Source organism: Lentilactobacillus parakefiri, from assembly GCF_002157585.1.
Taxonomy (GTDB): domain Bacteria; phylum Bacillota; class Bacilli; order Lactobacillales; family Lactobacillaceae; genus Lentilactobacillus; species Lentilactobacillus parakefiri.
In genome coordinates this window covers 1-49,301 of record NZ_BDGB01000104.1, presented here as the reverse complement: position 1 = coordinate 49,301, position 49,301 = coordinate 1, and the positions used below count along the sequence as shown (strand labels likewise).

General features: G+C 43.6%; 38 protein-coding genes, 2 pseudogenes and 1 riboswitch. Of the genes and pseudogenes, 16 read left to right on the top strand and 24 right to left on the bottom strand.

Annotation, left to right across the window (positions count from 1 at the left end; genetic code table 11):
- On the top strand, nt 1-186 hold a 186-nt coding region (locus tag LPKJCM_RS10675), incomplete at its 5' end, for a transposase (protein ID WP_165758603.1).
- On the opposite strand, the gene uxaC is transcribed toward LPKJCM_RS10675, so the two are convergent.
- The gene (gene uxaC, locus LPKJCM_RS10670; protein ID WP_225364186.1) at nt 183-1,454 is read right to left on the bottom strand and encodes a glucuronate isomerase; all 1,272 of its coding nucleotides are present in this window, start codon (nt 1,452-1,454) and stop codon (nt 183-185) included. The genes LPKJCM_RS10675 and uxaC overlap by 4 nt on opposite strands.
- A 12-nt stretch (nt 1,455-1,466) precedes the next feature.
- Nucleotides 1,467-3,093 (bottom strand): annotated as a pseudogene (locus tag LPKJCM_RS10665) (mannitol dehydrogenase family protein).
- Nucleotides 3,094-3,302: 209 nt separating this feature from the next.
- On the opposite strand from LPKJCM_RS10665, the gene LPKJCM_RS10660 reads away from it, so the two are divergent.
- From LPKJCM_RS10660 to LPKJCM_RS10650, 3 genes are all read left to right on the top strand, one after another.
- Nucleotides 3,303-3,965 carry a GntR family transcriptional regulator gene (locus tag LPKJCM_RS10660; RefSeq protein ID WP_057963264.1) on the top strand — a complete coding sequence of 221 codons (663 nt, stop codon included), beginning with the start codon at nt 3,303-3,305 and terminating at the stop codon, nt 3,963-3,965.
- A 394-nt stretch (nt 3,966-4,359) separates the two neighbouring features.
- Complete coding sequence (locus LPKJCM_RS10655; RefSeq protein WP_225364185.1) at nt 4,360-5,727, top strand: PstS family phosphate ABC transporter substrate-binding protein; 1,368 nt, start codon at nt 4,360-4,362, stop codon at nt 5,725-5,727.
- 44 nt (nt 5,728-5,771) lie between these two features.
- Nucleotides 5,772-7,112 (top strand): hypothetical protein, encoded by a 1,341-nt coding sequence (locus LPKJCM_RS10650; RefSeq protein WP_057963265.1) that lies wholly within the window; start codon nt 5,772-5,774, stop codon nt 7,110-7,112.
- Between the two features lie 96 nt (nt 7,113-7,208).
- On the opposite strand, the gene LPKJCM_RS10645 is transcribed toward LPKJCM_RS10650, so the two are convergent.
- The 7 genes from LPKJCM_RS10645 to LPKJCM_RS10615 form a co-directional block, all read right to left on the bottom strand.
- Nucleotides 7,209-8,027 carry a sialate O-acetylesterase gene (locus tag LPKJCM_RS10645; protein ID WP_057963266.1) on the bottom strand — a complete coding sequence of 273 codons (819 nt, stop codon included), beginning with the start codon at nt 8,025-8,027 and terminating at the stop codon, nt 7,209-7,211.
- A 47-nt stretch (nt 8,028-8,074) separates the two neighbouring features.
- Nucleotides 8,075-10,126: a glycosyl hydrolase 115 family protein gene (locus LPKJCM_RS10640; RefSeq protein WP_057963267.1), complete on the bottom strand. Its 2,052-nt coding sequence runs from the start codon at nt 10,124-10,126 to the stop codon at nt 8,075-8,077.
- Nucleotides 10,127-10,174: 48 nt separating this feature from the next.
- Nucleotides 10,175-10,528, bottom strand: coding sequence for a hypothetical protein (locus LPKJCM_RS10635; protein WP_057963268.1), 354 nt, complete (start codon nt 10,526-10,528; stop codon nt 10,175-10,177).
- Nucleotides 10,529-10,571: 43 nt separating this feature from the next.
- On the bottom strand, nt 10,572-11,255 hold the full coding sequence (locus LPKJCM_RS10630; RefSeq protein WP_225364184.1) for an SGNH/GDSL hydrolase family protein: 684 nt from the start codon (nt 11,253-11,255) through the stop codon (nt 10,572-10,574).
- Between the two features lie 98 nt (nt 11,256-11,353).
- Complete coding sequence (locus LPKJCM_RS10625) at nt 11,354-11,722, bottom strand: hypothetical protein (protein WP_057963269.1); 369 nt, start codon at nt 11,720-11,722, stop codon at nt 11,354-11,356.
- A gap of 25 nt (nt 11,723-11,747) precedes the next feature.
- A complete protein-coding gene (locus LPKJCM_RS10620) occupies nt 11,748-13,157 on the bottom strand; it encodes an MFS transporter (RefSeq protein WP_225364183.1) in 1,410 nt (469 codons plus the stop codon).
- Between the two features lie 507 nt (nt 13,158-13,664).
- Nucleotides 13,665-14,336 (bottom strand): SGNH/GDSL hydrolase family protein, encoded by a 672-nt coding sequence (locus tag LPKJCM_RS10615; RefSeq protein WP_057963270.1) that lies wholly within the window; start codon nt 14,334-14,336, stop codon nt 13,665-13,667.
- A 151-nt stretch (nt 14,337-14,487) separates the two neighbouring features.
- On the opposite strand from LPKJCM_RS10615, the gene LPKJCM_RS10610 reads away from it, so the two are divergent.
- Nucleotides 14,488-15,330, top strand: coding sequence for an AraC family transcriptional regulator (locus LPKJCM_RS10610; protein WP_057963271.1), 843 nt, complete (start codon nt 14,488-14,490; stop codon nt 15,328-15,330).
- A 526-nt stretch (nt 15,331-15,856) separates the two neighbouring features.
- On the opposite strand, the gene gnd is transcribed toward LPKJCM_RS10610, so the two are convergent.
- The gene (gene gnd / locus LPKJCM_RS10605) at nt 15,857-16,759 is read right to left on the bottom strand and encodes a phosphogluconate dehydrogenase (NAD(+)-dependent, decarboxylating) (protein ID WP_057963272.1); all 903 of its coding nucleotides are present in this window, start codon (nt 16,757-16,759) and stop codon (nt 15,857-15,859) included.
- A 228-nt stretch (nt 16,760-16,987) separates the two neighbouring features.
- Nucleotides 16,988-19,582, bottom strand: a complete 2,595-nt coding sequence (locus tag LPKJCM_RS10600) for a YfhO family protein (RefSeq protein WP_057963273.1) — start codon at nt 19,580-19,582, stop codon at nt 16,988-16,990.
- A gap of 407 nt (nt 19,583-19,989) precedes the next feature.
- Between LPKJCM_RS10600 and LPKJCM_RS10595 the strand changes: the two genes are divergently transcribed.
- Together LPKJCM_RS10595 and LPKJCM_RS10590 are read left to right on the top strand one after the other, a co-directional pair.
- Nucleotides 19,990-20,895 (top strand): DUF5776 domain-containing protein, encoded by a 906-nt coding sequence (locus LPKJCM_RS10595; RefSeq protein ID WP_057963274.1) that lies wholly within the window; start codon nt 19,990-19,992, stop codon nt 20,893-20,895.
- Nucleotides 20,896-20,931: 36 nt separating this feature from the next.
- Entirely contained in the window at nt 20,932-21,426 is a 495-nt protein-coding gene (locus tag LPKJCM_RS10590; protein WP_057963275.1) for a C40 family peptidase, read from the top strand.
- Nucleotides 21,427-21,783: 357 nt separating this feature from the next.
- On the opposite strand, the pseudogene LPKJCM_RS10585 reads toward LPKJCM_RS10590, so the two are convergent.
- Nucleotides 21,784-22,210, bottom strand: a pseudogene (locus tag LPKJCM_RS10585) (OsmC family protein).
- Nucleotides 22,211-22,402: 192 nt separating this feature from the next.
- Between LPKJCM_RS10585 and LPKJCM_RS10580 the strand changes: the two are divergent.
- Nucleotides 22,403-23,596 carry an MDR family MFS transporter gene (locus LPKJCM_RS10580; RefSeq protein ID WP_057963276.1) on the top strand — a complete coding sequence of 398 codons (1,194 nt, stop codon included), beginning with the start codon at nt 22,403-22,405 and terminating at the stop codon, nt 23,594-23,596.
- Nucleotides 23,597-23,671: 75 nt separating this feature from the next.
- Here LPKJCM_RS10580 and LPKJCM_RS10575 read toward each other — a convergent pair whose 3' ends face one another.
- Nucleotides 23,672-25,078 carry an APC family permease gene (locus LPKJCM_RS10575; RefSeq protein ID WP_057963277.1) on the bottom strand — a complete coding sequence of 469 codons (1,407 nt, stop codon included), beginning with the start codon at nt 25,076-25,078 and terminating at the stop codon, nt 23,672-23,674.
- Between the two features lie 206 nt (nt 25,079-25,284).
- Here LPKJCM_RS10575 and LPKJCM_RS10570 point away from each other — a divergent pair, with 206 nt between their 5' ends.
- Nucleotides 25,285-25,863 carry a TMEM175 family protein gene (locus tag LPKJCM_RS10570; protein WP_057963278.1) on the top strand — a complete coding sequence of 193 codons (579 nt, stop codon included), beginning with the start codon at nt 25,285-25,287 and terminating at the stop codon, nt 25,861-25,863.
- Nucleotides 25,864-26,313: 450 nt separating this feature from the next.
- Here LPKJCM_RS10570 and LPKJCM_RS10565 read toward each other — a convergent pair whose 3' ends face one another.
- Nucleotides 26,314-26,667, bottom strand: a complete 354-nt coding sequence (locus tag LPKJCM_RS10565; protein WP_057963279.1) for an iron-sulfur cluster biosynthesis family protein — start codon at nt 26,665-26,667, stop codon at nt 26,314-26,316.
- 117 nt (nt 26,668-26,784) lie between these two features.
- Between LPKJCM_RS10565 and LPKJCM_RS10560 the strand changes: the two genes are divergently transcribed.
- The gene (locus tag LPKJCM_RS10560; RefSeq protein WP_057963280.1) at nt 26,785-27,735 is read left to right on the top strand and encodes an NADP-dependent oxidoreductase; all 951 of its coding nucleotides are present in this window, start codon (nt 26,785-26,787) and stop codon (nt 27,733-27,735) included.
- 412 nt (nt 27,736-28,147) lie between these two features.
- Here the strand turns inward: LPKJCM_RS10560 and LPKJCM_RS10555 are convergent, their stop codons facing one another.
- The 3 genes from LPKJCM_RS10555 to lplA form a co-directional block, all read right to left on the bottom strand.
- On the bottom strand, nt 28,148-28,627 hold the full coding sequence (locus LPKJCM_RS10555; RefSeq protein WP_087069637.1) for a hypothetical protein: 480 nt from the start codon (nt 28,625-28,627) through the stop codon (nt 28,148-28,150).
- Nucleotides 28,628-29,065 carry a hypothetical protein gene (locus LPKJCM_RS10550; RefSeq protein WP_057963282.1) on the bottom strand — a complete coding sequence of 146 codons (438 nt, stop codon included), beginning with the start codon at nt 29,063-29,065 and terminating at the stop codon, nt 28,628-28,630. It abuts the gene before it with no gap.
- A gap of 98 nt (nt 29,066-29,163) precedes the next feature.
- On the bottom strand, nt 29,164-30,174 hold the full coding sequence (gene lplA, locus LPKJCM_RS10545) for a lipoate--protein ligase (protein ID WP_057963283.1): 1,011 nt from the start codon (nt 30,172-30,174) through the stop codon (nt 29,164-29,166).
- A 161-nt stretch (nt 30,175-30,335) separates the two neighbouring features.
- Here lplA and LPKJCM_RS10540 point away from each other — a divergent pair, with 161 nt between their 5' ends.
- From LPKJCM_RS10540 to LPKJCM_RS10525, 4 genes are all read left to right on the top strand, one after another.
- Nucleotides 30,336-30,806, top strand: coding sequence for a universal stress protein (locus LPKJCM_RS10540; RefSeq protein WP_057963284.1), 471 nt, complete (start codon nt 30,336-30,338; stop codon nt 30,804-30,806).
- Nucleotides 30,807-30,876: 70 nt separating this feature from the next.
- Complete coding sequence (locus LPKJCM_RS10535; protein ID WP_057963285.1) at nt 30,877-31,791, top strand: RluA family pseudouridine synthase; 915 nt, start codon at nt 30,877-30,879, stop codon at nt 31,789-31,791.
- Between the two features lie 24 nt (nt 31,792-31,815).
- Nucleotides 31,816-33,282 (top strand): amidase, encoded by a 1,467-nt coding sequence (locus LPKJCM_RS10530; protein ID WP_057963286.1) that lies wholly within the window; start codon nt 31,816-31,818, stop codon nt 33,280-33,282.
- A 31-nt stretch (nt 33,283-33,313) separates the two neighbouring features.
- Nucleotides 33,314-36,553: a S8 family serine peptidase gene (locus LPKJCM_RS10525; RefSeq protein ID WP_057963287.1), complete on the top strand. Its 3,240-nt coding sequence runs from the start codon at nt 33,314-33,316 to the stop codon at nt 36,551-36,553.
- A gap of 89 nt (nt 36,554-36,642) precedes the next feature.
- On the opposite strand, the gene LPKJCM_RS10520 is transcribed toward LPKJCM_RS10525, so the two are convergent.
- The 3 genes from LPKJCM_RS10520 to LPKJCM_RS10510 form a co-directional block, all read right to left on the bottom strand.
- Nucleotides 36,643-39,030: a phosphoketolase family protein gene (locus LPKJCM_RS10520; protein WP_057963288.1), complete on the bottom strand. Its 2,388-nt coding sequence runs from the start codon at nt 39,028-39,030 to the stop codon at nt 36,643-36,645.
- 250 nt (nt 39,031-39,280) lie between these two features.
- Nucleotides 39,281-40,696 (bottom strand): MFS transporter, encoded by a 1,416-nt coding sequence (locus tag LPKJCM_RS10515; RefSeq protein WP_225364182.1) that lies wholly within the window; start codon nt 40,694-40,696, stop codon nt 39,281-39,283.
- Between the two features lie 816 nt (nt 40,697-41,512).
- Nucleotides 41,513-42,244, bottom strand: coding sequence for a GntR family transcriptional regulator (locus LPKJCM_RS10510; protein ID WP_057963290.1), 732 nt, complete (start codon nt 42,242-42,244; stop codon nt 41,513-41,515).
- A 122-nt stretch (nt 42,245-42,366) separates the two neighbouring features.
- Here LPKJCM_RS10510 and ybaK point away from each other — a divergent pair, with 122 nt between their 5' ends.
- Nucleotides 42,367-42,867, top strand: a complete 501-nt coding sequence (gene ybaK / locus LPKJCM_RS10505; protein ID WP_057963291.1) for a Cys-tRNA(Pro) deacylase — start codon at nt 42,367-42,369, stop codon at nt 42,865-42,867.
- 4 nt (nt 42,868-42,871) lie between these two features.
- A complete protein-coding gene (locus tag LPKJCM_RS10500; RefSeq protein WP_225364181.1) occupies nt 42,872-43,564 on the top strand; it encodes a hypothetical protein in 693 nt (230 codons plus the stop codon).
- 38 nt (nt 43,565-43,602) lie between these two features.
- Here LPKJCM_RS10500 and LPKJCM_RS10495 read toward each other — a convergent pair whose 3' ends face one another.
- The 4 genes from LPKJCM_RS10495 to LPKJCM_RS10480 form a co-directional block, all read right to left on the bottom strand.
- Nucleotides 43,603-44,244, bottom strand: a complete 642-nt coding sequence (locus LPKJCM_RS10495; protein ID WP_057963292.1) for an HD domain-containing protein — start codon at nt 44,242-44,244, stop codon at nt 43,603-43,605.
- Nucleotides 44,245-44,257: 13 nt separating this feature from the next.
- Nucleotides 44,258-44,863 (bottom strand): hypothetical protein, encoded by a 606-nt coding sequence (locus tag LPKJCM_RS10490; protein ID WP_057963293.1) that lies wholly within the window; start codon nt 44,861-44,863, stop codon nt 44,258-44,260.
- A gap of 157 nt (nt 44,864-45,020) precedes the next feature.
- Entirely contained in the window at nt 45,021-46,067 is a 1,047-nt protein-coding gene (locus LPKJCM_RS10485) for a prenyltransferase/squalene oxidase repeat-containing protein (RefSeq protein WP_057963294.1), read from the bottom strand.
- 14 nt (nt 46,068-46,081) lie between these two features.
- Complete coding sequence (locus tag LPKJCM_RS10480) at nt 46,082-48,343, bottom strand: DUF5776 domain-containing protein (RefSeq protein ID WP_225364187.1); 2,262 nt, start codon at nt 48,341-48,343, stop codon at nt 46,082-46,084.
- Nucleotides 48,344-48,577: 234 nt separating this feature from the next.
- A riboswitch (cobalamin riboswitch) is annotated at nt 48,578-48,766 on the bottom strand.
- Nucleotides 48,767-49,301: the final 535 nt, after the last annotated feature.

Here is a 49,301-nt window from a genome sequence, read left to right as displayed (position 1 = left end):
GTGCAGGTTGCGAAGCGCAATGAGTTGCATCGATTCGAAGTCATGCCCCAACGTTGGGTAGTCGAACGATCTTTTAGTTGGCTAGAGAATTGTCGGCGACTTTGGAAAAATTGTGAGCGTCAATTAACCACCAGTCTGCAAATGGTCGTTTTAGCGTTTTTAGCACTATTACTTAAGAGATTTTAGACAGCTTCTAAGAAACTTCGTGAATCAGTCAGCATCCCAACAAAGTTAGGCAGCAAGCTTTGTTTAGCCATAATTGTCAGCTGCCGCTTCATACCGTCAAAGGTATCGTTGAACCACCAGGCAGCACCTAATTGAAGCTTTTGGACACCGTCTTGTTGGAAGTCACCCATACCCGTTGCTAATTGCATCCAGTCATTTGGATTCAATGAATAGATGATCATCTTTGGAATCTGATCTTGTTCTTGAGCATCCATGAGTAATTTCATGAATTCTTGAGCCAAGTCAGGCTGAGTTCCCATTGAGTCAAAGCCACCGTCAGTACCGAAATCCTTGAGCATTGGTTTGTTGGCATTTCGGATGACGTTCATGTGGAACTGCATGGTCCAGTTAAATTCTTTATTCAAGTGCATCAAGGCTTCAACCAACATCGTCTGATACTGGTCAATTTCAGTCTTGGTCAACTTCTGATTGTTGCGCGCCTTGTCGATGATCTCGTTCATTTCATCATCTGATGCTTTAACAAAGTGGAAGAAGTTCAAACCGTGATCAGAAAGGCGGCCGCCCAGGCTTTCAAAGTACTCAAAGCGCTGACGGAGGGCGCCAACCAGACTCTTAAATGACGTAATCTTCTTACCTGAAACTTTTGCCAATTGATCAAGATAGTCGCCATAACTGTCAGCAGTCAAGTTGAATGCCTTGTCTGGCCGCATTGCTGGTAATACCTTGAAACCATTCTCAGCTTCGTCTTCCTTAAGCAACTTGTGATACTTCAAATCAGAAGCCGGGTCATCGGTTGTGCAGACAACCTGAACGTTGGAACGCTTAATCAGGTTGCGTGGCTTAAAGTCATCCGTTGCCAAGAGCTGATTGGCCTTTTCCCAAATGGCGGATGCGGTCTTGGTATTAAAAACATCGTTAATGCCAAAGAATCGGCGAAGTTCCAAGTGAGTCCACTCAAACAGTGGGTTGCCAAGGGCTTTTTCGATGGTTCCCGCCCAAGCGAGAAACTTTTGGTAATCGTCACCGTCACCAGTAATCAAGTTTTCGGGAACCCCGTTGGCACGCATCAAGCGCCATTTGTAATGGTCACCAAAACTACCTTCATTAATCCAAATTCTAGAAATATTTTGATAATTCTTGTTTTCATAGATTTCTTTGGGATCCAAATGACAATGGAAATCAATGATCGGCATTTTTTCAGCGTGATCATGGAACAATTTCTTTGCCATCGGGGTTGTTAATAAGAAATCGTCATCGAGTAATGACATATTTTAAGCTCCTTAGTCAATTTTTTTAGCGTATTTTGTAAGTGTGGCTTCAAGTGTCTTCCGAACCGCGCCAACACCCGTAATCTGTGAGGCAAAGTAATCTTCAACAACTTCTCCCAAACCAATTTCGTACAAGTCATGGCCAAAGATCTTCTTGTTGGACAAGATATCTTTCAAATGGGCGTGAACATCCGTCTTTTCACCAAGCTTAATGTCAGAAACCTGAGGCTGCAGTTCTGATAACATTGGGTCACGGCTTGGTTCAAACGGCTTGCCCTGATCATCAATTGCCATCAGATAACGGCACCAAGTGGCCAGAACAAGTGGGATGAAGTGTAAATCTTTCGGATCACGTTTGGGGTCATCAATGTAATGCTGAATGGTCACACCGTATCGAACCGATAACTTCTGTGATGTATCTGAAGCGATTCGCTGTGGCATATCAGGAATGTATGGATTAGGCAGGCGCTTGTTCACCAATTGATCGATGAACGTCTTTGGATTAATCACCTTAGGATCCTTCACGACAGGCAAGCCTTCAACGTAACCAATTTGTTTGATTAAGTTGAACATGTCCGGATCGCTGACTTCTTTGGCAATTGAATTGAAGCCAAGCAGACTGCCATTAACTGCCAACGCAGTATGCAGTGGATTCAGGCAAGTCGTTACCTTCATTTCGTCGGCATCATTAACGGTGTCGCGATCAGTTAAGGTAACCCCGCTGGCTTTATCCAATGCGGTCGGCCATTTGGAAAGTCATCTTCAATCACCAGGTAATGAACTTCTTCAGTATTGGTGAAAGCGGCAATGTTGGTGTGTCCCGGGGTATGGAAAATCTGGTAATCATCAAATCCGTCTGCCTTGAGCTTATCTGATACAGCATCCGATGGATTAGGCGTGATGCGATCAATCATCGAAAGTGGGAAGCTGACTTTGTGATCATCCTTTAAATAGTCAACAAAGTCTGCCGGAACAGTCCCATTCTTCTCCCAACCTTCAGCAATTGTCAGAACACTCTTTTGCAGTTTTTCACCGTTTTGAGAAAAGTTGTCAGTGCTTAACAATGCCATTGGGTATTTACCTGCCTTAAAACGGGCAAACATCAGGGCTGTCAATGAAGCCATATTATTTTTAGGTGCCTCGGGACCATTCTTAATATCATCTTGAATAGCGGGCAGTAAGTTTCCTTGACTGTCCCAAAGGTTGTAGCCTTTTTCAGTAATTGAGAAGGTTGCAAGCTGCAAGGCAGGATTTTCAAAAGTCTTGAACCGTCGACTCCAGCCCTCTGGATTGCTTTGGTCAAAAAACAATGCGTCGGCAACTGAGGCAAATAATTCTTTTTCGAAATTCCCATCTTCATGGGTAACAACCCTTAAGATCCGATCGTTGAATTTTTTTAAGCGTCGTTAACGACATCCTTATCGTGGGTTTCAGCAACCACAATTCCAGAATCGAGATCGCCTGATTCAAGCAGCCGATCAGCGATTGCTGCATGGAAAGCCCGGAAGAGATTACCACCACCAAAATGAACCCATTTGGTCGCACCTGTTTTTTGATTAATATCGTAGGTTGGAACTTTAATCCCTGCGTCAGTAAATGCTTGTTTATTATTCAGGTAATCGTCAGTAATTTTTACCATTAATGAAGCCTCCTGTATTCCGTTGCGTGAGCTAAACGTAAAGCGAACAACTGATTCAAATGATAACTAATACACCAGTCTGTTGAATGCGCTTTCGGTTTTATTATATTCTGATATATCAGATTGCCAATACCCCAGTTTTTTCAACGATCTTCGTTAACTTTTTCACCAAACTATGCTAATATTATGGTATCTAAAGGAGACTTATTATGTTGGATAATATGCGCAGCGACGCTTACAATGAAATAAAATATCGAATCATCCACTTTGACTACATTCCAGGACAGAAGATTTCCGAAAAGCTGATTTCCCAAGAACTTAACCTTGGTCGGACCCCTGTCCGGGAAGCCATTATCCGAATCGAACGTGAAGGTTTGATCGAAGTAATACCTCAGAGCGGCACCTATATCACCAAAATTGATATGGCAGATGCCAAAAATGCCCGCTTCGTTCGTAGCTGCATCGAACCCAAGATCATGGTCGACGCCGCTGTCAATATTTCCGATGATGACGTGACGACGATTCAGAAAAACTTGGATGAGCAAAAACAAACTGCTTTAAAAAACGAACCCGATAATTTCTTTGACTTGGACCAGGAATTCCACCACGCCTTCTATAAAGTCGTGAACAAGGATACGGTATGGAACTGGCTGCAGATTAACAACACCCAACTCAACCGGTTCCGCCGCTTAAGATTGAAAGAAACCGAACTGGATTGGGACACGCTGACCAACCAGCACAATGCTATTTTTGATGCAGTCAAGAACAAAGATGTTGACGACTTGAGCTTTTTAGTTACTCAACATCTGCATTTAATGCTGCTGGAGAAGCAGAAGGTTGTCGATGCTTATCCGGATTATTTTAAAAATTAGAGTGGAAAATCAAGCGGTTAGTTTCCACGTTTCAGCAAAATAACATTCAAAACCACAAAGCACGACCCCAAAATTACCTGCCCAAAAGCCAAAAAGAATCAGACCATGATGAATGCATCTTGTTCATTAATGATCTGATTCTTTTTGACCAATTGAGTCTGAGCCATCGAAACATCACTCAAAACCAGAATAAACCTGTGAGTCCCATCACAACTCCTCACCGATCAAATCAGTGACAATCTTAGAAAAGATTTTCTCTGATTTTTTCGTCAATTTGTTTAACTCCCCCATGAATCCTATAATAAGAATATACATATATAAGGGGGAAACTATTATCACTAAATCTATTAAAAAATATCGAAAAACGCATTGGTGGCTGTTAATCAGAGCACTTTTGCTTTCGCCACTCATCGTTGGTTCTACCGGGGTTTATGGCATCTTTTGGTCAGGCTGGGCACTGCTACCAGCCTTTCTGCTCAACGCTATCTATTGGTATCGATATAACCGAAAAAATCAATTTTCTAATTACCGGGATCAAATCTGGGCTGTGTTAGTCGCTTTTATCTATTACTTTGGTTCACTCACCATCATTTTAGCGGCCGCTCACTATAGCTATTTAGATACCGCGATTTATTATCCAGCATTTATCTTTCCATATAATTTTTCGGCAGTCGCGGTTGCGGTTGGACTGTTCTATCATCATTTAGGCTGGATGTTCGTTGGGACGTTCTGGTCTGCGGTGCTTGGCATCCTTACATATCAGTGGCAAACGCATCACCTGCCAAAGTTGCACCGTATCCAAGTTGGCGGTTTCATTGTTATCTTTTTGGTTAGCCTGTTGCCGCTATACCAAAATTTTGCTAACAATTTAAAATACACGGATACATCTGGGACTAGTTCATTAAACTTAGCAAAGTATCAACCATTCAAAAACCGCAAGGCCCTTGCGACATTAAATCATCCAACAACGCTTCAAATACAATCGAAGTTTCCGCGCTTAAATGGTGCGACTGCCCTTTACCCCATGTATTCGGCTGTCGCGCAAACATTGTATACTGGCGTGTCGGCGAGACAAGGATCACAGCTGGTCAAAGTAGATTCAACACCTAAAGCGTTTAATAGCTTGTTGAAGAAGCAATCTGACGTCATTTTCATGGCCAAGCCTTCAGCTGCCCAATTTAGAGCAGCCAAACAACATCATGTTCATTTAAAGCTCACCAAAATTGGTTCTGAGGCATTCGTGTTCTTTGTCAATCAACATAATCCTGTCGATAATCTTTCACTCAAGCAAATTCAATCGATTTATCAACGTCAAACCATCTTCTGGTCAAGCGTAGGTGGCAAATTTGCCGCTATTCAGCCATTCCAAAGACCAGAAGGATCCGGTAGTCAGACTGCCATGGAACAGATGGTTATGGCTAATAAGCAAATGGCCAAGCCACTGCGCTACCAGGAATTCGATGTCATGGATGGTGTCATTGACGGGGTTGCCGGCTACAATAACCGAACTAACGCCATTGGCTATTCATTCAGATTCTTTGCGACCCAAATGATGCACAACAAGCAAGTGAAACTACTCAAAATTAATGGTGTTTCCCCAACGGCCGCTAATATCCGCAATGACAAGTATCCTTTGACTGCTCATTTCTACGCAATCACCGGTACCCATCCTTCCAAAAATTCAGAGCGACTTATCAACTGGTTGACAACTAATGATGGCCAGGCCTTGATCAACCGAACCGGTTATGTGGGGCTCAAGTGAGTGATAAAATATAGCCAATGAACAAAATGAGGGGGACAATCGCAATGACGCACAAATTCACACTAGCCGTTGTAGCTGCATCTTTGCTGACAGCATCGATCATTTCAATCCAGTCAGCACCCACAGCAAGTGCCAAAACCACAATCAGAACGAACAAAGCTTTTAAGAAAACTTCATTTTTAACCAATACCAGGAAGTCCGTGTACGTCTGGAATGCCCGTTACACCAAAAAGATTGCCAATCTTAAAAATTACCCGCATACCAATCTCTACGCCACTAAACGAGTGACAATCCGCACCAGTGACTACTATGGCAGTTACTACTACGTCCGAAGTGCCAATCACAAGATTAGCGGCTACGTCTGGCACGGCAGTCTGGTTCCCGGATCTTACATCAAAGGCGGCGGCTATCGCTACCCAACCAAGCATGTATTAATGTCAAGTACGCCGTACAATAAGAAGGACTGGTCCACTTCCGGAGACATTGGTCAAACCGGCCGGATATTTGGCGTCATGAATGCAACTTCAATGAAGCCATACCTCAAGGTGCCAACCACCAGTCAGCAAAAGCAAGTCATCAATTTCCTTAAAAAGAAGAATTCGAATGTCCCAAAGATGATTGAAAATCGGGTTACCAGGGGTGTCCGCATTTCAATGATGAAACTATATACCAGCGGCAAAGCTGTTGAATTACCGATGATTGAAACATATCCTTATCATTATTGGATGGACGTTAATTCATTCTATCCAGTTCTCCAACTCTCCAAGCTGCCAAATCGAGCAAAGCCGATCAAAACCTATAGCGATGCCAAGACAGTCACAACGGTCTTCGGCTCTCGAACCTACGACTTTGAAGATCCAACCGCCCAATCCACCTCGAACATGGAGGAAGGTCCTATCACCAAGGTATACGGCAACGGTTATGGTCCTAATCACGACCTGTCATTAGTTGATTGTCGGGATCGATTACGCTATGTGACGACCAAAAATATCATTAGCATTTCCAACAATCAGCCGACTTTGCGCGACGATATCTGGTATGTGGCACCCTCGTATCAATTTGTCAGTATTGGCGGCCATGAGCAGAAATTAAGGAATTTGATTGATACTTCACAATCGACTGATTATCGATATGTTACCCCCAATGGTTTCACCCAATACAAATACGAGAACAACAACTGGAATCCTAAATTTGGTCTCAGCTTCGATTTTCAAAAGAACGGTGACGTGAAAGTCACAATCCATCCATTGTCTGGCACTGTTGCTCATCCCAAAACCGATGGCAATCCGCAGACGATTGCCACACTCACGGGTGCGAATGCTGATGCTGAGATGATGACTTATTTGAATCGGTCAGCCAGTTGGTATGATCAGTATTTAGAATAGAATAATACTCAAAACAAGCGCCCAGAATTTGATCTGGACGCTTGTTTAAACACCGCTAAAAAGTCGTTTAGGACATCATCATGACACAAAATAATCTCAATAGACACGATAACCGCCAATATCAAGCTTTTCGGCATCAATTACATGTGTGTCAATCATTGCGTTATAAATTGCCCTACCAAAATAAACACTGGATTTCGGATCAAAGTGGAACTGGTCTAGCAGCGTTCCTTTCTGCATATCGATCACATGTACATTGGCATCCTCTTTGGCAATCTTTAACAGTCCGGCTTCTACCTTGGCGTCGTACTGTTCGGAATTGTGGCTGACGGTCCCACAGAAGATTGGCAGATCCGGCTTGTTGACAAACCCTCGGCAAGCTTTAAAAACAGCCTTTAAGTTCTCATAGTAATGATAAGCGGCTTCTTCTGAAAATGATGCCCGATCACCCTCGCCTTGATGCCAGAGCATTGCATCAACATCTAATCCTTGTTCCTGATTTTTCATGCAAGCGTCAAGAATTTGTTTGAATTGGAGCAGCAGCGAATTGCTCGGACTCTTCAGCCGATCGATTTCCGTGGTCCAATGATTGTACCCTTGGTGACCGCCCTCGCCTGTTACGGCAACTGATGTTCCACCTTCAGTACACTTCATGACGTATAAATCGTAATGAGCTAGTTGCGTTAAACAATAGTGTGTGACTAAATCAAACCCCCAGCGGTTATCTGACAAATCGCTGACTTTAATTGAGTCTTGGAATACGCCCGCTTCATGATTTGGCGTGTAGTTACTGCAGTAGTGGCAGTTAGTCAACGGTAGTGATAACGGCTTCGGCAGTTCCGCAATTGGAACTCGCCCATCAATATTTGATTGCCCAGCTGAAATAATTGTTAGTGGTTTTCGGTTCGTTTCCATTTCTTTCTCCCTTCCGATCGTTAGCCCGTTAACATCAATGAAACGGGTTATAATTTGTCAATTAGTCTTTCTCGTAACTTCTTTGCAAGGTCATCGTCAGATAAGGCCCGCACAGTTGTCCAAAGTGTCATCACTCGAGCTTCACCAGGTGCCTTGATAAAACGTCGTTCCCAGTCATCCTCATCGGCAGTATCGCCAAGGGTTCTTAAGTAATGACGCAGGAATCGTAACTTGATCGCCGTAAGTGGCATATCATCATAACCATCATTCTTATAGAAGTCGTACCATTTGGTTGACTTGTGATGGCTTTGAGCAACATTAATGTCGTCCATCGTATGATAGGCTTCATCGGCAAGCAGGAACGGCTTCAAATAATCGTCATCCTTCTTGGCTACCATTGATAATTCATAAGCTTGAATAACGAGATGAAGTGTCTTAAGGCCGTCTGCTTGATAGAGCGTAATCAAATATAGGTCCCCATAAAGGGTTTTAGCATCCTGCTCGTTCAAATTCAACATTAATTTTTTAAAATTTAACACTAATTCCGCCCAGTCGGGAAGCTTTGACGTGATCATCCCGTCAATCTTCTTGACGCCGTCAGCTAGTGAATCGTTACCAACGATCCAACCTGCGTCGGCCATTTTATTCTTGCCGCTTAACCAGGTTTTGATGATTCGTCTGATAATAAATGGTGAAAGCTCATCACCGGCAGTTTCATCGGCATGGGTTCCGTACTGGACAACTGACTTCCAGTAGTCCTCATACAAGGAAATAATTTCTTGTTGATGCTCGGAATAATAGTTATTGACGTAATCGTTCAGGATCTTGTCGTTAGTCCGAGCTTTATAGCCTTTAATCCAGGTTTTGGCGACTTCTCTGAGATAAAGGATATGTGGCTTGATGTTTCCAGTATTAACTAATTCAAGGGTATCCAGTCCCTTGCTTCTAGCCTTCATTAATTCAGATGACACAAATTCTGGGCTGTTAGAAAGTAATCCCAAGAAGTTTGAGGCTTGCAAATCGTGAAAGGCAACGTGGTAATATAGGCCACGCTTGCGATGGTGTGGATTTGGGATATCCAATAATGGCGAACGCGGATTATCCAGACCTTGTCTTCGGGATACCATCTTGCCATAACCACTATCAGCCCAGATTTCAATGAGGTCATCAGGGACATCAACCAACCCCTTTTTATAAAGGCCGGCTAATTCGCCATAAACGTTCAGCGCCATTGGAGCTCCGGGATCCAATTCTTTAATCATGTCATATTGTTCTTTGATAACGCCATTAACAACGTCGGCAATTGCCTGGTCATCCCATTTTCTGCTGGTATCATCTTCCCAAAACGGTTTGTCACCTTGGCCACGGAATCCCAGGCTGTAAATTGTTGGTGTGCCTTTTTGTTCGATGATCGCATCATGCCAAAATTTTCTAAACAAATCAGGATACTTTAAAAACGATGCTTCCAATTCTGGATATTCACGGGCAAACATCTTGGCACCAAGTGGTTCCGCGTGGTGCTGGGCAATCGTCAAGCCAAACTCTTTAGCCGGCACACGGTTAGTTTGTGACTGAACGTCAGTACCAGGAACAATCACATTACATCCGGCCCGTAAAGCCGTCTCGAAAACTCTTTGCCAAACGTATCGTTGAGAATCATGATCCTTCCAGCCACGAATAAGTAACTCATCATTCACGAACCAACCACGATATTCTGTCTGATAGTTCTGCAGGTGCATGTCAAAGTTGGTCCACTTAACGTTTTTTTCAACCGCTGATACTGTATTCATCCAGTACCAAAAATCATCAATCTTCAAAACATTCCTAGAAATCGCCAAGGCACCGTACATCACACCAAGTGAAGTCTTCGATGAAACCGTAACTTTGTCAGGCGCTGTTAGAGAGATTTGAAAATCATCGCCTTCAACCGGTGCTTTAGGATCAACGGTTAAATAGATCTCGTTATCGGTATCTTTTTCACTCGTCACTTTTTTGATATCACGTTGAAGGATTTCGCAGGCATACTTTAATACCGAATTTCGGAAATCCTGGGCAACAACTTGTGTTCCTTGTGAGATTGTAAATTCTTTATTAGACAATGTTTTCTTCCTTTCTTAGGTCAGTGATCAGTGTTTCCTTAATTGTCCTCAGTCATTACTAGGAACCCCTGCGACTATTTGGAAGACATCCGCCAATGACATATTCTGATCGGCAAACTTTTTGTTTAAAATTAACGTCCGAAAGTCCTCAATGGACATCCGTTCCTTTTCCTTGGAGGGCAGTGGGACACTTGCGTTACCCGTTGCTTGGTTCAGCCCCGTTATCAAAGTAATCACGATATTGTCATTCTTGTCCAGCTTGGCAACATAATGCTCGTAATACGATGGAATATCGTAAGAGCCTGTTAATTCGTCATGCTGCGTAAAATACTTAATAATGAAATTCCGAAATGTGTCTGGGGATTTTAGTGCATCCTTCCAGTCGTCATTTACTTCTGTCATTAATCCAGCTTCTTTCTATATTGACGTTATGTGACTTAGAAGGTTATCGAGTCGCTAATGAAACGAGACTTTGGGTAATGATTGGATCGTAGAACAGTCGGTAACCATCAGCGTTGGGATGAGTGCCCGTTCCGCCAACCGAATGATTGCCACCGTGAGCATCAACTTTATCATATGAATAATCATGCTGATATTGTGGTAGAAATCCGTTCAGGTTACCCTCGTTGTATAAGTCGGCAACCTTAATTGACCACTTGTGAACAATTTTAACCGAAACGTCGTGCATAATGTTTTGGACCCGCAAATCCCTAGCCGGAGTTTTGTGAGTTGCAACATATAGCAACTTTGCACCCTGATACTTTGTTTCTAACATTTTACAAATAGTCTCTAAAGCACCGCAGTATGTTCTGGGGTCTAATTGGTCTTGATATCCATAAGTGGCCTGTCCCATCACGGATGGATCATCAGTTACAGTTGCATAGGCGTCATTGGCAATTGAATCAAATACAACAAAGTCTGGGTGAGCCTCCGGTGCTTTCTTGATCTGGTCAATGATGTTGTTAGGATCAGTTATCCGAGAAGCGGCGCCATTGATGCAAAACTTTTTGTACGACATTTTGTTAGCTTTGCAAATATCTTCAACAAAACTTGTTTCGGCTAAATGCCCATTAACCACACTGGTACCAAACGCAAACAATAATTTTCCAGAAAGTACATTTTCTGTCAAGGTTATTTCCTCCATTGATGTTCTTCGAAGCAACACAAGACGACCACCCAAGGTACATGCCTTGCACTAGTCGCCTTGCAGCTTAACGATTATTCAGTTTATTCTTTGTGATCATCAGAATCAGGCACACCGGCAACTGTCTGGAAAACATCAGCCAATGACATGTTCTGATCAGCAAATTTCTTATGAAGAATCAGATTTCTGAAATCTTCAATACTCATTACTTCCTTTTGCTTAAAAGGCAGCGTAGAAGTCGCATTCCCGCGAACTTCATTAACACCAGTTACCAGCGTAATCACGATTCCATCATGACTATCTAGATGCACCGTGTAGTGTTCATAGTACGATGGAATGTCATAGGATCCAGTTAATTCCTTATGATCTTTAAAGTAACTAGTAATAAAGTCATTAAATGCTTCCGTTGACTTCAAAGCTTCTTTCCAATTGGAATTGTCTTTATCGGCCATATCGAGATCTCCTTTCAATTAAACATTACATTTTGGAGTTATTGTCAGGTAAATCATTCTTTTTCCAGAATTCAATTGAATCATACTTAACCCCGGTCAAATCTTCACAAACGGCCTTTGTATGCGGATCAACATCCTTCATGCTGCCGCCCTTTTGCAAGCGAACTAATTCAGCAGCAAGAATCTTGAAAGTTTTTTTGCTTAAATGGAATCGGCTGACAAAGAACATTGCCAAAATAATCATAATACCGACACCGCCGGAAACAATAAACGTAATCATATTAATGGCACTTTGTGGTTGGGTAACTGCTCCACTAGTTGATTGACGGAAGTGAGCGAAGTCTAACAGATACCCAGCAACAACCCCAGCAATTCCGACACTAATTTGATTAATGAATGTCATAACTGAAGCAAACAATCCAGCACGGTTCTTACCGGTAACCAACGTATCCAGATCAGGAATGAATGGGAATGCGTTCCATGGGGCAAAGTACAGAATGTACAAACCAATTTCGTAAAAGACCATCCCTACAATTAACCAGGCCATTTCACCTGCTGGACGAACGTAAGCGACGAATCCCCAATCAATTGCACTAATTAAGATTAATGAAAATCCAAACAGATCAAGGGCTCGATAGCTAAACTTAGTAATGGCAAATCCAGCAATAATCGTGACAGGAATCGATACAATACTCAGTGATTGTAAGAAGCCAGATGTAGCGGTTGTTTTACCAAGAACATAAACTATATAGTAAACAAACACAGTCGTAAATAGCTGAGCAGCAAAGTAAGAACTCAAGTAAATCCCCATGTGAAGGCGGAAAGTTTTAATTCTGAAGGTTGAGAAATAGTTCTTTAATTCAGATTTAAGGTTTGGCTTCTGCCCATTATTTTCAGCAAGTGCTTCGGCTTCAAGCTTCTTTGCTTCACTCTTGGTAACAAAGTGCTCCCAAGTTGAGTGATAAGTGATCAAAATCAAGAAGAATGTCACAACTGAGAAGATTGCTTGCATCAAAATATATGGTTCTGGAGAAGTCTTTGGGAAGTACTTAAACAAAAATGCAGGAACAAACTGTGTCAGCATGTTGCCTAATCCGGCAATAACCATTCGACTGGTTGACATTTTGGTCCGCTCGTTGAAATTCTTAGTCATTTCATTGGGTAAAGTTTCCCAAGGAATTTGTAAGGTTGACATTAAAACAGTCACAATCAGATAAGAAATGAGATAATACCAGAAATTCATTCCGGCAACCCACATTGTGATCGCAATTAATACTGATGGTGCGGCGATCAAAATGAATAGGTGTCGGCGGCCAAACATCCGACCAATCTTATATTTGTAAACATTATCAGAAATGTTTCCCATAACCAGTGATACAATTGCATCTGCAACCCGGCCAATCAGGAAAATGGTTGCACCTTGTCCAGCAGTCAATCCACAAAATGTTGTGTAAAAAGAATATCAGCCAGGCAGCAACTAATCCCTGCATCGAAATACTAAAGAACGAAAAAGCGCCAAATCCAATTGAGCGAAAAATTCCAATTTTACCACGACTCTTATAAATCCGTTTGTTGGCATATTCATCCCAACCGTCGTGGACGACTTGTTTTTGATTATCCATCATGTAACCTCCTATAATTACATAAAATTGTGTATCCGTTTACAATCCGTTGTAAAAAAATTCAGCTAGATATCTGCATACCCACCTACCGAATGCTTCGCGCTGAAGTGTCCAATGATCCGTAGAGCCTAGGATTCTAAGATCGAAATAATAATTGCTAAAACTGGCCACATCAATCGCTCACCATTTGAACTTTTATTACAACTAAAATTGTAAACGCTTTATAAGACACATTCTTTGCATATTTTGACATAAATATTGCAAAAACAAAGGTGATATATCAGAGCTGATTAATATTGCTAAAATCATAAAGCCGTGGCTTAGATAAGATATCTTATCAGCTCACCAACGATTCGATGGGCTAATTTTTCATACCCGATGGGACTATAGTGGGTACCGTCTGGCATGTAGCGCTCACTATTAGCCAAAAATGGTGATATACCGCTTACGTTGAATAAATCAATCACTGGGATACTGAAATGATGACATATTTCAATCATTGCGGCGGTATACTCACTCTGAGTGTTACCAGCTTGATTCTTTTCAAAGGAGTTTGGATATGGCTCTGTAGAATGTGCAAATGATGTCTTCGTCGCAGTCATAAATATTAGGGTGGCAGTCGGATAACGATTATTTAATCCATTGATGATCACGTTGAGAGCCCCAAGAAAAGTATGTGGATCCGATTCTTGAATGCTTCCAAGCGGAACATTATTCACGAAATCGTTAACGCCACCAAACACAACAATGTAATCCGCTTTATCGTCCATGTCTGAGTATCGCTCAACAAAGCTATCATCACGCTCCTGGCACTGAGCAATGCGGGAACCTTTCTTCCCATAATTATTTACTGTCTTGAATGGAATCAGATCCTGTAAATGTGCGGTCCATGAAATCGTATTCCCGCCGCCTCCTGTACTGTCATCACCCCAAGTTGTTGAGTCCCCAAAGCAATTGATAGTCTTACCTTCAAAATAGTTGTGGTCTAACAATGTTGCATCTCCTCTTTTATTAACCACTGATAACTAGCATATTACATTTACTTATCAGCAAAAGTCCTGTACAATGGCAATTGTAAACGCTTAATAACGCATATTCTTTGCTTAATTTGACAAAAAGATTGCAAAAAGGCAGGTAACATATATGATCATAGATTTACCCTTAGATGGAACTCTCCCAACAGATGTTGTCTGTTCACACAACCGGAGCCGTCATCACGACAGCCCCTTTCATCAGCACACTGACCATATTGAACTAATCCTGTTCATTTCAGGTGATGTCACGTTCTATACCCCCCACAAAGCATTTCCCATAAAGCCAGGTTATCTGATTGCAATTCCAAATGGTGTCTGGCACCGCGTGGTAACAAAAAATGCAGATCCTTATGAACGAATTTTTCTGAACATCAAAGTCAGTTTGATTAATGAACTATCAACTCCAAACACTAATTTGCTTGATTGTTTTAAAACTAATAAATCTGAAGACGTGAATATTCTTAATCCAACTCAGGACTTTATTGACGATTATATTGGTTTTTGTGACCAGCTTATTCCGACATTGGACAAGAATGAGTATGGTGATGACGTCAAAACAAGAATCCTGCTGTCCCAAATTTTGCTACTTGCAAATAAAGTTCGACCTATTAAAAATCAGCCCAAAAATGTGATGCCACCATTTTTGGAAGAAGTAACATCTTTTATAGACGAGAACTTAGCTAACAATCTAAGCTTGGCTGCATTTGCCGATCAATTTTTTATGAACCCAAATTACCTCGACCGCACATTTAAAAAGTACACTGGCTTGTCAATTCACCGATATGTCGTTGAAAAACGCATTGAACTTGCAAAACAACTTTTGCGCAGCGGTAAGAGTGTAACGCTGGTGTGTGAAAAGTCCGGATTCAGACATTACAGCAACTTTATTCGAACATTCAACACTATTGTCGGGATTTCGCCCGGAAAGTATAAAAAGAAGTATCGAAAATAAACTCGAATTCTCTATTCTGAAAACGTCTGCCAACAACACATCGAAACATTTGGCTTCCTGCAAATACTCCTCTTGTGATCTCCGCTTAACCAAATAACGGGTAGCAATGTGCACAACCCGCACATTACTACCCGTTATTCTTGTTTTACTACTACCTAGTGGAAACGTGCGCCTGCAGCCCAACCCCTAACGTATAAGAAGAAAAGGCCAACGATGAACAAGTTGATCATTGACCTTCTCTCCTTATACACTAGTATTTTCAATATTACCTAGCAGAAACACGTTCCGATGACCCTGAGCCTTAACACGTAAGTAGAGAGTGGGTATTAATGAACAAAATACGTCCATCAATACCCACTCTCTACTTACGCACCAGGCCTGTGGTACTACTATTATCTAGCGGAAACGTGCTATTCAAGCCAGCTTTCTCCGCTTAACGGAATAACGGGTAGTAACGTGCACAACCCGCACATTACTACCCGTTATTCCGTTAATGCTCAAAAGCTAACCGGCTTGAAGAGCACTCTTACTTTTTCATATCCATCGCATGGCCACCGAATCCGTGACGCAATGCTGATACGACTTTACCTGTGAATGTATCTTGTTCCATTGAACGGTTACGTGCGAACAATGAATCGGTGATAACTGGAACTGGGATGCCTTGCTTGAGGGCTTCTTGAACAGTCCACTTACCTTCACCTGATGAGAACATCTTACCTGAAATTTGGTCCAGGTTAGCATCGTTGGCAAATGCTTCTTGTGCCAATTCCATGAGCCAGCCACGGATAACTGATCCGTTAACCCAAACTTTAGCAACGGCTTCGTTGTCGTAGTCATATGGGCTGTGGTCCAAGACGTCGTAGCCTTCACCGATGGCTTCCATCATCCCGTATTCGATACCGTTATGAACCATCTTCAAGTAGTGACCTGAACCTGGCTTACCAGTGTAAAGGTAACCATCCTTTTGTGAAATTCCTTCGAATAATGGCTTGATGTGTTCAAATGCTTCAGCACTGGTACCGCCAATCATGAAGTTACCACCATTAAGGGCACCGTTCTTACCACCTGAAGTACCACAATCGAAGAAGTTAATGTCTTTGTCTTCAGCAATCTTACCATGGCGAATTGAGTCTTGATAGAATGAGTTACCACCATCGATCAGGTAATCACCCTTTGAAAGAAGGCCAACTAATTCAGTAACAGTTGAGTCAGTGGGCTTGCCTGCTGGAACCATGATCCAAACAGTGCGGGGTGCGTCCAACTTGCTGACAAGATCAGCGTTGCTTGAAGCAGGCGTTGCACCAGCTTCTTGAGCCAACTTGATGTTTGCTTCGTCCAAATCAAATGCAACAACTTCGTTACCGTTACGGATCATGTTCTTAACCAGGTTAAGGCCCATTTTTCCGAGACCAATCATACCAATTTGCATAAGTATTGTACCTCTTTCGTCTTATATATTAGTTAGTTACTTGTCTACGAACTTATTATATATTTTGAAAAGAATTTTCGCAAGCATTATTGATAATTATTTTCAAAAAAGTCGAATCTCGTTTAAAAATATGATGAAAGCCCTTTCCGTGTACTGATATACTGGGCTTTAACATGAAAACATTTTTAAACAGACGCATTCACCGATAGGCACCCAATTGAAAATATTTTACATATGCAGTTTGAATCGTCGCCACAGCGCGGTCACTACAAGTCCCAACAGACCAGTAATGGTGATTATTATTCCAGCTAATAGTCCCCTAATATGATAGTTAAAAGCAACTTGATGTTCTCCCGGGGTCAATCGAACACCGACTAATCCGCCAGCAACCTTCTTGATTGCCTGAGGTTGGCCGTCAACCTTTGCCTGCCACCCCTGATCATACGGAATAGTCAACACGAGGGTTTGAGCTCGACGACCGACCTTCAGGTGTCCTTTGAAATGAGCGCCATGTTCGTTAAGTTGGCTTGGACGCTGCAACTTAAACTTATGCTTGTCCTGATAATCTTCGACCCGTCTGAGTTTAGCAAGATCAATCCCACCAAGATCATCGGCAACGTGATGCAGTTCCTTTTGAGAATAAATCGTCAATGTTAACACTTGGCCTTTCTGCATATTCCCCAGCGGAATCATTTCAGTCCCCAGCCCACTGTACAATTTAGAAAGCTTCTGGCCATTAATGTAAAATGCAATATTGATTAACCTCACCTTGGGAATGTACAAATAGTGAGGACCAGTGGTATTGGCACAAAACTTCACTTTATACTCAAAAAAGTCACGATGAACGAATCTGGCACTGCTAATTGGCGTCGGAGCGAACACGTATTGGCGCTGATTACCGGCAGTTGCCTGAACAAAATAGTTTAAGTTATCAAAAGCGTGGTTTTGTTTCAATTTAAGATGTTCAATCTGTCGATTTGCCATGAAGCCCAGACCAGACGTCCGCTTTCGAATCGTCAAATGATTGCCGTAATCCCCCAAAACGTCGTAATACTTTAGACCAAAGAAATAGTCGGTAATTGCCGTTCCTCCAAGCATGTCAATTCGCCGGATATTTCGGGTCGAAAACCCCAGATCACCCAAAACGTGATGAGTGTGGGCATTTAAGGTCGAACTATAGGAACTGATCCCATGGTTGCGATATAAAAACGAGTCATTATAACCGCTATAGGGAACCTTAAATAAATCACGGAATGGTTTATCAATAATCAAGAATCGATAGAACCCGTCATTTGATTGATACCGCTTCTCTACGCTTCCAATTAACTGAGCCGATTTGGCGTAGGTTCGTTCAAAGTTTCTTTGGTTGCCAAGGGGGGCACCCTCAGTCGCAATCATAAAATTCAGACCTAGTTCAAATGCCAAGATAATCCCCAAAAAGATCCGGCTAATCGGGCGCTGCTTACCGACACCAATCAAAGTAATGGTTGTCAGAAAAATGAATCCAACCACAAAGCCAAAAATAATATTACGGACGGACAGTTGGGGAATATCAAAGCGAAATTCCATCAATTTTCGTCCTTCAAGGTTAGCAAGGACATAACCAATCAAAATGGCAATGCCCAGACCAACGGCGGAGCGAATTAACAGTCTCTCGTCACTAAAAGTGCCCTGCAGGTAGCCCTCATAAGTCACCATAATAATCGCAAAGCTAAATAGGAAAACCATTCTAAACGGGAAACCTGCAGGTTGCTGCATCATGTGCCAAATGGTGTTCAACGGCAGAAACCACATTCCAACAAAAATTCCGCCAATCAAAATGCCCGAAGCCTGCTTATCCCTTTGACTGACCATTTTTGAGAAAAAGTACACAATCACGCCAATGATAAACAGCGAGCCGGTAAAGAAGCTCGGATTATGAACCAGGCGCCCAGCAAAATCATTGCCGCCAACCCCCAGATTAACTGGAAAACTGAGGCCGAACGTCCCTTTAAACAAGAAGTTAGCAGCTGACAAATCTTTCTTGCCGGTTGCCATCATCGAAATGGCCGTCGGAATCAGAAGCACGGCAACACTCATCCCCGCCAAAAGTGAATACCAAATAAACCAGCGGATCTGCTTTCGCCTTACCTTCAAGCTTTGAAAAAACGGCAGTGGATAAGGCTGATTCTTTTTAAGCAAATACGCCATGTAAAGAATGTTGAAGATGCAAATGATGTAGCCCATGTAGAAGTTGGTGAAAATAATAATCATCAAACTAATCACATAAAGCCCTGATTTCCCATGGTAATAGCCCTTTTCGAGTCCATAGACCATCACCGGCAGCCAAATGAGGGCGTCGAGCCACATCAAATCATAAAAGTACATTGCGACAAAACCACATAGGCCGTATGCCAGGCCGCCATAGACCGCCATTAAGTCATAATTGTGATACTTTTTGCCCAGGAAAACACTCATAGAAATGGAACATAAAATCAGCTTGATCCAAATAATCAAGTCAATCGCAATGGGCAGTTGGGCATTGTTGAAAAACAGAATAATCAAATTCAGTGGACTCAACAAATAGTAAGCATAGATCGGCACCAAGCTGTCCCCAATCGACATGAGAAAGGAATACCCGGAGAAGCTCAAATGGGTCAATTGTCGTTTTAATTCGGCAAAGAACTGCAGATATTGCGTCGATAAGTCACTCACCAGCAGGTTATGGCTGCCAAACGGTGCAATTCCGATCACCACGAATAAGGCACTGACCAATAAAACTGGGATCAGCACCGCCAAAATATAAAAGGATCGTTTGTTATGACGATCAGGTTGCGACAACATATTCATCCACCTCAAATTTGACTTCCGATGCGCCGGAAAATCGATTTGACACTTAAATCTATCTTTAATTATAACTTCTGAAGTTCTTAAATCACTCATTAGAAGTATTGATTTTAGGAACTATTAAAAAACGGGCGTGTTTTGTTACACTTGACCCCCTTAACCTGTAACAAAGCAGCCGATTATGGTGAATTTATCATGTGTAGTCGCCTGGTTGGTAAATATATCCGATAAATCAGCATCTTTTTTCAAGATAAATTACCACAACCATTGCCGTCCCCACGCGACTCACACAGATATGAAGAAAGTGTGAAATTTTTCTTAACATTTATGAAACAATCCTGATACTGGTTGGTAGCATTCATTTCATATAATAGTTCTTGTAAGTTTTTCGAGGAGGACTATTCATGACATTGAAATTCAAAAAAATAGCCGGCCTATTAATGGGTGCCCTGGCAGCATTTACTTTTGCGACAAACGCCTCAGCTGCCAAGACGAAGATTGCTGACGTTTCCCAGTATCAGGGAAGCATCAATTGGAGCAAAGCTTCCAAGCAATTAAAATTTGCGATCATCCGGGTCCAACATGGTGATACCGGCGACGCAGATTTCAGAATTGATACTCAAAAAGATATTAACGCTAACGGCGCATATAAATATAAAGTACCATTTGGCCAATATGGTTACGCAGAATTCAGCAGCGTCGCCGATGCCAAAAAAGAAGCCAAAGACTTTTACAAACGATCAAGTTCCAAAGCCCGTTTCTACGTTTTGGACAATGAACATCGAAAAGGTAAGGGTTCGGAACAATCATACGTTAACGCTTGGCTGGCACAGATGAGAAAGTTAACCAATAAGCCTTTGGTGTACTACTCATATCAAAACTACGTGAACGTCCACAAAATCAACTATTCCAAGTTTGATGGTTCATGGATTGCGAATTATTCCGCTAAGCCAAATGTTTCAACCGATCTTTGGCAATATACTTCCAGCGGCCGTCTAAGTGGTATCAGTGGCAACGTTGATTTAAGCAAAGTGGTTAACAGCTCAACGGTTAACTCATGGCTCAAAACAACGTCTGCCGATGCAGCTAAGCCGACTTACTTCACGTCACTTCCAAGTGACAAGGCCATCACCACTTCCAAAAATATCTATCAATATCAGGATGTCAATTTCAAGAGTCGAGTTTCAAAGATTACTGCTGGCAAGAAGCTTTCAGTTAAATCAATCACTCGTTCAAATGGTGGAGCTTACCGGTTCCAACTTTCAAACGGAAATTACATCACAGCTAATAAAGCATACGTAACTGACTAATTTAACCCAACGACGAAATATAAAGGAGAACTCATCTTGTCACACAGTATTATTAAATCAGCTTTAAAACCCTTGTTGTTACTCGCAGCCTTGTTCGCATTTGCTGTATCTGCTTATACCTCAGCTAATGCCGCTAACGCAAGTTCTTCAGACCAGTCATATTCAAAGGTTCTGAAGGTTGCCAAGAAGCATCTCGGTGCCAGCTATGTCTACGGTGCTGTTGGCCCAACTCACTTTGATTGCTCAGGATTCACTAAGTACGTTTACAATAAGTCCATTAAGAAATCAATTCCGAGAACTGCCCAGGCACAATACAACGGCACCAAGAAGGTTTCAAAGAGTAACATCAAAAAAGGCGATTTAGTATACTTCGGCGGCAGCAAACACAGTATCTCACACGTTGGGATGTACATTGGTAACGGGACCATGATCGACTCCCAAAACCGCGGTGTGATTACTGAAAAAGTTTACTCCCCATGGTGGCACGTGGTTGGCTTTTCACGCCCAGCTACTTTAAGTTATGATGATTAGAGTGGCACACAAGGCGTTTTGATCCCAGAATTTAAGCCAAGAAGCGAGTTATTCCTGTTTTTGGAATGGCTCGCTTCTTGGCTTAAATGGCCGGGATCAGCCGATTGTTCCACGTTTTGGCTAGATAACAGTGGAACTCAATAAGGGCCAAGGCATAGCTGACAAATAGCTATGTCTTGGCCCATTTTTGTTTGGTTGTGGTTGATGCTAGAAAGTGCTTTGCTTTTCTCTAGTGAAAACGTGCTCTGAGGGCCTGCCCCTAACTTCTAAGAGGACTTTAATTAAAGCCCCAAAACCAGGGGCTTCAATCAAAGTCCTCTTAGAAACCTGGGCAACCAGCCCTTGTCGCGCTCTGTATTAGAATGAAAACTGATCCACTACCTCAAAGGTAACGTTCTCATTAGCCTTCAATAACTTGGCAACTGGGCAGGTGTCCAAGGCTTCGTCGACCATTTGTTGTGCCTGTTGGTCATCGAGGTCGTGGAATAAAATCTGACAGCGAACGATAAATTTGTAGCCCTTATCGTCTTTGACATTGTCTACCGCTGTATGGATAATCGTGTCGGGCTTAATCTTATGACTACGCTCAACTAACCCAATCGTGGCGTTAAAGCAGGTACTTAGAGCAAAACCGATGAATTGTTCCGGGTTTACTTCCTGGGCTATCAATCAATGAACTGCTTACGCCGAGAGCTAACCCCTCGTTACCACGAACGAAACTTTCACCAACTAATCCATGTTCATTAACAACTTCAGTATGATAAAGTGATCCGTCAACAGCCATATATAATTCCTCCTATTTAACAAATCCAACACTTCATTCAACAACTTAATGATATGTGATTTAAATCGGTAAGTCCATCAAACAGCACTTGCAATTGTTAACGCTTACTATGGCAATTATTTCCCCATTCCCATCACATTTTTGATACACTGGACGTTGGCGCAAAAAATCGAATGAAAGAAGGTTAACCATATGCCCGCAAAAGAAATGAATCTAAAATGGCTGATCATTGGTGCAATGTTCAGTAGTGTCGGTATGAGCTTTGTCTGGCCGTTAACCAGTGTCTATCTCCACGATCGACTGGGCGTTTCTCTAACCCTGATTGGTGTGGTGCTGCTGTTCAACTCACTTGCCAGCGTTCTTGGCAGTTACCTTGGCGGGTACTTGTACGACCGCAAGAACCCCTATCACCTGCTAATTGGTGGTGTTGCCGCAACGACGTTCACCCTCATTTTGTTGGTATTTTTCCATGGCTGGCCGGCATTTGGGATCATCCTATTTTTTAACGGTATTTCCGGCGGCTGGAACGTGGCTGTCGTCAACTCGATTGGAACCAGCATCAGATCTCAAGACAGCCGCTACGTCTTTAACATGCTGTACTTTGCCCAGAACTTGGGGATCGTGATTGGGACGTCATTAGTTGGGTTTATTTACAGTATCAGTGTCACGTTAATGTTTGTCGTCGCTACTGTTCTGTTTATTGGCTTCTTACTAATTGTTATCCTTGAATTCAATCCGGCTGCCAGTAAAGCCCGCAAGAAGGTTTCTGATACAGAGAAAACCAGCTGGTCTTCCAAAAATTTACCAAAGCATAACGCAATCATGCTGTTTGCCTTTTTCCTGTCATTATTCATTATTTGGATTATGTATCAGCAATGGGTTTCCAATCTATCTGTCTACATGACCGGAATTGGGATTCCCTTACGAAATTATAGTTTCCTTTGGACCATTAATGGTGGTGTGATCGTCGTCAGTCAAATTATCATTAATTGGATTTCCCGTTACCATGAAAATATGATTCTAGAAGTCTTCTTCGGTGTCTTGTTGATGTCATTGTCGTTTGTGGTCTTAATTTTTGCCAAAACCTATCCATTTTTTGTACTGGCAATGGTCACTTTGACGATTGGTGAAGCAACCGCACTGCCAACCATTCCAGCATTGGTTAACACACTGACGCCGGTTGAAGCCAAAGGACGTTATCAAGGACTCATCCAATCCTGGGCATCGGCAGGACGAGCTCTGGGTCCGCTGTTTGGTGGTTTGGTGATTGAGATGTCTTCGTACACTGCCCTCTTCATCATCGCCACCGGGGCCGTTTTATTAGTCCTGGTGGGGCTAATTGTTCTGTGGAACACGCTGCACCACAGTTTGGTGATGTATCGATGAAAATCTGCCCAATAATAAAAGCTTGCTGACAAAAAGAAGAATTTTGTCGCAAGCTTTTTTGCATGTCATTTTTCGTTAACTATTTTTTCCAAGCTGACTATGACGAATCCCATAGCTAAAGTAAAGCACCAGTCCAAATGCGAACCAGATTCCAGAAGCGATCCAAGTTTCAGCCTGCAATTGTGACAGCATCAGCATGCACAACAAACCGGAAACAATCGGCAGGACTGGATACCACGGCACTTGGTAGCCATGGTGGTTTTGAATTTCTTTATTCCGTCGTAGGGGAATAATCCCAAATGAGACGAACAGAAAGGCAATCAGAGTCCCAATGTTAACCAGGTTGGTCAGTTGTTCCAAAGGCACGAAACCACCCATGAAAGCAATGATGATCGTAATCGTAATCATACTGTTTCTGGGACTGCCCTTTTGATCAAGCTTACCGAGAAATTTTGGCAGCAGGCCATCCCGACCAATCGAATAAATCAACCGCGATGAACTGTAGATCATGGTGACCATCATCGTGAACATCCCTGCTAGGGCACCCAAAGAGATAATTCCGGCAACCCAGTTTAAATGAACGAATTGCAGCGCAAAGGCAACTGGGTCGGACACGTTTAATTTCGTGTAAGACACCATTCCGGTTAAAACAATTGAAACCCCAACGTAAAGGATTGTCGCCACAATCAAAGTCCCAATAATTCCAATTGGCATGTTCTTCTTGGGGTTCTTCACCTCGGCAGCTGAGCTTGAGACCGCATCAAAACCAAGGTAGGCGAAGAAGACGGCAGCCGCGCCACCAAGCACCCCACCATGGGCACTATGCCAGCCAAACGGCAAGAATGGATGCCAATTACCAGGCTTGATGTAGAAAAGGCCTACCAAGATGAACAACAGAATGATGCCGATTTTTACAGCGACAATAATATTATTCAAACGCACCGATGAGCGCATCCCCTGATTTAACATCCAAGAAATCAAGATGACGATAATAATGGCGATCAAGTTGCCATAAGTCCCCTGACTAGGCATAAACGGCCCGGAAATCGCCTTTGGAAAGCCGATATGAAAGCCCGCGAGAAATGATTGGAAGTAGGCGCCCCAAGCACTGGAAACCGCGGCAACGGCCAATACGTACTCCAGAATCAGTGCCCAACCGAGCACCCAGCCGATGATTTCACCAAAGACCAAGTTTCCATATGAATAAGCACTTCCGGCAACGGGCAATGCCGAGGCAAATTCTGCGTAACACATTGCGGCAGTCGAACAGACAATTGCTGCCACAATAAATGACAGAATAATACCGGGCCCGGCTTTGGTTGCCGCAACCGTCCCTGGGAGAATAAAAATACCAGTACCGATCACGGCACCAATGCCTAAAGCAATTAAATCAAAGGCTGACATGGTCTTAATGAATTTTTTATCAGTCTCAAGATAGCGATCCAATTGCTCTCGGCGAAAAATACGAGCTAATAATGACATAAACGTGCCTCCACAGTTAAATGAATTCCTGATTAAAATACTTATTCTATTTTAACTTTTCGGCATGGATAAAGTCAATTTCAAATGATTGATGTAACCGGTTTAATGGAAATATTTTGAAATTTTATGCAAGACACCAAATCCCCACTCATCAGAAAAATATTGTATTCTGTAAGTAAAGGGATTCATCTGAAGGGGGAACAAACTTGAAAAAGAATCGTCTTGAGGCGTTTACTGACGCCATTATCCCAATTATTATGACCGTCCTGGTCCTTGAACTGGGTGCACCAAAGTCATACAGCTGGCAAGGATTGTGGAGAATTCGCGAAGAACTGATGTCATATGCCATCTCGTTTTTTTTACTGGCAATTGTCTGGGGAAACCATCACCACATGTTCCTACTAGTCAAAACGATCGACGGCTTTGTGATTTGGTCAAATACATTATTGCTATTCTTCCTATCGTTTGTTCCATTTGCCACTGCCATCGTCGACGCCGATCACCAAAACCTGTTTGGCTCACAACTCTATACGCTCCTATTTATTGCCATCAATTTATCTTGGAATCTCCTGCGGGTCAGCTTAGTGCGGGCTAACCGTACCGTTCCCGTTTTGGTTGCCGCGCTTAAACGTGATCCCAAGAGTATTTATACGCTGGTTGCGTTCGTCCTGGTATTTCTGGTTTCCTTTTACTGGCACGAGTTTGGCATGATCGGCACCTTTATTGTCATGCTGCTGTGGGTCATGCCCTACCGGAAAATCGAAAGGGCTGCTAAACGGATTTAAGCCAGCAGTCATTAATCAGGCATCCTAAAAAAAGTCAGTAAGGATACAAATACCAACCCTAGTGAAATGATGAAGATCGTTAGGAACAATTGATTGATTCTCTGGTCTCTGTCTTTCACGATTAACATCATTGCAAAGGATAATATAGTAATAGGTAAACTAATTCCCAACAATTATCTCGTCCTCCTTGGCTTATCGCGCCCAATTTAAATTACCTTTGCTTCAACAAATTATATTCGCAGTTCCAAACCCTGTTACAGTCCATAACGAGATTGAGATATAATTATGTCTCGGCCTCGTTTGTGTTCCACTGTCATCTAGATTAAACGTGCGACAATCGGCTGATCCCGGCCATTTAAGCAAATAATCCGGTTATTCCCAAAACCAGGAATAACCGGATTATTTACTTAAATTCTGGGATCAAAACGCCTCGTGCCCCACTCTTTTTGATTATGCTTGTTGCTTCGTTAAATCTTTTAATTCAATGTTACTATCGAGGATCCCGCTTTCACCACTCAGAACAACTTGATGGTTTCGATAATCGAGTTTCATATCATTATCAAGGTAAGTCTTGCTGTACCCCTTGTAGTACCAGTCGCCGACGTTGGCAGCCAGCTTGGTATCATAATCTGGTACCTCGGCGTCCTTATTAACGGCAATCACGTCATAACTAGTATCCAACGAGCACACCCCAACCTTGGAAAATGGGCCAACCCCATCATCGAAGCTGAGCAGGAGCTTGCTTTCAGTTGGGAAAGCTTTCTTAAGTTGGGCTAATGCCTCATCTGTAATTGTTAATTTCATCTTCTCACCTCTAATATCATCCTAAACTTCTGTACCAAAATGTCAATTGAATTGCGCACAATCTTTTTGATTTTTCATAATCTTGATTAACTGTTATGATATTGTCGAGGTGATTAAATGACAGATCGAATGAACGCCGTCGTCATTAACGATTATGGTGATAAAGAACAACTAACTGAAACGCAAATGCCAATCCCAAGCATCAACGATGACCAACTCCTGGTGAAAGTCGTCAGTATTGGTGTTAACCCGATTGACTGGAAAACCCGGAAAGGTTTGCGAAAAGAGCGTTATCCATTTGACTTCCCGATTATTCTCGGCCAAGAGATGGCGGGGGTTGTTTCGAAGATTGGGGCCCACGTTACCGGCTTTAAGGTTGGAGATGCCGTGATTGGTTATGGAACCCCAAGTAATCGCGGAACCTATGCGGAATTTTACGCAATTGACGCGGACCAAGCTGCCCACAAACCGATTACAGTCTCCTTTCAGGAAGCTGCTGGACTGGGACTTGCCGGCACAACTGCTTGGCAAGCCTTATTCGATGCCGGTCATCTCAAAGTCGGCCAAACCATTTTAATCTTAGCAGGTTCTGGCGGTGTTGGCTCCATGGCGATTCAGCTCGCCAAGCAGATTGGCGCCCACGTCATTACAACAACCAGTGCTGCCAATGATAAATATGTCCGAGGACTTGGTGCCGATAAAGTGATTGATTATAAAACCCAAAATTTTGCCAAAGTATCACCGGAAGTTGATTTAGTCTTTGATACCTTAGGCGGTCAAAATCAATTGGACGCCTTTAAGGTCGTCAAACCCGGCGGACGAATCATTTCGATTGTTGAGACCACTGATCAGGTCGAGGAACTCAGTCAAAAGTATGGTGTATCATTTGAAAAGATTAATGCGCATCCCGATAAGGACGTTATCACAGCTTTAAGCAATAAGCTTGGTGCCGGAAAGCTGAAAGTCCCGATTGCAACCCAGCTAAAATTTAACGCCGAAAACGTCCGCGAGATGCATAAGCTCAGTGAAACTGGCCATATCGTTGGTAAGCTCATTCTGAATATTTAATAGCAGTGTGGAACACTAAGCGGTTAGCTGTCGGAATATAAGCTAAAAACTGCTTAGTGTCCCACTATTTTGGTCTGTCGTATTCAAAGCGAAAAGACGAAAAAGTGTGGATTTGTTCAAACGTGATTGGTCAACAGACGACGGAAACCACTTTTCACAAAGCATCAAAAAAAGGGTTAGCTGAAATTATTCAGCTAACCCTTTATGACGGCACCTACCAAAGTAGATGGACCTCTTGGATTCCACAATCCGCTAAAGTCAAACACCAGCAAATCTGTGCCTTAAGCTGTGTCCCGCTCGAATTCACATTAATCGCTTGCGCGACAGCATAAATGCTGTGTGATTTCTCGACTCATCGCATACCCGTATTATGCCATGTTTTGATGAAAACATCAAGGCTTCTTTCATAAACCTACTTTTCTTCAGGCTGCTTTTCAAGATTTTCTTTAACCATGTCCAAATGCTCTGATACCCAGTTATTCATCTGGTCCAAGTAGTTGGCCACGTTACCGACATAATCATCGGCACTTGCCACCTCGTCAATTCGTAAGCTGGACTTATTGACCCACGGCGACGCAATGACGATGTACACATTCACGGGCAGCGTCGCTTGATCCTGCATCATCTTACTAATCACTTTGGCATCTTGAAACGGCAAATTAATTAAGTTCGTTTCAAGTCGTAAGCTGACATCCTCGTCGGACGCTTTAACCTCACCATAGGCCAATTTCCCCAGATTCAGTTGTTCCTCAACATAGTCATACACCGGCTGCATCACCTTGGCCGGGTCTTTCATGATTTCGCTAAGCTTCTTACTGAAAGATTTACCTTCAATCTTTTCATTGATCAAGTCGTCAACAAAACTTGCTGCATCTTTTTCCAAATTAGTCACCTATCTTTTTAATCCCTTTTGTCGATTGATTCGCCGTTGAAATGTATCGTGCTGCAGTGCAGCTCTTAATCTAAACGCCAAGATATACCAGTAGACGTTCACGAGAATTCCAAACGCCGCAACCGCTGATACAAACAGCTTCACCAAAATACTGGCATCACTATTCAAAAACATGGTTGAGATCATCCCAACAAAGCCCACTGAATAAACGGCAATCACCACCGCCAGCAAATAATAACTGATTTTAACCCGCAAAGCCGCCAGAATTAATGTTGCAGCGTAAAAGGCAACCGCAATCCCAGTGACCTGCAGTGCCTCCCCTGCCGTAGCGGGTGCCTTCAGTTTCATAAAGCTCAATGTCATCAGCCAAGTTGTTGCCAGGAAAACCACCAGCGAGATCACGGCCCAGAAAATCGTCTGCGTTTCTTCTTTTTTCATTTAACGTTTTACCCTCCAGAATTCCAACAAAAAAAGATAAATTCGAGAATGGAATTTATCTTTTTAATACCAGTTTTAGTGTACCTTATTCCAGCAGTTTAGAAAAGCATATCAAAGAAATCGTCACGAGAAATTCCGGTGAAGTACTGGTTCAAATCAACATCTTTCAAGGCATCTTCGAAGTCTTTACGCTCAAAACGAACCCCCTTTAATTTGTCGGCAACTGCCGTCGAGTCTTGTGGGCCAAAGTAGTCGCCAAAGAATTTGACGTTAGAGACCTTACCATCATCGACTTGCAAACGGGCATCAATAGTACCATTAGTAAAGTGTTGACGCTTCTTAACGGTAAATTCTGGTGAGTTACCATATACCCAATCCCAGTTATTGTAGTAATCGTCGAAGATCTTATCGATTCCCTTTTGATCCTCATCTGTTAAGTGGTATTCCTTGTCCTTGATCTGATCGAGGTCATCCATGTGGAACAACTCTTTCAATAAACGATCACGGAATTCAGGGGTGGTTAAGTCCTGATACTTCGGTGACAAGTATGGTTTCAGGTTGGTAACCCGTGAGCTAACCGACTTGATTCCCTTTGACTTAATCTTGTCTTCAGGAACATCCAGTGCCTTTGGAATAACTGATAAATCAACGTCCAGCATCAATGTGCCATGGGAGAACGTCTTGCCACCCTTGGTGTACATGGCATTGCCAGAGAATTTCTTACCATCAACCAAAATATCGTTACGGCCGCTAACTTCAACAGATTTAGCACCCATATCGTGAAGCGCATCAACGATTGGTTGAACAAATGATTTAAAGTCGCCGAATTCCTCGCTATCACTATCAACCACGAAACTAAAGCAAAGGTTGCCTAAGTCTTGGTAGACAGCGCCACCGCCGGAAAGACGACGGGTCACAACGATTCCGTGTTCATCAACATATTTTTTATTAATTTCTTCAAGTGTATTTTGATTACGGCCAACAATGATACATGGTCCTTCAATATAAAATAACAGCAACGGTTCATCAAATTTGATTTCGTTCATCAAATACTGTTCAGTAGCCAAATTGCGTCTGATATCATTGGATTTCATGACATAATAGTACATAAAATAACAGCCTCTTTTCATTTAGTTGATCACCTTGAATATTAGCACGTTAGGAAAGCGATTACAATCACAAGCAAAAGGTTGAAAATTTTAATTGATTACAACTATCGAAGAGAATGGTATAGTTTAGGTAAGGACAATACGAATACGGGGTGATTGACATGCAACAGCAAAAATATGAAAATGTCTTGGTACCGGTAGATGGCTCAAAAGCAACTGAGAAAGTGCTAAACCGAGCAATAGAAGTCGCTCGGGATAACGATGCACATTTGGATATTTTAAACATTTTGGAAGTAAATCAATTTAACCAGACTTATGGAAGTGCTGTAAGTGGCGACGTTGTTTTCAAGTTAACTGAAAATACCGATGACCAGCTTAAGAAATACCAAAAGAAAGCTGAGGACGCTGGCGTCAAAAACGTCGACATCCACATCCGATTTGGCAATCCGAAACCAATCATTGCCCGTGAATTTCCCAAGGACCACAACAACGACGTCATCGTGATTGGATCAACGGGTCTGAGTGCCGTTGAACGATTGATTATTGGTTCAGTAACTAGTTACGTGACTCGAACTGCTAAGTGTGATGTCCTTATTGTTCGACCTAAGGACAAAACACCGCAAAGCAAATAATAAGAACAGCGTGTGGGCGGCGGCAATTTTGTCGCCGCCTTTTTTCTATCAATGACTAAGGACAATTCAAATGAAAGATATTCAATGGCGTTTTAAAGAGACCGTGCCAGAAGCCATGAACGGTCGTCCTTTAAAGACGCTTTTAAGCAGCTATTGGCAGCTACCCAAGCATCTGGTTTACAGTATCCGTCATGCCAAACGGGTGCTGGTTGACGGCCACTATCAGCCGGTGAATTTTCCGGTTAGGGCCGGCAGCCAAATACAACTGACCTTTGTGCCGGAAGATTTTGCCAGACCATTTCCAACGGTTACCGCAGATTCCGCGGCTACCGTTGCCATCCTATATGAAGATAACGATTTAATCGTCATGAATAAGCATCGTGGTGATAAAACTCATCCCAATCAACCTGGGGAAGTTGGGGCGGCCATTAATCATCTGGCAGCTTATTTGGCAACCGAGGGCACAGTTCCCTACATGATTCACCGCTTGGATCAGGAGACCAGCGGCGCGATTATTTTTGCTAAGAATCCGGTCGTTGTGCCGATCCTGGTGGCCAACATTGCCAACAAGCAAATCAAGCGGACTTATTTAGCTTGGGTTGAGGGAACCGACTTACCTGACCAAGGCACCATTAATTTCCCAATTGGCCGCGACCCGGATGATAAGCGCAAACGAAAGGCCAACGGTCCAAACGCGGTCTCCGCACTGACCCACTACCAGGTACTACGTCGCCACTCAGGGTACTCACTGCTGCAGGTTTCGCTGGAAACCGGGAGAACTCATCAAATTCGGGTGCATTTTGCCGCGCTTGGACACCCGTTAGTCGGCGATCCGCTGTATAATTCAAGTAATGGTAGCCCTTTCTTAATGCTACATTCTTGGAAAGTCGACTTATTAATGCCATTTACGAAACAGCGAAAATTGATTGAGGCACCACTCCCTGATCATTTCATCAACTTTGAAAAGGGATTATCCCGTGATTAATCGTGCGTTAGAGAGGAGTCAATTATGACAGAAACATATTTATCCCGTTACTCGGCAACTGAACTATCAGAATTAATCCGCCAGGGCAAGTTGGATCGGGTGGCGCTGGTTGACGAATCAGTTGATACCGTGAAAAAACGTAACCCAGCACTCAATGCAGTCACTACTTTGTGGGGGGATCGGGCCAAGAAGATGGCCAGCCAATTTAATGAGTCCGGCCAACCATTTGCCGGCGTCCCAATTTTATTGAAAGGCCTCGGCCAATCATTCAAAGGTGAACCTGATACTGCCAGTTCAATGCTTTTAAAAGATTATAAAGCAACGATCACTAATAATTTCGTCCAAGCCTTTCTGCATGCGGGGCTCATCCCGGTGGGTGAAACCAACGCGCCGGAATTCGGCTTTAAAAATGTGACCGATTCAAAATTGTATGGTGATGCGCACAATCCTTGGAACACCGATTACCAGCCAGGAGGCTCTTCAGGCGGATCCGCGGCAGCAGTTGGTGCCGGCTGGCTGCCGATTGCTGGGGGTAATGATGGCGGAGGTTCCATCCGAATTCCATCATCTTTCTCCGGTACCATTGGCTTAAAACCAACCCGGGGAAGAGTTCCGGCCGGCCCTGGCGAATGGCGCGGCTGGCAGGGCGCTTCGATCAACTTTGCCATCACCCGAGATATGAATGACACTGCGAGACTGCTCGACGCGATTTCAACCGTTCAGATGGCAGCCCCATTCCAGGTGCCACTACCAGCCGAAAGTTTCACTTCCACCCTTAACAATCTGCCCAATGAGCTGACGATTGCCTACTCAACCGAGTCACCAGTTGGAACACCGGTATCGGATGAAGCAAAGCAGGCCGTCCTCGATGCCGTCAAATTTTTAACCGCTCAAGGTCACCATTTGGTTCCTGCAGACGCACCCATCGACGGGATCGGGTTAATGAAGAGCTATTACTTAATGAACGCAGGTGAAACTGCCACCATGTTTGCCAACATGCATTTAGCCGATCAGGTGATCAAGCCTAACGTTGAACCATTGGCATGGGCATTAGGATATGCCGGTCGTTCAATCACTGCTGTTCAGTATAGTCAGGCACTGTCCTTCTGGGATAATGTTGCCAGCGATATGGATGCGTTTCAGCAGGAATTTGACCTCTACTTGACGCCCACCACCGCACAACAGGCGCCAAGGATTGATCAGCAGTTGGTATCGGATGAGAACCTGGAAAAAATGCAACATATTGAAGACTTTAATTCAGATGAACAAATGCAGCTGATTTGGGACCAGTGGCTGCCGGCTTTGACCTTGTCGCCGTTTACTCAGTTGGCAAATATCAGTGGTCAGCCAGCCATTAGCCTCCCGACCCACGTTGGTGACAATGGCCTGCCATTAGGGATCCAATTTGTTGCTCGAAAGGGACGAGAGGATCTATTGCTTCAAATGGGGAAACTATTTGAGGACGCCCACCAATTTCACTTTTTGAAATGAGCTTTATACTTCAAGTTGGGGGGAAGAGAATATGATTAAACTAACAAAAGTCATTAGTCTACTGGCAACCGCAAGTGCCGTTGGGATTTTCGCATTTACCAGTTCTGACTTAACACTTACCGGCCCACAGACACAATTAGCCGAGGCCAAAGCCTTAACACCTGAAGCCGCTAATCAAAAAGCCCTTAATAAAGGAAACGTCCCTAAACTGTGGTCACAAGGCTATAAAGGTCAGGGAATGGTGGTTGCCGTTTTAGATAGCGGCATTCAAAATAATCATGAGTTTGTCCTTTCAAATAACGATACGGCAAGAATTACCAAGACAGATGCAAAACGATTAATCGCTCAAAAGGGCTATGGCACCTATGTCAGCCCGAAGATTCCCTTTGCCTACGACTATGTCAACAATAGCAACAGCGATGTCCAGGCTGATAATATTTCCGGCTATCACGGCTTAATGGTCGGAGGCGTCGTTGCTGCAAACGGTGCCGGTCTCAAATCAAATACGCAACGGGTTCAAGGGGTTGCCCCGGAAGCACAGTTACTGAATATGAAAATGTATGGTGGCTTCTCTGACGAATGGCCCAGTGATATTGCTAAAGCAATTTATGACGCCGTTGACCTTGGTGCCGACGTGATCAATATGTCATTGGGGATTGGCGTTCCCGCAAAATCGCTAACTGATCAAGAGCAGGCTGCCGTCAAATACGCAACTGATCATGGTGTTTTCGTGGCAGTTGCCGGCAGTAATTTTGGCCACTCCGGAAGCATCAACAACGGCTACAACGAACAATCCAACTCAACGGTTACCGCTTACGAGCCCGCCAACTTTGGGACGATTAGTGACCCCGCCGTTTCTCCGTTCGCCACAACTGTTGGTGATGAGAATATTGCTGCAGGCGACAAAAGTGAGATGGATTCCTTTTCAGCTTGGGGCCCTACGCCAGAATTTACCTTAAAACCTGATGTCAGCGCACCAGGTCAGCGGGTTGGCGTGCTTGATGAGAATAATCATTTAACAACCGACACGGGGACCTCTTTTGCTTCACCGTACATCGCTGGAGCTGCTGCTCTCATCATGCAGAAACTAAAGAAGACCCAACCAGACCTTAAAGGAGCCAACCTGGTTCGGACAGTTAGATTACAACTCATGAATACGGTAGCTCCCATGGCGGATGATCAGTATCCAGGAGAAATTGTTTCACCTAGAACTCAAGGTACCGGCCAGGTGAATGTGAGAAACGCTGCTAACCTGAATGCGGTGGCCTTTGACCCCTCATCCACCTCTCAACAGGGATCGGTTTCACTACGAAGTATCGGCCAAACAACCAGCTTCAAGGTCGCGGTTACAAATCTCGGAAGTACGCCCGCCACTTATCACGTCAACACCAGCAACGGCCCATTCACGGAAGTCCGAGAGACTAATAAACATAACGTGGGTCCGGTCCACGATACAAGCATTGCCGGCGCATCACTTAAGCCAGACACAACTGATATAACGGTGGCCCCTGGAAAAACTGCCAACGTCAACTTCACGTTGGATATCGGCAGTCAAGCTGCCAAGAATGAAGTAGCCGAGGGGTACGTTACATTTGAGAACAGCGATGCTACCCAAAATCTCACCGTTCCTTATTTTGGCTACTATGGTGACCCAACTCAGGAACGGGTGGTTGATAAGCCGGTTAACCAACCTGATAACATCTTTGGTGGCAATTATTTATTAGACACCAAAAATATGCCGCTTGGATTAAGTGACCGCACCTCCTTGGCAAGCTGGCTGAACACTTTGAGCGATCCTGATTCCTTGAGAGATTCAATTGTTAAAAGAATTCAAAGCGATAAAGTTGCCTTTTCGCCAAATGGTGATGGGCGCTCTGACGCCATCAGCCCGTTAATTTTTACCACCCAAGATCTGCAGCACGTTACTGCTGAGATTACTGATAGCAAAGGTAACGTAGTTCGGACAATCGACCAGGAAAATAATACTCAAAAATCCATTCAAGAGCTGACAACCGGCTATACCGATGATTTATCGATTTCACCATCGATGCGGCTAAATCCGAAAGCCCTCGACTGGAACGGTATGGCGTATGATCAATCCACCGGTAAAATGAGGGTGGTCCCAGATGGTCAGTACCACTATGTTCTCAAAACAACCAATTACAACGACGGAACTGACCAAGACCAAACGACCAGCCTGCCGGTCAAAGTTGATACGGTTGCCCCAAAGATCAATCAAGCCGTTTATCATTACGGATTATTGACAGTTCGTTATTCAGATGTCGGTGCAGGATTTACCAACATTTCTGCCTTGGCAGTCAAAATTGCTTCAAAATCAGTCGGCGTTAGTCTGAATAATAACGGTCAGACCAATTCTGGTCATCTAGTCTACAATCTCTCCGCAGCCAAACAGAAGGCTTTAAAGAACGCCAAGGGGCACATTCAGCTCCAATTGGCCGACGTTGCCGGCAATCAGACTAAAAAGACAATCTCGACTAGTCCAACACAATATCGCCACGTCACTATCTCCAAGAAAAAGGGGTCCCAAATCATTTGGACGACCAAAACCAATGTCCTGAAGGCAATGTGGAGCCGTGATAAATTTGCGGTATCAACCAGATTTACCCCAACAGCCGGCATTAAGTTCAGTGGCTTAAACGACAACAATTACACCTTGATTAACGCTGCCAGCAAGGTTTACAATTCTGCGACCCATCAGTTAACCATTGCCGGCAAAGTTGCTAACCCCAAATCAAAATTGACGATCTTAAGAACGCCCAATCAAGAGGCGGCAATCAACCAGGTCAAAATCCAGCGAAATGGTAAATTCACCTTTGAAATGCCCCTCAATCCAACCACCCAACGTGGGATCGGTTATATTTTGCAGACTCAGCATAAGCACAAGACCGTGACCGCAAAAGGAACTTTGGTGGTCATGGTTGATACAACCCTGCCAACGCTCAACTTATCTGATTCAGCCGGTAATGACAGTCAAATCACCACCAATCATCCCACCTTCACAATCAGTGGATCAGTGGATGATAACGTTGACGGTTATCGGCTGTTCATTAACGGTGATAACATTTTCCATGAGCAAAACGATGCCGGTTGGGTGAATGACCAAGATCCAGGAGCCAATCCCAATCCACACGGTCCGCATCAATTTAGTCAAACGTTCGATTTAAAAGACGGTCAAAATATCTTTAAAGTATCCGCCGTTGATGAAACCGGCAATACCGTCACTAAAATTCTCAACGTCACCAAAAGCTAATTTTTCAAGTGACGAGATAACAAAAGAAGCCCGAAACCATTTCTGATTTCGAGCTTCTTTTTATTGTCATTTAATCATTAACGATCAAATTACTTTTTAAGGCCTTCCCATTTCCAGTCAACAACTTCTGGAAGATCAGTACCTTCTTGACGGATGTAAGCATTGTGCTTATCAACCATGTCATTCATACGTTGGATGAAGTAACCACCCTTGATTGTGTAAGCTGGAATATCTTGAACAGCTTCCTTAGCAAGGTTGAAACGATCCAATTGGTTCAAGACACGCATGTCGAATGGTGTCGTGATATCACCATTTTCACGGTAGCCATGAACGTGAAGATTGTGGTTATGACGATCAAAGAAGATATCCTTGATCAAGCCTTCGAAACCGTGGAATGCGAAGATAACTGGCTTGTCAGTAGTGAACAAGTTGTCAAAGTCTTCATCACTCAAGCCACGAGGGTCAACCTTAGGTGAACGAAGCTTCAATAGATCAACAACGTTGATGAAGCGAATCTTCATTTCTGGGAATTCCTTGTTCAAGATTGAGATAGCAGCCAATGCTTCCAAGTTAGGTTCTGAACCTGCGGCAGCAAAGACAACGTCTGGTTCTTGACCTTGGTCAGTTGATGCCCAATCAATGTAGCCAAGACCGTTCTTAACGAGGTTTTGAGCTTCATCCATTGTGTACCATTGACGACGTGGGTGCTTTGAAGTAACGATTAAGTTGATCTTTTCGTAAGTTCTGAATGCAACATCACCAACTGCTAACAATGTGTTGGCATCTGCTGGGAGATACTCACGGATGAATTCAGGCTTCTTCTCAGCTAAGTGAGTCAACATACCTGGATCTTGGTGGGTATAACCATTGTGATCTTGCTGGAATACTGTTGAAGTATCAACAAAGTTCAATGAAGGATATTGCTTTCTCCAGTATTGTTCTGAAGCCTTACGCAACCACTTCATGTGTTGAGTCAACATTGAGTCAACAACACGGCCAAATGATTCGTAAGTAGCAAAGAATCCATGACGACCAGTCAATACATAACCTTCAAGCCAACCTTCTGCTTGGTGTTCTGAAAGTTGTGAATCGATCACACGGCCGTGGTTTGCAAGATCTTCATCATATGGTTCATGAATGTCTTCCATCCATTGACGCTTAGAGTCATCAAGCAAGCTGTAAAGACGGTTTGACTTAGTTTCATCAGGACCGAATCCACGGAAGCTGGTTGGGTTGAGTTCAGCAACCTTTTCTAACCAGTTTGACCATTCAATCATATCTTGCTTCTGAGTAACACCACGATCGAATTTAACTTCAAAGTCGCGAACGTCAGGGAGCTTCAATGGTTCTGGCTTGATACCACCGTTGGTAATTGGGTTAACTGACATCCGTTGGTCACCCTTAGGTGCAACTTCGCGGATTTCTGGCTTAACAGTCCCATTTTCATCAAATAATTCTTCAGGCTTGTATGACTTCAACCAGTCAATCAGCAAGTCTTTATGTTCCATTGAACCTGCGGCGACAGGAATTGGAACTTGGTGAGCACGGAATGAACCTTCGATAGGGTTACCATCGAGATCCTTCTTAGGACCAGTCCAGCCTTTAGGTGAACGGAAGATAATCATTGGCCAGTTAGGCAACTTAACGTTATCTGGAGTTTCGTTTTCACGAGCATTCTTTTGAATTGACTTAATTTCTTCAATAACATGGTCAAGGGTCTTGGCAAATTCTGCTTCAACCTTGGCATGCTCTGTATCAGCAGTTGCTTCAACAAAGTATGGATCCCAGCCCATTCCCTTGAAGTAACTAGTTAAGTCTTCGTCACTCATACGTGAAAGGATAGTTGGGTTAGAAATCTTGAAACCATTCATGTTAATAATAGGCAGAACAGCACCATCGGTAATTGGGTTGATGAACTTGTCAGAGAACCATGAAGCAGCCAATGGGCCGGTTTCTGATTCGCCATCACCAATTTCAACAGCAGCGATTACATCTGGGTTGTCTAAGATCGCACCGGTACCATGTGAAAGTGAGTAACCAAGTTCGCCACCTTCATGGATTGAACCTGGTGTTTCTGGTGCGGCATGAGAAGCAACTCCACCTGGGAATGAGAATTGCTTGAACAATTTAGCCATACCTTTTTCATCTTGGCTGATGTTTGGATAGATATCTGAGTAACTACCGTCAAGGTATGAGTTGGAAACCATAACTTGGCCACCATGACCTGATCCTTCGATGTAGAACATGTTCAAATCGTATTTGTTGATAACACGGTTCAATTCTGCATAGATAAGGTTTTGTGATACGATAGTTCCCCAGTGACCAATAGGCTTAACTTTAACGTCTTTGGCTTCAAGAGGTCGTTTAAGTAATGGGTTGTCGCGCAAGAACAACTGACCTACTGAAAGGTAGTTAGCGGCACGCCAGTACTTGTCAACAAGTTCCAAATATTCTTTGGAATCGTAATCTACTGTCATTAATTAACACTCCTTCTTCGATTTAGCAACAAACTTCTGTATAGAATGTTCGTAAAATTCACCAACTGTTTCTTAATCAATTTACATCACTAATACTAAACGATATTTTCAAAAAGTCAACCTTTTAGAAAATTGATACGGTCCAATATTTAGCTACCGAAAATCCTATACTTAAATGCCATTATGGACGCTAACAAATGTTTAGTCTACTATTATTAATATTTTGTAACAAATTTTCCCAACATTTTACTCAAGTATTTTTCCGCCTTCGATTAGCCGCAACCTGAGCTAAGAATAGTAGGAACAAAATGATCATCGTAATCCAAAATGTGAATTGCATTCCGACGATAAATGCACCAGGTTTCGCAACCGGATAGTCGTTGGTTGTGTGGCCAAGATTCATGCTGATTCCTGCAAATAATAGAATATTCGCAAAAATTGCCCCAACGGTCATTCCGGTATTCCGGGAAAAACCCAGCAGTCCACTGGCCACGCCTAATTGGTCCTTGGTTACCGAGTTCATGACCAATACGTTAGTCGGTGCTTGAAACAGACCGTTCCCCAAACCAACGAAGCCAAGCCAGAGGCATAATTCCAGGAGAGATGTTGTGTGATTAACCGTTGCCAGCCCAGCCTGACTGACGATGAGCATCGCCAAAGAAATTGTGGCAATTCGATGCGAGCCAAATTGATCACTGAGCCACCCGGCAAACGGGGACACAACAATTTGAATAACTGGGAAACTGATCAAAATTAGGCCGGCGAGGTCGGTACTGATAAGCCGATTTTGCTCTAAATAGATCGGTTCAATAATGTTGACAACAAAATTAATGCCATAGACCAGAACGGTGGCTAACAGACTCAAAGAAAAGTCAACGTTCTTAAATAACTCAAAGTTCATGACGGGATTGGTCGCCCGTTTTTCCAAATAAATGAAGGCCGATAGTAAAATAGCGGTTGCAATCATCAAACTGATAAAAACCAAATTCGTAAATCCAAGCTGCTGGCCAAGAATCAATCCCATGAACAAACTGCCGGCAGTCAAAATCAAAACCAGCATCCCAAAACCATCGATTTTACCAGTAGACGTTGGTTCCATTTTTGGCAATACCATTTGACCAAGAACAATTGCCACCAACCCCACTGGCACATTAATCCAAAAAATATCTTTCCAGGGAAGATAGGTGAGGATAAGGCCACCCAGCCCCGGTCCGGCAATACTGCCGAGGGCAACCACCGAGCCAAAGCTGCCAAGTGCGAGACCACGCTGCTTTTTGGAAAAAGTCTCGGTGATAATTCCAGCATTGGTGCTCAAAGTCATGCTGGCTCCCAGTGCTTGAATTGCCCGCATGACTAAAATCCAGGTGAAACCTAAGTTAATGCCGCAAAAGAAGGAGGCAACCGTAAAGATCACGGTCCCGACTCTAAACACTTTTGCTTTACCAAACAAATCTCCAAGCTTCCCAAATGGCAGCAGAAACATACAGGTGACGATCAGATAACTCGAGGCCACCCAAGTAATTTGTGAGGTCGACACGTTCATTGCCCGTGACATGACTGGCAGTGCAATGTTGACGATGCTGCTGGTGAGTGTCGACATGAAAGACAATAGGACGACGGCGGTGAAAATCCACCATCGTTTGTTAGTGTTTGGTTGGTTGTTCATGCGAGGCACCTTCTTCCTGGAAATCAAAGTTTTCATCTATAGAGTAGGCTTTTTTAGTGTCGTGGTAGGAAAATTTGCTCACAATGAGGCTCGGACAAAACTTGTTTTCCATCTGTAATTGCAATTTAGATCTCCACTCATATTTGTACTAAAGCTGCAACAAACGGCTGATCCCCGCCATTTAACAGAAAGCGCCAACCATTCCAGAACCAGGAATGATTGGCGCTTTCTGTTAAATTCTGGGATCAAAACGCCTTTTGTCCCAGTCTCATTGAGAATAGCGATTTAGTTGATGATTACTGAAACATGTGCGAAATAATATCCGTCCCCCAGGGCGTGGCAATGATCACCGCAAATATCAGGAATAAAATGCCGATCACAATGAACACGCCCTTCACTGCGGGACGGTTCCTTTGTCTTAGTGCGTACATTAGAAATAAGACGCCGAGGATTGCGATAAGTAACATGATGTAGAAGCCCGTGGGGATCACCTTCTTTTAGTTTGCTAAGAAATGGTTTGTGGTCAGCTTTAGTTCTTATGAGGTTGCCTTTTACCGAGCCGAAATGGGCTCCGACGGCCGGCTGAAAGCCTGCCTAGTCCTGTGGGCGACGGGCCGTTAATTTCTAAGGGTGCTCGTCGCCCTCTGTGGTTCTTGTTTGTGGCTTTGGTTCTTATGAGATTACCTTTTACCAAGCCGAAATGGGCTCCGACGCAACTGATGCTAATTTCTAAGGGTGCTTTGACTAAAACCCAAAAACGGGGTTTCAGTCAAAGCACCCTTAGAAGCCGCATCACCCGTTGCTCGTCGCCCTCTGCTACTTGTCCTCATCCAGATTCACAAAGGTATTATAATTCAGATACTTATAATGAATTCGCATATTCGAAACTTCAAACGGCGTGCCATCATCCAAAAAGAAAATACCTTCCATCACACCAACAGGTTCCACCGGCTTCAAGCCCAACAACTGCTGGTCTTCCTTGGTTGATGGATCGGCCGTGATGGTCATAAATGACTTGGTGACTGAATTGCCGGTTGCGTCCTCAAAATAGTTGAAGATCGAGCCTTCAACCCGTTCGCTGTTCAACTCTGGGGCCACTCGAATTGGGATGTAGCCGAGCTCAATCATAAATGGTTTGTCATCAAATGACCGTAGCCGCTTAATCTCGTAAACAAACTCACCCGGATTAAGGAACAACTCCGTTTGAAGTTCTTCACTCGCCGGAACCACCTTGAAGTCCAACAATTTAATCTGGGGTGTTTGGCCGTCACTTTTAAAACTGTCGGTAACTCCCAGATTAGAGCCTTCATATTGAAAAATCGTTTGGTTCTTTTGATATAACGGATTAATGAACGTTCCCGAGCCCCGTTTTTTAAAGATAATCCCTTGATTTGCCAAAACATTCAACGCGCGTTTAATTGAACTGCGACTAACACCATAGGATTCGCTTAAGCTTCGTTCATCCGGCAGCTTCTTTGAGGCAAATTCATTGGCCTGGATGCGCTCTTTCAAGTCCTTCATGATGTTGCGATATACTAAATCAGCCATTTGTGCTCCTTATTTAAATCGTTAAATTGATCTATTATCAGTAAAGTATAACAGATTATCATCTTTTGTTCAGACAGATTCGTGTGGCCGGTTGTGCTAAAATATCCCTGAGGTGTTATTAAATGTCAAAAAAGAAGAAAAATAAAGTCCATAAAACATTAGTTGAACAAATTCTCGATAAGCACAAAATTCCTTTTGAACAAATGGAATTCCCCACTCATAAAGAAGGCGACGTCGAGCAAATCAGTGTCGATCACGTCGATACTGATGAACACCAGATTTTTAAAACCCTCGTCTTCTCCGGTAAAACGACCGGTCCAGTTGTTGGCGTCGTTCCGGTTGACGAACATTTGGACGAAAAAAAGCTTGCCAAAGTTTCCGGCAACAAGAAAGTCAATTTAGTGCCTTTAAAGGACCTGTTGAAGACAACCGGCTACCAGCATGGTGCCAACACTCCCATTGGGATTTGGGAAAAGTTTCACTACCCAATTTATGTCGATCAAGAAGCTAAAGAAATGGGTGAAATTATCGTTTCATCTGGACAAATCGGTCGCTCCGTCAAAGCTGATGCTCAACAAATGGTCGACCTCATCGGGGGAAAATTTGCCGACATAAAGGAATGATCGAATGCTCAAAGAGATGCTCAAAAATATCGGTTTGGTACTCGGATTAATGATCGGAGTACCCTTTCTTTTTATCTATCTACTTTCCTCTGTCAATCACCGCACCAAACAACAGATTGCCAATCGGTTCGGCGTTGGCGGTCAAATTGGCTTTGGCTTTCTTGGAATTATCATTCACGAGGCCAGTCATTTGTTAGTGGCGTTAATTTTCGGCCACCACATTGACCAGTTTCGCCTGCTGCGCATCCCAACGGCCGACAGCGACACCCTTGGCTACGTCCACCATACTTGGAACAAGCGGAACCTTTATCAAAACATGGGAAACCTGTTCATTGGGGTTGCCCCCATTTTTGGCTGCTGTTTGACAGTCCTGCTAATGGCAAAATATTTAATTTCCGAAGTCTACCAGTCATTGGTGAATGTTTATGACCAGCCACTTAATCAACTGACTTTCGGATTGCCTAGCTTTAACTGGCTTTCAATGGGCATATTTCTGATAATTGCCGCCAACATTTGTATCGGCGGCTTTGATTTAAGCCCGGCCGATTTTGAAAATGCCAACCAAACAGGGGTTTTGGCAGGCGGTCCTGTGTTTAATAGCAGTAACCATCATCATCTCATTGACCCCACTGCAAACCGCTCTCTTTCATTTACTGATCCATGTGACGGTCATTATTGTGATCATTTCACTCTTTAACTTGCTGATTTCAATCGTGATGACCCTGATCTTTCGCTTTATTTAGCACCATTCCATTCGTCGACAAATTCGCCCACAAAGTCTTGCATGACTTGTTGGCGGTGTTCGGCGATTTTTTTTGCCGTTGGCGTGTTCATCTGATCTTTTAGCTTAAATAATTTCTCATAGAAATGGTTAATAACTGTCCCACGTTTGCGATATTCAGCCTTATCCATCCCCGTTCGCGGCATAATCCGCGGATTATACATAATTTCTCCAAAGTGACCGCCAAAGTAAAAGGTCCGAGCAATCCCAATCGCCCCAATTGCGTCAAGACGGTCGGCATCTTGGACAATCTGCCCTTCTATCGACAATTGATGATGGGTCTTCAAGTTGGCGCTATACGACATATTATCAATGATTTCAAAAACTTTGCCGACAAACGCGTCATCATAACCGACGCCAATCAGCTGATCGGCAATCGCTTTTCGTTTAGCAGCCGGATTAGTCGTCACTTTGTCATCGCTGACGTCGTGCAGATAGGCCGCAATAATCACGAGGGACTCGTCAGCCTGCTCCCCTTTTAGAATTAGTTTGGCCAAACTAACGACCCGCTCAATGTGCGTATAGTCGTGGCCGGTCGTTTCGTACCCGAGCTCTTTTTGAACGAACTCGCGGATTTGTCTTAGTCCATTAATCATTTGAAAACCCCTTTTATATATTCGTCAAGATACTAATCATCACTCGGAGAACCAAAATCCCCCAAAATAACTGCCAGTAATGCAGATATGTATGTTTAAGTGCCATCAGCCATGTTAGAAAAAATGTCCACCAGTGAACCCGGCTGCGATTTTTGGCATAAAAGTCGCTAATGTCTGCCAGTATCGCAAAAAGCAACAAGTGCAGCATCAACAGCAACAACAAGTCAATGACGTAAACTATCACCAAATACCATCGAATGCCGTTTGAAACAATCTGAAACGATGAAGCAACAAAGAGACCGAGTCCGGCGGCATTCAACGCCCCAGCCAGGCTTAACCAGGCAGATGAAAGGATGTAAGTCGGAATCATTGATAACAGAAGTATCGGCAGGATCAGTCGGGTGTCAATCGCCAGCTCATGGACGGTTATCGCAGGAATCTCATTGATCAATGACCGAAAAGATGACATCACCTGAATGTCGACAGCCCCAACTCGAAACCGTGCCCCCAAAAAGAAGACGACGGCAGCAACTGCCCAGACAATCACAAAAAAATTCTTTCGATAAGCTGTCACCATCGAGAATAGCTGTGTTTTAAGATTGGAACGATTATTTTCCAATTTGAAATCCCCCTATTTTGTTGAAACTAACATTAGTATACCCTTGCATCGTCCAAGCTGAAACAACCCGCAACAAAACTGGCTGCTTTCGTTTGGTTACAAAAAGCCGTCATTCGCGATTGTTCGCTCATTGACGGCTTCATTCACCATGTTCACTTTACTGAATTGAATAGACCGATTGGCCCTTCAAAGCGGCCTTATAAGCTGCAACCGCTAAGTTCACCTGACCAACACCATACAGCTGACTGGCAGCATTTTTAATGGAGCCGGTTTTATTAACATACGTCAGCATGGCATACAGTGGAGTTGCCTTTTGGCCGGCGTGCATTGCTGCGCTATTCACGTATTTCTTGGTTGTTGACGCATTTGCCAAGGCAATAATTGCCTCAGCTGTAGAATTTGCGTTCGGGGTGGTCTTGCCGTTAAATGTGTATCCGAAAGCACCGTTACTTTGCGCAAGACTGTACAAGAACTGCTGACCCTTTTGGATACTCGATTCAACTGAATTGGTCGTTGACTTTCCACGCAACAATCCGGTGAGGACCATACTGGTCGTATCGGCATCCTTGGCCCCTTGTGCATTGTTGTAGGTCCAGCCATTGTTATTCAGCTGCACCTTAACCAATCGGGAACTCAGGCTGGCCTTGCTAAATTTGGCATTGCTGGGGCGCTTGAAATGACTGCTCATGGAAACGGCAATCAGGGTTTCTGCCTGTGAACTAGCTGTCTGCTTCGTAACGCTGGCTCGATACAGCCGTGACACCAAGTTGATACCGGTCTTATGACCATAGGGTTTGTAATTCTGCGCGTTCATCCCCATTGCTTGCACAGCCATCACGGCATTGGCCAACGTAGCAGCCGTGGTATTACTTTTAATGACCAAATTCTTCCGCAGAAGATTCTTTTCGCTGGTGGTAAATTTGTAATGATTTCCCCTCAATCCTAGTAAGAAATCAGAATAGCCAGAAGCGGCACCAGCGTCTGAGTATAATCGCTTACTAAAAATCGAACTGGTCTTACCAGATAATCCAGTCTTATTTTCTTTAAGCATTTTTTTCGCATAACCATATGTGAGTGTGGTCCGGCGATGAATCGTCGCCGTGCTGGCTTTGTGGACCGAAGCCGCACCAGCGCTAGTTGACAAAGTAGTCGTCATAATCAGCGCACTAATCGAAGTCAAAATCGTTTTAGTTAATTTATTCATTTTGAGCCCCTCTTTTATTTATTATAATTCAAAGAAATCCGATCGCCATTCCCCACAACATACGCACCAATTGATGTGTTTGGCTGATTGCCGTTAACTGAATATAGCCAACCAGTCATTGTTCCTGCGGGACCGGCATTATAGCCATTAATGCCTTTCACATAAGCGGTGATACCGGATCCAACCGTTGTGATCGACATACTATGCCGGGAAGCCAGTGCATTCAAGGCATCCAGTGCCGTAGCGCCTTTAGACAAGGTAATGCTTCCGCTGGCCAGTACCGAGCCGTTTGCATTGACACTCACCGTGACGGTTTCAGTGCTGGCATTGGTATCAGTCCCTGAATGATTGTCGGTTGATCCGGAAGTGTTAGATGAAGGCGTATCAGAATTGTTTGACCCGGTTGTCGTCGTGGACGGGTTGGTTGACGCATTCGGCACAGTCGTGGTGGTAGTCGAAGATGAACTGGATGTTGGCGTCGCTGGTGATGGTGTCGGGACAACTGGCGTGCTAGCTGTATCGGCATTCTGCTCACTGGACTGAACAATCTTAGTTGCAAAAACCAGTTTCTTATTCGCTGAAACGTAACGGCCGTTGGTTAACAGCAGGCGAGAAGCGTGCCCGTAGCCAACCACCTTTTTAACGTTCAGCGAGGTGTCTTTTCTAACATGTTTTTTTCGACTGCTTAATTGTGGGTTGCTGTACTCGTTGATACCGTTTCGATTGAGAACTTTAATTCGAGTGACTTTTGCGGAATAGTACGCTCCGGCCAAATATTTACCAGCTGAGAGCATATAGCCGGTTCTGCCGCTCTTCAGATCTTTAACCCGATAGATGGCGTGCCCCTGGGTATTTGTTGTCTGCTTGAGGACCCGGAACATTGGCCGGCTCGCCCGTACCTGCTTCTTATACGTCTTAGTTAAATTGCGTTTGTCAAAATTAGTATTCTGATAAAGTTTGACCGTTGTCAAAGCATAGACAATCGAACCCTTGGCACTCTTTGGCTTCTTCGTCGTCGTTGGCTTGACCGCCGGCACAGCTGATGATGAACTGGCAGCGACTGATGAACTTGATGAGCTTGGAGCACTATTGATAATGGTGGTGTAGTTGTTTGTAATCGTGGTACCACTGGACGAAGCCGCACTTGAATCAACGACCTTAACCTGGTTAATCTCATTGACGCCCACTGCCCGATCGGCGATTGCTGCTTCGCTAGTGGTGTCGGCATTAATCTTTGTAATGTAAGTCGCCAGGGTTTGATTAACGGTGTTGATGGCAGTCGTTTTGTCAGTTGCCGATGACTGTGAATCATTGTTGATCGCTTGACGTTTAGTCGTTGCCGCGGTATTGATCTTTGCGAGTTCCCGTGCCCTAAAGGTTGGATTCTGGGCAAAGTTGAAGAGCCAGCCCTGGCCACCGTCTTTGGTAAACTTCGCCTGCTCCAAAGTGAAAGTTGCCTGCTGGAGCAGCATGGAGTTACTGTCAGCACTAATATCTTTCTGGTCCAATAACCGTTGAACCGGTGCTTGACAATCAGATTTGCCGTTTAACGATGTGTAGACGTCAACGCCGGCAGCCGCGAGGGCGTTGACCATTGTGATGTTATTGTACTGATCCTCTTTATTAGTTTGATTGCCAAAACCACCATTTGGTTGATAGTAATTATTTTCAATTGCGGCAATGGCTTTTTCAACAGCAGCCGGCACCCCTGGCTGATTCATATTCATGGAAAGTGATTGAATTGCCCGGGCGGTTAGGTCAACGTCCCCCCATGAAGCCGTCCAGATTCCAGAATTGGGATCACGTTGATCTAAAATTGCCTTGGTTAATGTGGTCCGAGCAGCTTCACTTTCTTTACCGTAACTACCAGTGCTTAGTGCCTCAAGATCGTTAACCAGGGTGTACAAACTCGGTTTGGCAATCTTGGCCTGTGGGTCATTGATAACTTGACCAACAAGATCCTTCTTCTCAACATTGGCCGGATCTTTCCCCAGCGCTCGTAGGCCAATCACTCCAGAAACATTTGATACGCCGGCATACCCGTGATCCTGCCCACTTAAAAAATAATTAGTTGTAATAATATTCTGATAAGCATTCTGTGCCTGTTCATCGGTAATGCCATTGTCACTGGTCGCCAAAATATCGGCATCCCAGCCATCCAATGTATCTTTCTGTCCAGTCAGCTTAACGCCGGTTGACAACGCCGAATCAACATCGGCAGCGGTGTCAGCTTGGGCAAGGTTTTCGCCACCAACAAATAGCAGGAAAATCCCCACTAGCAATGTGACTAAATACCTACTTTGTTTTTTTCTTCATGCCTGCGCGCTCCTCCAAATAATGAAATAGTGTTGGTACCCTCAACAAAAAATGAACACAACAAAAAAGCCTGGCTAGTCTAGCTAGCCAGGGCCGTTTCTCAATCACTAATAACCTAAGTTCAGACATTGAATGAGAGCACACGAAAACATCCGAAAGTTACGCTATTAATTGACAAAGCCGACCCTAAGAAGCTTTGCAATCGGCATAACAAACGTATCCTGACTTGATCTCGTCCTACAACTGTCCTCTTTCCAGGGTGACCCAGTGAGTTGTGACAGCTTCGTCAATCTTACAGTAGCGAAGGGGCTGTAAAGGATTTGCACCTTTTTCCGTTTTATTATGCTTCTTAACATTGAAAATTATAGCATGGAATTGAGAATGGTGTAGGGTGTTTTGGAAATTAACTTAAATTTGTAGCGAAAGAGATTTACAGGTGATATGCAAATGTGTTCTGTCGTAATGCTGCAACGTTGACTTGTGGATTTTCTTTGTTTAGTGGCGTTTCAATTTAGTTAGGGGTTTAGAATTTTTTCCGGTTTAGTCAGCTTTTGAGGACGGCTGCGCAAACCAGTAGAACCTAAATAAGAGAACAACCTCAGCCACGCGAATAATCGCGCGACTGGGGTTGTGCTCCACGATTACTAAGTTGATGATGGTTTTTTGATTGTGAATTTCAGGATTCTTTCCCCGCTTAAGTCTGCTTTTGAGGACAGCTGCACAAACCAGCGGAATCTAACTAAGAGAAGGACCCCAGCCACGCGAATAAGGTTCTACAATATCTGTTGTTGGTAATAGATTTTTATCTATTACTGATGACAGTTTTTTTATTTATCATTAGAATAAAAAAGCGGACATTTTGAGGTGTACCCCCAAAGTTAAAGTAAATATTTGCTTGTCTTTCCTAGGCGGCCCGGA

Coding starts and splice junctions, on each gene's coding strand:
- uxaC (WP_225364186.1), bottom strand. CDS start 1,454: ATGTCATTACTCGATGACGATTTCTTATTAACAACCCCGATGGCAAAG.
- LPKJCM_RS10660 (WP_057963264.1), top strand. CDS start 3,303: ATGTTGGATAATATGCGCAGCGACGCTTACAATGAAATAAAATATCGA.
- LPKJCM_RS10650 (WP_057963265.1), top strand. CDS start 5,772: ATGACGCACAAATTCACACTAGCCGTTGTAGCTGCATCTTTGCTGACA.
- LPKJCM_RS10645 (WP_057963266.1), bottom strand. CDS start 8,027: ATGGAAACGAACCGAAAACCACTAACAATTATTTCAGCTGGGCAATCA.
- LPKJCM_RS10635 (WP_057963268.1), bottom strand. CDS start 10,528: ATGACAGAAGTAAATGACGACTGGAAGGATGCACTAAAATCCCCAGAC.
- LPKJCM_RS10625 (WP_057963269.1), bottom strand. CDS start 11,722: ATGGCCGATAAAGACAATTCCAATTGGAAAGAAGCTTTGAAGTCAACG.
- LPKJCM_RS10610 (WP_057963271.1), top strand. CDS start 14,488: ATGATCATAGATTTACCCTTAGATGGAACTCTCCCAACAGATGTTGTC.
- gnd (WP_057963272.1), bottom strand. CDS start 16,759: ATGCAAATTGGTATGATTGGTCTCGGAAAAATGGGCCTTAACCTGGTT.
- LPKJCM_RS10600 (WP_057963273.1), bottom strand. CDS start 19,582: ATGTTGTCGCAACCTGATCGTCATAACAAACGATCCTTTTATATTTTG.
- LPKJCM_RS10595 (WP_057963274.1), top strand. CDS start 19,990: ATGACATTGAAATTCAAAAAAATAGCCGGCCTATTAATGGGTGCCCTG.
- LPKJCM_RS10580 (WP_057963276.1), top strand. CDS start 22,403: ATGCCCGCAAAAGAAATGAATCTAAAATGGCTGATCATTGGTGCAATG.
- LPKJCM_RS10575 (WP_057963277.1), bottom strand. CDS start 25,078: ATGTCATTATTAGCTCGTATTTTTCGCCGAGAGCAATTGGATCGCTAT.
- LPKJCM_RS10565 (WP_057963279.1), bottom strand. CDS start 26,667: ATGAAATTAACAATTACAGATGAGGCATTAGCCCAACTTAAGAAAGCT.
- LPKJCM_RS10560 (WP_057963280.1), top strand. CDS start 26,785: ATGACAGATCGAATGAACGCCGTCGTCATTAACGATTATGGTGATAAA.
- LPKJCM_RS10550 (WP_057963282.1), bottom strand. CDS start 29,065: ATGAAAAAAGAAGAAACGCAGACGATTTTCTGGGCCGTGATCTCGCTG.
- lplA (WP_057963283.1), bottom strand. CDS start 30,174: ATGTACTATTATGTCATGAAATCCAATGATATCAGACGCAATTTGGCT.
- LPKJCM_RS10540 (WP_057963284.1), top strand. CDS start 30,336: ATGCAACAGCAAAAATATGAAAATGTCTTGGTACCGGTAGATGGCTCA.
- LPKJCM_RS10535 (WP_057963285.1), top strand. CDS start 30,877: ATGAAAGATATTCAATGGCGTTTTAAAGAGACCGTGCCAGAAGCCATG.
- LPKJCM_RS10530 (WP_057963286.1), top strand. CDS start 31,816: ATGACAGAAACATATTTATCCCGTTACTCGGCAACTGAACTATCAGAA.
- LPKJCM_RS10525 (WP_057963287.1), top strand. CDS start 33,314: ATGATTAAACTAACAAAAGTCATTAGTCTACTGGCAACCGCAAGTGCC.
- LPKJCM_RS10520 (WP_057963288.1), bottom strand. CDS start 39,030: ATGACAGTAGATTACGATTCCAAAGAATATTTGGAACTTGTTGACAAG.
- LPKJCM_RS10515 (WP_225364182.1), bottom strand. CDS start 40,696: ATGAACAACCAACCAAACACTAACAAACGATGGTGGATTTTCACCGCC.
- LPKJCM_RS10510 (WP_057963290.1), bottom strand. CDS start 42,244: ATGGCTGATTTAGTATATCGCAACATCATGAAGGACTTGAAAGAGCGC.
- ybaK (WP_057963291.1), top strand. CDS start 42,367: ATGTCAAAAAAGAAGAAAAATAAAGTCCATAAAACATTAGTTGAACAA.
- LPKJCM_RS10500 (WP_225364181.1), top strand. CDS start 42,872: ATGCTCAAAGAGATGCTCAAAAATATCGGTTTGGTACTCGGATTAATG.
- LPKJCM_RS10495 (WP_057963292.1), bottom strand. CDS start 44,244: ATGATTAATGGACTAAGACAAATCCGCGAGTTCGTTCAAAAAGAGCTC.
- LPKJCM_RS10485 (WP_057963294.1), bottom strand. CDS start 46,067: ATGAATAAATTAACTAAAACGATTTTGACTTCGATTAGTGCGCTGATT.